The organism is Cryobacterium luteum, assembly GCF_900110125.1.
Taxonomy (GTDB): domain Bacteria; phylum Actinomycetota; class Actinomycetes; order Actinomycetales; family Microbacteriaceae; genus Cryobacterium; species Cryobacterium luteum.
Genome location: NZ_FOCN01000010.1, coordinates 55,608 through 113,278 on the forward strand (window position 1 = coordinate 55,608; position 57,671 = coordinate 113,278).

48 protein-coding genes and 3 tRNA genes (1 of these 51 only partly in view) are annotated in these 57,671 nt (G+C 64.0%); 20 read left to right on the forward strand and 31 right to left on the reverse strand.

Annotation, left to right across the window (positions count from 1 at the left end; genetic code table 11):
* Positions 1-290: 290 nt before the first annotated feature.
* The 8 genes from BMW72_RS11285 to rpmH form a co-directional block, all read right to left on the reverse strand.
* Complete coding sequence (locus BMW72_RS11285) at positions 291-1,241, reverse strand: ParB/RepB/Spo0J family partition protein (protein WP_092110607.1); 951 nt, start codon at positions 1,239-1,241, stop codon at positions 291-293.
* Positions 1,241-2,212 carry a ParA family protein gene (locus tag BMW72_RS11290; RefSeq protein WP_092110608.1) on the reverse strand — a complete coding sequence of 324 codons (972 nt, stop codon included), beginning with the start codon at positions 2,210-2,212 and terminating at the stop codon, positions 1,241-1,243. The genes BMW72_RS11285 and BMW72_RS11290 overlap by 1 nt, the downstream gene beginning before the upstream one ends.
* A 76-nt stretch (positions 2,213-2,288) precedes the next feature.
* Complete coding sequence (rsmG, locus tag BMW72_RS11295; RefSeq protein ID WP_241983780.1) at positions 2,289-2,921, reverse strand: 16S rRNA (guanine(527)-N(7))-methyltransferase RsmG; 633 nt, start codon at positions 2,919-2,921, stop codon at positions 2,289-2,291.
* Positions 2,922-3,040: 119 nt separating this feature from the next.
* A complete protein-coding gene (locus BMW72_RS11300) occupies positions 3,041-3,508 on the reverse strand; it encodes a Jag family protein (RefSeq protein ID WP_092110722.1) in 468 nt (155 codons plus the stop codon).
* Positions 3,509-3,657: 149 nt separating this feature from the next.
* Positions 3,658-4,641 carry a membrane protein insertase YidC gene (yidC, locus tag BMW72_RS11305; protein WP_092110611.1) on the reverse strand — a complete coding sequence of 328 codons (984 nt, stop codon included), beginning with the start codon at positions 4,639-4,641 and terminating at the stop codon, positions 3,658-3,660.
* Positions 4,642-4,649: 8 nt separating this feature from the next.
* Positions 4,650-4,961 carry a membrane protein insertion efficiency factor YidD gene (gene yidD, locus BMW72_RS11310; RefSeq protein WP_092110613.1) on the reverse strand — a complete coding sequence of 104 codons (312 nt, stop codon included), beginning with the start codon at positions 4,959-4,961 and terminating at the stop codon, positions 4,650-4,652.
* On the reverse strand, positions 4,958-5,335 hold the full coding sequence (gene rnpA / locus BMW72_RS11315; RefSeq protein ID WP_092110615.1) for a ribonuclease P protein component: 378 nt from the start codon (positions 5,333-5,335) through the stop codon (positions 4,958-4,960). Before rnpA ends, yidD begins: the two co-directional genes overlap by 4 nt.
* 22 nt (positions 5,336-5,357) lie before the next feature.
* Complete coding sequence (gene rpmH / locus BMW72_RS11320) at positions 5,358-5,495, reverse strand: 50S ribosomal protein L34 (RefSeq protein WP_010204566.1); 138 nt, start codon at positions 5,493-5,495, stop codon at positions 5,358-5,360.
* Between the two features lie 466 nt (positions 5,496-5,961).
* Between rpmH and dnaA the strand changes: the two genes are divergently transcribed.
* From dnaA to BMW72_RS11365, 9 genes are all read left to right on the forward strand, one after another.
* Positions 5,962-7,380, forward strand: coding sequence for a chromosomal replication initiator protein DnaA (dnaA, locus tag BMW72_RS11325; protein ID WP_092110617.1), 1,419 nt, complete (start codon positions 5,962-5,964; stop codon positions 7,378-7,380).
* A 467-nt stretch (positions 7,381-7,847) separates the two neighbouring features.
* Complete coding sequence (gene dnaN, locus BMW72_RS11330; RefSeq protein ID WP_092110619.1) at positions 7,848-9,005, forward strand: DNA polymerase III subunit beta; 1,158 nt, start codon at positions 7,848-7,850, stop codon at positions 9,003-9,005.
* Between the two features lie 5 nt (positions 9,006-9,010).
* On the forward strand, positions 9,011-10,195 hold the full coding sequence (recF, locus tag BMW72_RS11335; protein ID WP_092110621.1) for a DNA replication/repair protein RecF: 1,185 nt from the start codon (positions 9,011-9,013) through the stop codon (positions 10,193-10,195).
* The gene (locus BMW72_RS11340) at positions 10,188-10,727 is read left to right on the forward strand and encodes a DciA family protein (protein ID WP_092110624.1); all 540 of its coding nucleotides are present in this window, start codon (positions 10,188-10,190) and stop codon (positions 10,725-10,727) included. Before recF ends, BMW72_RS11340 begins: the two co-directional genes overlap by 8 nt.
* A gap of 147 nt (positions 10,728-10,874) precedes the next feature.
* Complete coding sequence (gene gyrB / locus BMW72_RS11345; protein ID WP_206750699.1) at positions 10,875-12,872, forward strand: DNA topoisomerase (ATP-hydrolyzing) subunit B; 1,998 nt, start codon at positions 10,875-10,877, stop codon at positions 12,870-12,872.
* Positions 12,873-12,963: 91 nt separating this feature from the next.
* Positions 12,964-15,540: a DNA gyrase subunit A gene (gene gyrA / locus BMW72_RS11350; RefSeq protein WP_241983786.1), complete on the forward strand. Its 2,577-nt coding sequence runs from the start codon at positions 12,964-12,966 to the stop codon at positions 15,538-15,540.
* The gene (locus BMW72_RS11355) at positions 15,533-15,937 is read left to right on the forward strand and encodes a DUF3566 domain-containing protein (protein ID WP_092110631.1); all 405 of its coding nucleotides are present in this window, start codon (positions 15,533-15,535) and stop codon (positions 15,935-15,937) included. Before gyrA ends, BMW72_RS11355 begins: the two co-directional genes overlap by 8 nt.
* Before the next feature lie 141 nt (positions 15,938-16,078).
* Positions 16,079-16,152 (forward strand) — tRNA-Ile (locus tag BMW72_RS11360).
* A gap of 48 nt (positions 16,153-16,200) precedes the next feature.
* Positions 16,201-16,273, forward strand: a tRNA-Ala gene (locus tag BMW72_RS11365).
* Positions 16,274-16,481: 208 nt separating this feature from the next.
* Here the strand turns inward: BMW72_RS11365 and BMW72_RS11370 are convergent.
* Entirely contained in the window at positions 16,482-17,009 is a 528-nt protein-coding gene (locus tag BMW72_RS11370) for a hypothetical protein (protein ID WP_092110633.1), read from the reverse strand.
* Between the two features lie 152 nt (positions 17,010-17,161).
* Here BMW72_RS11370 and BMW72_RS11375 point away from each other — a divergent pair, with 152 nt between their 5' ends.
* Both BMW72_RS11375 and BMW72_RS11380 read left to right on the forward strand, forming a co-directional pair.
* Entirely contained in the window at positions 17,162-17,701 is a 540-nt protein-coding gene (locus BMW72_RS11375; RefSeq protein WP_092110635.1) for a peptidylprolyl isomerase, read from the forward strand.
* Between the two features lie 19 nt (positions 17,702-17,720).
* Positions 17,721-18,557 carry a rhomboid family intramembrane serine protease gene (locus BMW72_RS11380; protein ID WP_092110637.1) on the forward strand — a complete coding sequence of 279 codons (837 nt, stop codon included), beginning with the start codon at positions 17,721-17,723 and terminating at the stop codon, positions 18,555-18,557.
* A 156-nt stretch (positions 18,558-18,713) separates the two neighbouring features.
* Here the strand turns inward: BMW72_RS11380 and BMW72_RS11385 are convergent, their stop codons facing one another.
* Complete coding sequence (locus BMW72_RS11385; RefSeq protein WP_092110640.1) at positions 18,714-18,959, reverse strand: cell division protein CrgA; 246 nt, start codon at positions 18,957-18,959, stop codon at positions 18,714-18,716.
* 80 nt (positions 18,960-19,039) lie between these two features.
* Here BMW72_RS11385 and BMW72_RS11390 point away from each other — a divergent pair, with 80 nt between their 5' ends.
* From BMW72_RS11390 to BMW72_RS11395, 3 genes are read left to right on the forward strand one after another with little or no spacing between them, the layout of a single operon-like run.
* Positions 19,040-19,858: a class E sortase gene (locus BMW72_RS11390; protein WP_092110641.1), complete on the forward strand. Its 819-nt coding sequence runs from the start codon at positions 19,040-19,042 to the stop codon at positions 19,856-19,858.
* 9 nt (positions 19,859-19,867) lie between these two features.
* Positions 19,868-20,029: a hypothetical protein gene (locus BMW72_RS18745; protein ID WP_166787647.1), complete on the forward strand. Its 162-nt coding sequence runs from the start codon at positions 19,868-19,870 to the stop codon at positions 20,027-20,029.
* A complete protein-coding gene (locus tag BMW72_RS11395) occupies positions 20,026-20,664 on the forward strand; it encodes an anthranilate synthase component II (protein ID WP_092110644.1) in 639 nt (212 codons plus the stop codon). The genes BMW72_RS18745 and BMW72_RS11395 overlap by 4 nt, the downstream gene beginning before the upstream one ends.
* A 91-nt stretch (positions 20,665-20,755) precedes the next feature.
* Here the strand turns inward: BMW72_RS11395 and pknB are convergent, their stop codons facing one another.
* From pknB to BMW72_RS11430, 7 genes are all read right to left on the reverse strand, one after another.
* Positions 20,756-22,450 (reverse strand): Stk1 family PASTA domain-containing Ser/Thr kinase, encoded by a 1,695-nt coding sequence (gene pknB / locus BMW72_RS11400; protein ID WP_092110646.1) that lies wholly within the window; start codon positions 22,448-22,450, stop codon positions 20,756-20,758.
* 78 nt (positions 22,451-22,528) lie between these two features.
* Entirely contained in the window at positions 22,529-24,235 is a 1,707-nt protein-coding gene (locus BMW72_RS11405; protein ID WP_092110648.1) for a protein kinase domain-containing protein, read from the reverse strand.
* On the reverse strand, positions 24,232-25,683 hold the full coding sequence (locus tag BMW72_RS11410; protein ID WP_092110650.1) for a peptidoglycan D,D-transpeptidase FtsI family protein: 1,452 nt from the start codon (positions 25,681-25,683) through the stop codon (positions 24,232-24,234). Before BMW72_RS11410 ends, BMW72_RS11405 begins: the two co-directional genes overlap by 4 nt.
* Positions 25,683-27,077 carry an FtsW/RodA/SpoVE family cell cycle protein gene (locus tag BMW72_RS11415; RefSeq protein ID WP_370448778.1) on the reverse strand — a complete coding sequence of 465 codons (1,395 nt, stop codon included), beginning with the start codon at positions 27,075-27,077 and terminating at the stop codon, positions 25,683-25,685. The genes BMW72_RS11410 and BMW72_RS11415 overlap by 1 nt, the downstream gene beginning before the upstream one ends.
* Complete coding sequence (locus tag BMW72_RS11420; protein ID WP_092110652.1) at positions 27,061-28,290, reverse strand: PP2C family protein-serine/threonine phosphatase; 1,230 nt, start codon at positions 28,288-28,290, stop codon at positions 27,061-27,063. The genes BMW72_RS11415 and BMW72_RS11420 overlap by 17 nt, the downstream gene beginning before the upstream one ends.
* A 3-nt stretch (positions 28,291-28,293) precedes the next feature.
* A complete protein-coding gene (locus BMW72_RS11425; protein ID WP_092110654.1) occupies positions 28,294-28,875 on the reverse strand; it encodes an FHA domain-containing protein FhaB/FipA in 582 nt (193 codons plus the stop codon).
* On the reverse strand, positions 28,872-29,621 hold the full coding sequence (locus BMW72_RS11430; RefSeq protein ID WP_092110658.1) for an FhaA domain-containing protein: 750 nt from the start codon (positions 29,619-29,621) through the stop codon (positions 28,872-28,874). Before BMW72_RS11430 ends, BMW72_RS11425 begins: the two co-directional genes overlap by 4 nt.
* Before the next feature lie 372 nt (positions 29,622-29,993).
* On the opposite strand from BMW72_RS11430, the gene BMW72_RS11435 reads away from it, so the two are divergent.
* Both BMW72_RS11435 and BMW72_RS11440 read left to right on the forward strand, forming a co-directional pair.
* Positions 29,994-30,077: transfer RNA gene (locus BMW72_RS11435), tRNA-Leu, on the forward strand.
* A gap of 231 nt (positions 30,078-30,308) precedes the next feature.
* A complete protein-coding gene (locus BMW72_RS11440) occupies positions 30,309-31,271 on the forward strand; it encodes a cytochrome b/b6 domain-containing protein (protein ID WP_092110660.1) in 963 nt (320 codons plus the stop codon).
* Here the strand turns inward: BMW72_RS11440 and BMW72_RS11445 are convergent.
* Together BMW72_RS11445 and BMW72_RS11450 are read right to left on the reverse strand one after the other, a co-directional pair.
* Entirely contained in the window at positions 31,173-32,036 is an 864-nt protein-coding gene (locus BMW72_RS11445; RefSeq protein WP_198416309.1) for an EI24 domain-containing protein, read from the reverse strand. The genes BMW72_RS11440 and BMW72_RS11445 overlap by 99 nt on opposite strands.
* 51 nt (positions 32,037-32,087) lie before the next feature.
* Positions 32,088-33,458 (reverse strand): hypothetical protein, encoded by a 1,371-nt coding sequence (locus tag BMW72_RS11450; RefSeq protein WP_092110662.1) that lies wholly within the window; start codon positions 33,456-33,458, stop codon positions 32,088-32,090.
* A gap of 38 nt (positions 33,459-33,496) precedes the next feature.
* Between BMW72_RS11450 and BMW72_RS11455 the strand changes: the two genes are divergently transcribed.
* A complete protein-coding gene (locus BMW72_RS11455) occupies positions 33,497-34,132 on the forward strand; it encodes a hypothetical protein (RefSeq protein WP_092110664.1) in 636 nt (211 codons plus the stop codon).
* Positions 34,133-34,151: 19 nt separating this feature from the next.
* Here BMW72_RS11455 and BMW72_RS11460 read toward each other — a convergent pair whose 3' ends face one another.
* From BMW72_RS11460 to BMW72_RS11490, 7 genes are all read right to left on the reverse strand, one after another.
* The gene (locus BMW72_RS11460; protein ID WP_092110666.1) at positions 34,152-35,603 is read right to left on the reverse strand and encodes an MDR family MFS transporter; all 1,452 of its coding nucleotides are present in this window, start codon (positions 35,601-35,603) and stop codon (positions 34,152-34,154) included.
* 289 nt (positions 35,604-35,892) lie between these two features.
* Positions 35,893-38,367 carry an ATP-binding cassette domain-containing protein gene (locus BMW72_RS11465; RefSeq protein ID WP_092110668.1) on the reverse strand — a complete coding sequence of 825 codons (2,475 nt, stop codon included), beginning with the start codon at positions 38,365-38,367 and terminating at the stop codon, positions 35,893-35,895.
* A 34-nt stretch (positions 38,368-38,401) separates the two neighbouring features.
* On the reverse strand, positions 38,402-39,457 hold the full coding sequence (locus BMW72_RS11470) for a hemolysin family protein (RefSeq protein WP_092110669.1): 1,056 nt from the start codon (positions 39,455-39,457) through the stop codon (positions 38,402-38,404).
* A complete protein-coding gene (locus BMW72_RS11475; protein WP_092110671.1) occupies positions 39,450-40,829 on the reverse strand; it encodes a hemolysin family protein in 1,380 nt (459 codons plus the stop codon). Before BMW72_RS11475 ends, BMW72_RS11470 begins: the two co-directional genes overlap by 8 nt.
* A 128-nt stretch (positions 40,830-40,957) precedes the next feature.
* Positions 40,958-42,607 carry an AMP-binding protein gene (locus BMW72_RS11480; RefSeq protein WP_338419428.1) on the reverse strand — a complete coding sequence of 550 codons (1,650 nt, stop codon included), beginning with the start codon at positions 42,605-42,607 and terminating at the stop codon, positions 40,958-40,960.
* Between the two features lie 41 nt (positions 42,608-42,648).
* On the reverse strand, positions 42,649-43,830 hold the full coding sequence (locus tag BMW72_RS11485; protein WP_092110673.1) for an acyl-CoA dehydrogenase family protein: 1,182 nt from the start codon (positions 43,828-43,830) through the stop codon (positions 42,649-42,651).
* A gap of 74 nt (positions 43,831-43,904) precedes the next feature.
* Positions 43,905-44,645 (reverse strand): TetR/AcrR family transcriptional regulator, encoded by a 741-nt coding sequence (locus BMW72_RS11490; RefSeq protein WP_092110675.1) that lies wholly within the window; start codon positions 44,643-44,645, stop codon positions 43,905-43,907.
* Between the two features lie 343 nt (positions 44,646-44,988).
* Here BMW72_RS11490 and BMW72_RS11495 point away from each other — a divergent pair, with 343 nt between their 5' ends.
* The 3 genes from BMW72_RS11495 (at position 44,989) to BMW72_RS11505 (ending at position 53,531) form a co-directional block, all read left to right on the forward strand.
* Complete coding sequence (locus BMW72_RS11495) at positions 44,989-50,763, forward strand: peroxidase family protein (RefSeq protein WP_166787648.1); 5,775 nt, start codon at positions 44,989-44,991, stop codon at positions 50,761-50,763.
* 99 nt (positions 50,764-50,862) lie between these two features.
* Positions 50,863-52,551, forward strand: coding sequence for a multicopper oxidase family protein (locus BMW72_RS11500; RefSeq protein ID WP_092110676.1), 1,689 nt, complete (start codon positions 50,863-50,865; stop codon positions 52,549-52,551).
* Positions 52,551-53,531 carry a hypothetical protein gene (locus BMW72_RS11505; protein WP_092110678.1) on the forward strand — a complete coding sequence of 327 codons (981 nt, stop codon included), beginning with the start codon at positions 52,551-52,553 and terminating at the stop codon, positions 53,529-53,531. Before BMW72_RS11500 ends, BMW72_RS11505 begins: the two co-directional genes overlap by 1 nt.
* Here BMW72_RS11505 and BMW72_RS11510 read toward each other — a convergent pair.
* The 5 genes from BMW72_RS11510 to BMW72_RS11530 all read right to left on the reverse strand — a co-directional run.
* The gene (locus BMW72_RS11510) at positions 53,488-54,834 is read right to left on the reverse strand and encodes a sensor histidine kinase (protein ID WP_092110680.1); all 1,347 of its coding nucleotides are present in this window, start codon (positions 54,832-54,834) and stop codon (positions 53,488-53,490) included. The genes BMW72_RS11505 and BMW72_RS11510 overlap by 44 nt on opposite strands.
* Positions 54,827-55,552 carry a response regulator transcription factor gene (locus BMW72_RS11515; protein WP_092110682.1) on the reverse strand — a complete coding sequence of 242 codons (726 nt, stop codon included), beginning with the start codon at positions 55,550-55,552 and terminating at the stop codon, positions 54,827-54,829. Before BMW72_RS11515 ends, BMW72_RS11510 begins: the two co-directional genes overlap by 8 nt.
* Positions 55,553-55,711: 159 nt before the next feature.
* A complete protein-coding gene (locus BMW72_RS11520) occupies positions 55,712-56,701 on the reverse strand; it encodes an AfsR/SARP family transcriptional regulator (protein ID WP_092110684.1) in 990 nt (329 codons plus the stop codon).
* A gap of 107 nt (positions 56,702-56,808) precedes the next feature.
* Positions 56,809-57,402, reverse strand: a complete 594-nt coding sequence (locus tag BMW72_RS11525) for a hypothetical protein (protein WP_092110685.1) — start codon at positions 57,400-57,402, stop codon at positions 56,809-56,811.
* Between the two features lie 78 nt (positions 57,403-57,480).
* Positions 57,481-57,671, reverse strand: the 3' end of a protein-coding gene (locus BMW72_RS11530; RefSeq protein WP_092110687.1) for an SRPBCC family protein. Its footprint extends 244 nt past the window's final position; the window shows 191 of its 435 coding nt (coding positions 245-435); its start codon lies beyond the right edge, outside the window — the gene reads right to left on this strand; it ends in the stop codon at positions 57,481-57,483.

Here is a 57,671-nt window from a genome sequence, read left to right on the forward strand (position 1 = left end):
CTCGCGGAAACCAGCCATCGGGACGGTGATTACGGTCTCGGTAAGGTCGACCCACGATACGCCATGTTTCACGTGAAACAACATGTACGCTGAGGCAGCGGCGGCGGGTTGTCCGCGGAGTAGCGAGTTTTGAGGAGTTTCGGGGTGTTGCGCACGCACTTCGCGCAATGCTCCCAAACACCTCAATGTCTGGGCGGGGAGCGCATGACCCGTTGACGATGCCCACCCCTTCACGAGCACTCCGGCGAGAAATCATGTTTCACGTGAAACTACGCAGTTGCCAAACAGTTCTAGCTCGCGCTGAAGCCTGGTTCTCCGAGTACGGTCAGAATGCGATTGAGATCTCCGATGGTAGCGAAATCCACTGTGATCTGGCCTTTTCGTGCGCCCAGGTTGATTTTCACGCGCGTATCGAGACGGTCACCCAGGTGTTCGGCGATCTCATCGAGGTGTCCCTGGCGGCGCCCGGGAAGCGGTTTAGCCTTGACGAGTTTCGGAACGGCCGTCGCTGCAGCCTCCGCTGCGCGCACGGACAGGTCTTCCTCGACGATCTTGTCGGCCAGGCGCAGCATGCCGGCCAGGTCACCCACCGATAGAATTGCTCGCGCGTGGCCAGCCGACAGCACGCCGGCGGCGACTCGAATTTGTACCGGCTCCGGCAGCTTCAGCAGGCGCAGCGTGTTGGTGATCTGAGGGCGCGAACGACCGATTCGGGTCGCCAGTTCTTCCTGGGTAATACCGAAATCAGCGAGCAGCTGCTGGTACGCAGACGCCTCTTCGAGCGGGTTCAACTGGGCGCGGTGAAGGTTCTCCAGCAGGGCATCGCGCAGCATGTCGACGTCGGCCGTTTCGCGCACGACCGCCGGAATACTGTCGAGCCCAACCTCCTTGGTGGCCCTTAGACGACGTTCACCCATGACGAGCTCGTATTTGCCCGGCTCATCAGACAGGGGACGCACGACGATCGGCTGCAGCACCCCGACCTCGCGAATGCTGTGCACCAGTTCGGCGAGGTCATCTTCGTCGAAAATCGTGCGCGGCTGGGCCCGGTTCGGCACGATGTTTTGCGGGTTTAGGTGAGCCAGGCGAGCCCCGGGTACGGGAATCAGCTCGGGGGAGGCATCCGCTGCAGTCGCCACACCGCGGGGAAAGAAGACGTCAACCGGGCGGGGAGCTGAAGCATCATCCTGTACCGGAATAAGTGCACCGATGCCGCGGCCCAGACCAGTTCGTTTCGCCATTATTGCTTTTCTCCTAATTGGGACTTTTCTCCTCTTTCGGCCGGTTCTCCCGTTCCGGGAGCCCCACGATGGGCCATTTCTGCTGCTGCTTCGAGGTAGGAGAGCGATCCTGCGGAGTTGAGGTCGTAACTGACGACGCTCTGCCCGTAGCTCGGGGCCTCAGAAACGCGCACAGATCGCGGAATTGCGGTGTTCAGCACTTCTTTGGGGAAGTGATCGCGTACTTCCTGGGCTACCTGGGTCGCCAAATTGGTGCGGCTGTCATACATGGTGAGCAGAATTGTCGATACGACCAGGTCGGGGTTGAGGTGTTTCTCGATCAGGGCGATGTTCTTGAGCAGCTGGCTCAGACCCTCAAGCGCGTAATACTCGCACTGAATCGGAATGAGAACCTCACGTGCCGCGACGAAGGCATTGATGGTGAGCAGCCCTAACGATGGCGGGCAGTCGATGAAGACGTAGTCGTAGGGCTCAGCCATCTCAACCAGATAGAGGTCAAGGGCCCGGCGCAGGCGCTGCTCACGGGCGACGAGCGATACCAGTTCAATCTCTGCTCCGGCAAGGTGAATGGTGGCGGGCACACAGTACAGGGCACCGAATTCCGGGCTCTTCTGCACGACCTCAGACATTGGCATGTCGTTGATAATGACGTCGTAGACGCTCGGCGTCTCGGCGCGGTGTTCCACACCGAGAGCGGTTGAAGCGTTGCCCTGCGGGTCCAGGTCGATGACCAGCACGCGAGCTCCCTGCCGCGCAAGAGCGGCTGCGAGGTTGACGGCCGTCGTGGTTTTACCTACGCCACCCTTCTGGTTGGAGATCGTAAGCACCCGGGTCTTCTCGGGTTTGGGCAACTCGCCTGCCGCGATGACCTGGCGGCGGCGCGTGAGTTCAGCTATCTCGCGGGCGAGCGGCGTTGTACCGTCAAACCCGGCCGCCTTGCCCGTGCGCTGATTTTCAGCAGGATGTTTCACGTGAAACCTTTACGTTCGACGGTTGATGAGCCACCCGAAAGGGACTCCCGAACACCAAAACCGGTGACATTCGGGACTAGTCCACTGTAGCTCGGATGACCCGGGTTACCTCGGGCAGCACGCCAGCACCGAGGGTGATGACCTCGACATCACGCAGCCGATACTTGCGAACGGGCTTTGCTGCGGCGTCGATTTCACGCTGGGCTCCCTCGCCCTTCATGAGAATAAGCTCACCGCCGGTGCGCAACAACGGCGCCGTCAAGGGAATGAGCTTGCTGAACGCACTGACAGCGCGAGCCGTGACCTGGTCGAGCGGATGCGCCAGCCGCGCGTCTTCCGCACGCGCCCGCACCACCGACACATTCGCCAGCTGCAACGAGGCAACCTGATCATTCAGCCAGGCCACCCGACGTTCCATCGGTTCGATCAGCACGAAATTAACGTCTGGCCGCGCTATGGCCAGCACCAGTCCGGGCAAGCCGGCTCCGGAACCCACGTCACCGACGAAGCCCGGTCGCAAGAGTGGTGCCACGATGGCGCAGTTGAGAATGTGACGAGACCAGAGCCGGGGGAGCTCCAGCGGCCCAATCAGACCCAGGATTTCGCCCTGATCAGCTAAATTGTTGGTAAAAGCACGAATGGCATCAATTTGGGACCCGAAAAGTTCAGCCGCTGCGGCCGGTTCGATCTCCAGAACCGCCGGCTCCACAGAACCTGAGTCAGAGACATCCCGGGCGGACTCGACTGGTTCTGCGCTCGCGGGCACAGGCGTGTTTCCGGCGAAACGAGTTACTTCCGGCGTGGCAGATTCCGACATGACCAGCGAGGCTACGCTGCGGTGATGACGGTATGGCGGTCGCGACCCTCACCGGAGGACTCGGACCGATAGCCGCCGCTCTCGGCGACAATGTCATGCACGAGCTTGCGCTCGTACGAAGACATGGCGGGAAGGTCAGCCTCGCTCGCGCCAGCCACGATCCGCTCAATGGCACGCGCTACGAGCGTGCCAAGCTCAGCTTCACGCACCTCGCGAGACCCACCGATATCAAGAATCAGGCGGGAGAACGAGCCCGTTTTGTTCTGCACCGCCAGCCGCGTCAGTTCCTGCAGGGCATTGACCGTTTCCGGCTTGGAGAGCACCCGCAGGTTGTCGGCATCGGACGCCTTGACCGAGAGGTAGGCACGGCCGTTACGGGCATCGATGTCGATATCGCCATCCAGGTCGCAAATGTCGAGAAATTCTTCGATGTAGTCGGCAGCGATGTCGCCTTCACGCTCGAGCTGGTCGGTTGTCAGGGGTACCTCAGCGACGCTGCCCGTCTCGGGAACCGCGGGGGAGGCATCCGTCGTGGCGGGGGCAGTGGGAACTGCACTGGCAGCCGAGACGCTCGTGGTCTCGATGCTGACCTCGGTGAGGCCGGTCTTGTCCGTCACGGTGATCTCCACTACTTTTTCGGGCCGGTTTGCTTCTTGGCGCGTGCTTTGCCCACCGGCTGCTGGCGCTGCACAGGCTTGGCAGGCTCCTCAACGACAATGATGTCACCATCGGTCGCGATGAGCTTGCCCTTGCGGGCCATACGCTCTTCGCGCGCCTTGGCGGCCTCACTGCCCGGGGTCGGCATGTTTCGGATCACCAGGAACTGCTGAATCATGGTCCAGAAGTTGGAGGTGAGCCAGTAGAACATGACGCCGAGCGGGAATGCCACTCCGGAGAAGGCGAAGACGAGGGGGAGCAGGTAGAGCATGATGCGCTGCTGCTTGAACATGGGGCTCGCCTTGGTCTCCGGTGACATGTTCTTGGAGACGATCTGCAGCTGCGTGATGAACTGCGACGCCGTCATCAGCACGACCATGGTGGCGGCGATGATCATGACGGTCACGTTGAAGGGTTCACCCGCGGTCCAGAGCGACCACTGCGAGGCAAAGGTATCGTGCAAGGGTGCATTACCGAACAGCGTGGCACTACCGAAGCTCTCGGCGAGGCTCTGATTGAGCGGGCCGACACCACGGGTGGAGCGCTGGGCGTCGTTCAGTACCGAGAACAGGGCGAAGAAGATCGGCATCTGCAACAGCAGCGGCAGGCAGGAACTCAGCGGGTTGGTACCCGTCTTCTTGTACATGGCCATGGTCTCGCGGCTCATGGCCTCGCGTGAGAACTGGTCCTTCTTGCCCTTGTACTTGTCCTGGATCTTCTTGAGCTGGGGGGCGACCTCAAGCATCTTGCGCTGGCTCTTGATCTGCCGCACGAAGATGGGAATGAGGGCCGCGCGCACAACCAGGACGAGGCCGACGATGGACAGCACCCAGGTGAGACCGTCGTCGTAGCCGAGTCCCGCGAATCCGATCTGGGAAAAGAGCCAGTGGAAGGCTACGAGGAGCAGCTCGACCACCCATTTCAGAGGCCAGAGGATCGTACCTATGAGGTCCATACTGTGGGTTAGCCCTTTCCGTGGCTGGGTGCGACGACAAAACCGAACGACGTCACCCTAAAGCGACGTTTCTTCTTGAGAGGTACATCATCGATGCCGCCTTCAGACCACGGATGACAGTGGCTCAGTCTGCGAGCAGTGAGGGCGCAGCCCCACGTTAGTCCGTGTTCCTGAACGGCCCCCAGTGCGTAAGCCGAACAGGACGGGTAAAACCGGCAAACATCGCCATACAGCGGTGAGATAACGGCCCGATAGACGCGAAGAACCAGCACACCCACGTTGCGGGGCAGCAGAATGATCGTCGCGAGGATCGCGTTCATCGGCTGGCAGTTCCCTTTCGCGCCGGTAGCGGACGCGACAGGGAAAATCGGACTTCTTCGTGCAGCGTCTGCCACGCGGCATCGCGCGCCGTCGGTAAAGCACGGATCACGACATCCGTTCCCGGAGGCACCAGGGAGAGCATCTCGAACGTGACCGCCTTGAGGCGGCGGCGCACGAGATTGCGCCGCACGGCGTTACCCACATTCTTCGCGACAATGAAGCCGAAACGAACCGGTGTACCGAGTGGGCCCGAGGGGCCCCCGGCACTTTTTCGTACATAGAGAACGGTATGCGCACCTACGATGCGCACACCGCGCCGAACGACGCCTTGATAGTCGCTGCCGCTCGTAATGCGATTTACGTGAGCGAGCACGAGAACCTGGCGACCACGAGACCTACGCGGAGAGTTCGGTGCGGCCCTTGCGACGGCGAGCACCGAGGATGGCGCGGCCTGCACGGGTACGCATGCGCAAACGGAAGCCGTGCACCTTGGCGCGACGACGGTTGTTCGGCTGGAAGGTTCTCTTGCTCATAGTTCAATCTCCACGTATTTGAATCACCGCTGGCCAAATTCCCCTCGGCCAGAACAGCAGCGCGCACAGAAGTTGGAAGCCCGCGGGATGGGGTCAACTGATTAAAACTACGGCCTTGGGGACTCCTGGTCAAACTCAGGCCCCGAATCATCGGAATCTCCACAATAATGACTCCAACGTACATACCAAACAGGCCAGGCGACGTCACGGGTGAATTCGCCACACTGACCGGGATTGACTACCGTAAAGACAAGTTATCCACAGGTTGGAGGCCTCAACCTGAGAATTGGGTCGGTTTTATACACAAGCGGTGGATAACTTAAACGATGAGCTCGAAGCATGCTCGGAAACACCCATCGTCCGGCCTACGTAACCGTAGCGGGAACCACGTGCAACACCGGCCCCGCGCAACACGCTCGCCCGCGGCCCGATCGTACAAACCCGAAATACACAGATTGTAGGAACAATGGCAGATGTTGAAGCGCCGATAGCCGAGACATGGCGGTCCGTTCTGACCACCTTGGAATCCGACGCCACCATCACGCCCATGCTCTACGGCTTTCTCAGCCTGGTCGAGCCGAAAGGCATCGCCGCCGGTACCTTCTATCTCGAGGTGCCCAACGAATTCACGGCCAGCATGCTCAACCAGCGCATGCGAGTTCCCCTGCTCACCGCGATGGGGCAGCTCGATGAAGCCACCGCAGTCTCGACGTTCTATGTGGTCGTCAACCCCGAACTCGAGCAGGAATCACTGCGTCCGGTGCAGCAGACGCTGACTCCGCCCGACGTCGTTACGCCGGCCCCGCCACAATCGGTGTTCGAAGGTGTCGTTCCGGCGCAACCGCATGAGACCAGGCTCAACCCTAAGTACAGTTTCGATAACTTCGTCATCGGCCAGTCGAACCGGTTTGCGCATGCCGCCGCCGTCGCGGTGGCAGAGGCGCCGGCCAAGGCCTATAATCCACTCTTCATCTACGGATCCTCGGGCCTCGGTAAGACTCACCTCCTGCACGCCATCGGGCATTACGCCATGAGTCTGTATCCAGGCATCCGAGTGCGGTATGTCAGTTCCGAGGAATTCACCAACGATTTCATCAATTCCATTGCGAACAACCGTGGCGCGGCGTTCCAGTCGCGCTATCGCAACATCGACATCCTGATGATCGACGACATCCAATTTCTACAGAACAAGGCGGAAACCCAGGAAGCTTTCTTCCACACCTTCAACACCCTGCACGACCACAACAAGCAGGTGGTCATTACGAGCGACCTGCCGCCCAAGCATCTCACCGGCTTCGAAGACCGCATGCGCAGTCGTTTCGAGTGGGGCCTGATCACGGATGTCCAGGCTCCCGACCTCGAGACCCGCATCGCCATTCTTCGTAAGAAGGCCCAGAGCGAAAAGCTGCAGGTTCCACATGACATCCTCGAATTCATGGCGTCCAAGGTCTCCTCGAACATTCGAGAACTGGAGGGTACTCTCATCCGGGTGACCGCCTTCGCGAGCCTTAATCGAACTCCGGTCGACATGGATCTGGTGCAAACAGTCTTGAAAGACCTCATCACCCTCGACGAAGACAACGTGATCGCGCCGGTGGACATCATCACGAACACGGCCAACTACTTCAAGCTTTCGGTCGACGATCTGTACGGCTCCAGCCGGTCCCAAGCGATTGCTACGGCTCGACAAATCGCGATGTACCTGTGCCGTGAACTCACGAATCTGTCGCTGCCCAAGATTGGACAGCTCTTCGGCAACCGTGATCACACTACGGTCATGTACGCGAACAAGAAGATCAGTGAGCTCATGAAAGAGCGTCGGTCTATCTATAACCAGGTGACTGAGCTGACCAACCGGATCAAGCAGGACCACCGCTACAAGTAGTTCATCAGTGTCAGGGAGCGCCCAAATTCTGCGTCCCCTCCGAGAGTTTTCACGTTTTTCACCGTGTTGGAAGACGTTTAGCCCCGGAGGGGGGGTTTTTTTTTTAGTTTTCACACCTGTGGATAACCCTGTGGAATTAACTCACACAACGTGGCCATTCCTGTAGAAACTTTGGGCCAGCCTGTTGAAACCTGTAGTTACACGAAGTTCGACTTGCTCAAACGAATGACAAACTTCCACAGCTCGCCCACAACTTACAAACGTGTAGTTCTCAATGCTTCAGCGGTTTTCACAGAGTTATCCACAGTTTCCACAACGGTTAAGAAGATTAACAAGAATTACTTAACTGGATCTAGCCGACAACCTTGACGACCAGGCCGTGCAATCCAACACGGTGCCGAACCGGTCGGTGACAACAGCTAGCATTGAGGCCCACCCACCCGCCCGTCGAACGCAAGGACTGTTTCGTGAGATTTCAGGCAAATCGGGATGTCTTCAGCGAGGCAGTGTCCTTCGCCGTCAAACTTCTTCCCCAACGAACGACCCTGCCGATTCTGAGCGGCGTGCTCATCGAAGCCACCGCCACGGGCCTAATCCTCTCCTCTTTCGACTACGAAGTCTCGGCCCAGACCGAAATCGTCGCCGAGGTGGAAGAAACCGGCAAGGTGCTCGTCTCTGGCCGGCTGCTCGCTGAAATCGCCAGCCGTCTCCCCAACGCACCCGTGCGTTTCTCCACGGAGAACTCGCGCATCAAGGTCAGCTGTGGTTCCGCGAGCTTCACCCTGCTGTCCATGCCTGTTGAGGAATATCCGAGCATTCCGGTCGTCAGCACCCAATCCGGCCTCGTACCGGCTGAAGATTTCGCCGCAGCAGTCGCCCAGGTCGCCGTTGCCGCATCGCGGGACGACGTCACTCCCGTCATCACCGGCGTGCAGCTGGAAGTCACCGAAAACAGCCTGAGTCTCGTCGCCACCGACCGCTACCGCGTCGCGGTTCGTGAGATCGACTGGGATCCGGGCACCAACACCACCGCCGGTGAAACGGGAACCACAACGGCCCTCGTTCCAGCGCGAACCTTGCAGGAAGTCGGTAAGACCTTCGGCCACAGCGGAACGATCTCCGTCTCGATCACCAACAGCGACGATCGAGAACTGATCGCGTTCACCGCCAATAAGAAAACCGTCACCTCGTTGCTCATCAAGGGCAATTTTCCCCCGGTGCGTCGTTTGTTCCCTGCCACCGTAGACAACTACGCGGTCATGAACACGGCCGAACTCATCGAAGCGACCCGTCGTGTGCAGCTCGTGCTCGAGCGTGAAGCGGCCCTGCGATTTACTTTCGCCGTCGATGGGGTCACCCTGGAAGCCGTGGGCTCCGAGCAGGCACAGGCCACAGAAACCATCGACTCCATCCTCTCCGGCACCGAGACAGTCGTCTCGCTCAAGCCGCAGTTTCTGCTGGACGGGCTCAGTGCCGTGCGCTCCGAATTTGTGCGCATCTCGTTTACCAAGACGGAAAACCCGAACAAGCCCGGGCCTGTTCTGATCACCAGCCAGACCTCGCGTGAGCAGGCCGGAGCGGACAGCTACAAGTACCTGCTTCAGCCCAACCTGCTGCTGCGCTAACGCTGGTGCGAGTTACCCACCTCTCGCTGACCGACTTTCGTAACTACGCGACGGCCGAGGTTGGGCTCGTTCCCGGCCCGAACCTCATCGTCGGCCGTAACGGGCAAGGCAAGACCAACCTGGTCGAGGCTCTCGGCTTTCTCAGTACGCTCAGTTCGCACCGTGTTTCCAACGATAAAGCCATGATCCGGGCCGGTCGGGATGCCGGCATCATTCGGGCCAGGCTGGAGTACAACGGCCGGGATATCCTGGCCGAGGTGCAGCTGAATCGCACCGGGCAAAATCGGGCGCAAGTCAATCGATCGGTTATTAAAATTCGGGATCTTCCCCGGTATTTTTCGAGTGTGGTGTTCGCCCCTGAGGATCTCGCGTTGGTACGAGGCGATCCTTCCGGCCGTCGCAAGTTTCTCGATCAGCTTCTCGTGCTGCGCAACCCGCGCCTCGCTGCCGTACTCAGCGACTACGACCGGGTTCTCAAGCAGCGCAACACGCTGCTGAAGTCGGCGCGGTCGTCGGGTGTGCGTGGAAACCAGCTCTCGACCCTCGATATCTGGGACGACCGCCTGGTGGAATTTGGTTCGGAAATTATTGACGAACGAGCCAAACTGGTGCAGCAGCTCGGGGAACCGCTGCGGGCTGCCTATCGGGCCGTCGTGAATGAAGACCATGGTCCGGCCCTGGTAGCGAGTCTCAGCATCCTCGGCGCGGACGAAGATGCTGATCTCGGCATGGACAAATCCTCGGCGTCGTCCGTAAACGTCGGCCCGGTGGAATCCACTACCAATGAGATTTTTCGCATTGCGCTGGCCGGACTGCGTAAGCGGGAGCTGGAACGGGGCATCACCCTCGCTGGACCGCACCGCGACGACCTGGTTTTCATGCTTAATTCCCTGCCAGCCAAGGGTTATGCCAGCCACGGGGAGTCGTGGTCGTTCGCGCTGTCGTTGAAACTCGCATCCGCTGCGCTGTTGCGGCAGGATTCTGCCAGTGGCGACCCGGTATTGATTCTCGATGACGTGTTCGCTGAACTCGACCTGGATCGCCGAGCCAGGTTGGCCGCTGCGATCGGATCGTTCGAACAGGTACTGATCACAGCCGCCGTACTCGAAGACGTCCCCAAAGCCCTCGTTGCTAACACGATTCACATTCACGCCGGTCAGGTGCAGTCTGGAACGGCCAATCATGGCTGACGACGATGTTCCACGTGAAACTACCGAGCTGCCCGTTTCACTAGAATCGAGTACCAGCGAAGCGGCGAATGTCTACCTGCGCTTCAAAAGCATCTTCGGGGATCCGAATGCTCGGCGGTCACGCGGGCGCAAGCGAAGTGCGCCCGTCGCCGGTTCAAGCGTTCCTTTTGGAATAGGGCGTGATCCGCACGGGCTCGGCGACACGATCAACTCGCTCACCATGCAGCTTGGCTGGAACTCACCGTTGGCCCAATCTGAACTTCTCGCGTCGTGGGTGGAACTCGCTGGGGAGGAAACCGCCAACCATTCCACCCCGGCTGGCATCGATGACGGTGTCCTCACGGTGCACTGTGAATCCACCGCCTGGGCCACCCAATTGCGGTTGATGCGTAATGTCATCATGGAACACATTGCCAATCGGTACCCGGATGCCGGCATCCAATCAATTCGTTTCCAGGGGCCCAACGCGCCGTCCTGGAAAAAGGGTCCCAGATCAATTCCAGGGCGTGGTCCGCGCGATACCTATGGGTAACCCAACATTTAAGGTCAACCCCTTGAACAAAACGCGTCAAACGGCGATTATGGCCGGTTCGTCTCCCCCCGTTTGGTAGACTAAATGGTCGCCCGTGCCAGGTCAGGAGCCTAATTTCAGATGACAGTTGAACCGACGCCCGAAGGCATGTCCCCAGAGATATCCCCAGTTATTTCCCAGCCAGAGGGGGAGCCGGAACACGAATACGGTGCCGACGACATCCAGGTGCTGGAAGGCCTGGAAGCCGTTCGCAAGCGACCCGGAATGTATATCGGGTCCACCGGACCGCGCGGACTGCACCACCTCGTCTATGAGATCGTGGACAACTCCGTCGATGAGGCTCTTGCTGGACACTGCGACACCATTGACATTCGTATTCTCGCCGACGGCGCGATCCGCGTCGAGGACAACGGCCGAGGTATTCCGGTCGACATCCACAAGGCTGAGGGACGGTCCACCGTGGAGGTCGTGCTGACCGTTTTGCACGCGGGCGGCAAGTTCGGTGGCGGTGGCTATTCAGTTTCCGGTGGGTTGCACGGCGTTGGAAGCTCCGTCGTCAATGCCCTGTCGAGCCGCCTCGAGGTTGAGGTTCGCCGTCAGGGATTTATTTGGCGGCAGAGCTTTGCTAACGGTGTTCCCAACGCTCCCCTAGAACAGGGCGAAGCCAACGACGAGACCGGCACGACTATCACATTCTGGCCCAGTGCCGAAACCTTTGAGACCATCGATTTCGACTACGAAACCTTGCGCGCGCGGTTTCAGCAGATGGGCTTTCTCAACAAGGGCCTGCGCCTCACCCTCACCGACGAGCGTGAAGCTCACCGCACCGACGAGGGCAAGGCCGTCACCAACACCTTCAAGTACGACAAGGGACTCGTCGACTATGTCGAATACCTCAACCGTGCCAAGAAGGCCGACCTCGTCAACGACGAGATCATCTCGTTCGAGTGGGAAGACCATGAACGCAAGATGGCCCTCGAAGTGGCCATGCAGTGGACCACCGCCTACACCGAGAGCGTGCACACCTACGCCAACACGATCAATACCCATGAGGGCGGCACCCACGAAGAGGGTTTTCGCGCCGCGCTGACCACGCTCGTGAACAAGTACGCCCGTGAGAAAGGCATCCTGAAAGAAAAGGATGACAACCTCACCGGTGACGACGTGCGCGAGGGCCTGACCGCGGTCGTGTCGATCAAGCTGGCCGAACCGCAGTTCGAAGGCCAGACCAAGACCAAACTCGGCAACACCGAGGCGAAGTCCTTCGTACAGAAGGTCGCCAACGACCAGCTCACCGACTGGTTCAACCGCAACCCGAACCCGGCCCGCGAGATCATCCGCAAATCACTGCAGGCCTCCAACGCCCGGATGGCAGCGCGAAAGGCCCGCGAGACGGCGCGCCGCAAGGGTCTGCTCGAGGGCGGCGGCATGCCCGGAAAGCTCAAGGACTGCCAGAGCAAAGACCCGTCGATCTCCGAGATCTTCATCGTGGAGGGTGACTCGGCCGGCGGCTCCGCCGTTCAGGGACGTAACCCGGAGACCCAGGCGATCCTGCCACTGCGCGGCAAGATCCTCAACGTTGAAAAGGCTCGACTTGACCGCGCCCTCGGCAATAACGAGGTTCAGGCCATGATCACCGCGTTCGGCGCCGGAATCGGGGAGGAGTTCAACCCCGACAAGGTGCGGTACCACAAGATCGTTCTGATGGCCGACGCCGATGTCGACGGCCAGCACATCACGACCCTGCTGCTGACCTTGCTGTTCCGCTACATGCGTCCGTTGATCGACCTCGGCTACGTGTACCTCGCCCAGCCGCCGCTGTACCGCCTCAAGTGGAGCAACTCGCCGCACCAGTACGTGTACTCCGACGTCGAGCGTGACGCGCTCCTGGCCGACGGTGCCGCCGCGGGTAAGCGCATCCCGAAGGACAACGGAATCCAGCGTTACAAGGGCCTCGGCGAGATGGACTACAAGGAGCTGTGGGAGACCACCATGGCCCCCGAATCCCGCACCCTGCTGCAGGTCACCCTGGACGACGCGGCATCCGCCGACGAAATTTTCTCCACCCTGATGGGTGAAGACGTCGAATCACGACGCAACTTCATCCAGAAAAACGCGAAGGACGTGCGTTTCCTTGACATCTGACGACACCACGGGCAACTCCGACGGCCTCAATCCCGATTCCGCCAACACCACGGACACCGCCGCAACGGCTGCCGCTGCGGCCGCGCACCTCGTGCAGCACGGCAAGATCGACCAGGTTGACCTGCAGCTGGAAATGCAGCGGTCCTACCTCGACTACGCGATGAGTGTCATCGTCGGTCGCGCGCTGCCCGATGTACGAGACGGCATGAAGCCGGTGCACCGTCGCGTGATCTACGCCATGTTCGACGGCGGTTACCGACCCGACAAGGCCTTCTCCAAGTGTGCCCGCGTCGTCGGTGACGTCATGGGCCAGTTCCACCCGCACGGTGACTCCTCGATTTACGACGCGCTCGTGCGCCTCGTACAGCCGTGGAGCCTGCGGTATCCGCTGGCCCTTGGTCAGGGAAACTTCGGGTCTCCCGGCAACGACGGAGCCGCTGCCCCGCGATACACCGAAACAAAAATGGCCCCGCTCGCCCTGGAAATGGTGCGCGACATCGACGAGGATACCGTCGACTTTCAAGACAACTACGACGGCCGCACGCTCGAGCCGACCGTGCTGCCGGCCCGTTTTCCGAACCTGCTGGTCAATGGCTCTGTCGGTATCGCCGTCGGTATGGCCACGAATATTCCCCCGCACAACCTGCGCGAGGTCGCCTCAGGCGCCCAGTGGTACCTGGAGAACCCCGACGCCAGCCGCGACGAGTTGCTCGACGCACTGATTGCGCGCATCAAGGGCCCCGACTTTCCCACCGGCGCGCAAATTCTGGGCGTCAAAGGCATTCAGGATGCGTACCGCACCGGTCGTGGCTCGATCACGATGCGAGCCGTCGTCAGCATCGAAGAGATTCAGGGTCGCACCTGCCTCGTCATCACCGAACTGCCCTACCAGGTGAACCCCGACAACCTCGCGATCAAGATCGCCGACCTGGTCAAGGACGCCAAGATCACCGGAATCGCGGACATCCGCGATGAGACCAGCGGTCGCACCGGCCAGCGCCTCGTGATCGTGCTCAAGCGCGACGCCGTCGCCAAGGTCGTCCTGAACAACCTGTACAAGCACACCCAGCTGCAGGAGAATTTCGGAGCCAACATGCTCGCCATCGTCGACGGCGTGCCGCGCACGCTCGCCCTCGACGGCTTCATCTCGGCCTGGGTCGCGCACCAGATCGAGGTCATCGTTCGGCGCACCCAGTTCCGCCTGAACAAGGCCGAAGCGGATGCCCACATCCTGCGCGGCTACCTGAAGGCACTCGACGCGCTCGATGACGTTATCGCGCTCATTCGTCGCTCGAACACGGTTGACGATGCCCGCGAGGGCCTCATGGCCCTGCTCGACGTCGACAAACTGCAGGCCGACGCGATCCTCACCATGCAGCTGCGTCGCCTGGCGGCCCTCGAGCGCCAGAAAATCATCGACCAGGCCGCCGAACTCGAACTGCAGATCGCGGAATTCAAGTCGATCCTGGCCAGCCCCGAACGTCAGCGCACGATCATCAGTGAAGAACTCGCCGAGATCACCGCGAAGTTCGGCGACGAGCGCCGCACCGAGATCATGTTCGGCTTCGACGGCGATATGTCGATCGAAGACCTCATTCCCGAAGAGGAGATGGTGGTCACCGTCACCCGCGGCGGCTACATCAAGCGCACCCGCAGTGACAACTACCGCAACCAGCACCGCGGCGGCAAGGGCGTCAAAGGCGCCCAGCTGCGCGCCGACGATGTGGTCGAACACTTCTTCGTCACCACGACGCACCATTGGCTGTTGTTCTTCACCAACACCGGCCGGGTCTACCGGGCCAAGGCCTACGAGGCGCAGGAGTCCGGTCGGGACGCCAAGGGCCAGCACGTCGCCAACCTGCTCGCCCTGCAACCGGGCGAGGAAATCGCGCAGATTCTCGACATTCGCGACTATGAAGTGGCCCAGTATCTGACCCTCGCCACCCGTGACGGGCTGATCAAAAAGACCGCACTGAGCGAATACGACACCAACCGTACCGGTGGCATCATCGCCATCAAGCTGCGCGAGGGCGACGAGCTGGTCTCGGCTCTGCTGGTCGAAGATGACTCCGACCTGCTGTTGGTCTCCCGCAAGGGCATGTCGATCCGCTTCACCGCCACCGACGACGCGCTGCGCCCAATGGGCCGCAGCACCTCCGGTGTGATCGGGATGCACTTCCGCGGCGAGGACACGCTCCTCGACGCATCCGTTATCAACGATGACGGTTATGTCTTCGTCGTCACCGAGGGCGGCTACGCCAAGCGCACCGCTGCCGACCAGTATCGGCTGCAGAATCGCGGGGGCCTTGGCATCAAGGTGGCCAAACTCAACGACGATCGTGGCGACCTGGTCGGCTCGTTGATCGTGAATCCCGAGGACGAAGTTCTTGTGGTTCTTGCCAGCGGCAAGGTGGTACGCTCTGACGTCGCCGAGGTTCCGGCCAAGGGTCGGGACACGATGGGCGTCGTCTTCGCGAAGTTCGCGGATGAAGACAGAATCATTTCTATCGCGAAAAACATCGAACGTAATCTGGTCGCCACCGCCGAATCAGAAGCTGAGGGTGCGGGCGCAGCGGATGCCGGTGCAGCGGCTGGTACCGTCGACAGCAGTGCTGTAGACGGCGCTCCCGAACGTGATCCAGGGAAAGTAGAGACACCGAATGAGTAGCGTCGCCGAAAAGCTTGCCAAGAAATCCACCCGCAAGACCACGACCAAGCAGGTTCGTCTGAAACTGGTTTACGTCGATTTCTGGTCGAGCGTGAAACTTTCCTTCCTGGTCGCCGTCTGTCTCGCCATCGTTACCGTCGTGGCGACGTTCCTCATCTACACGGTGCTCGTATCGACCGAGGTGCTGAGCAAGGTTGACGAGCTGTACGCCACCGTCGCGGGAGAATCGGCCGACCTGGCCGCCATGCTCTCAATCGGCAACGTCATGGGCTTCGCGGTCGTCGTGGCCATTCTGAACATGGTCGTGATCACCGCCCTCGGCGCGATCTACGCCGTACTGTACAACCTGAGCGTCAAGATCACCGGCGGCCTGCTCGTGGGCTTCACCAACAACTAGCTTCTCGTTTAACGCACGATCGAGGGCTGTTTTTCCCCGAAAACAGCCCTCGTAACCCGAATTCAGGCATTTCCTCCGTTCGGACGGTGACTCGATTTCAGGTTCCGGCCAGATTCCGGTAGTCTTCAATCTGCCCAAGAGGGGGATATAGCTCAGTTGGTTAGAGCGCTTCACTGATAATGAAGAGGTCCCAGGTTCAAATCCCGGTATCCCCACGCAGCACCAGATTCATTCCGATCCCGGCCCATTTTCGCCGAGAAGTCGGGGCCATAGCTCAATTGGTAGAGCGCCTGCTTTGCAAGCAGGAGGTCCGGGGTTCGATTCCCCGTGGCTCCACAATTCACCCATAAGGCTCGTCTTCGGACGGGCCTTTTCGTTTACCCGGGTTCATTCTGGTGCGGGAGCGGTGGTGCGGCACCGGGCATCCGCTGTGCGGGTGAATGTACAGCCGTCAGTGGGCCTGTGTTGGCGTTTCAGGCGGTTAAAGCGGCAGGGCCCGCATCCGGTGGATGCGGGCCCTGCCGCGCTGGTGGGCGTTCTGCCCCTAGTCTTCCTGCTGCGTGGTCGGCTCGACCTCGTCGTCAGCGACCCAGAGCTCGTCGTCGGCGCGGAATGTCTGCCAAACGGCGTAGGCCACGCCCACAGCGGCCACGACGGCCAGGCCGAGGGCGAAGTAGGTTCCGGCTCCCGGACCCTTGGGTTCCACCACGACGGGCTTCTGAAAGCGGATGCGACCCAGCGCGGCACGCACGCGGGCGTCGCGGGCAACGTCGCCGACGGACATGACGGTACCGATGGCGGTACCGATGCCGGGGAGCACGGTGTTGACGACACGGCGGCGCACACCGTCGGCGGCTTCCTGCGTGGCGTTCACGCCAGGGCGGACGTAGTGGTCATAGCCCTCGCGGACGCGGGGCGCGACTTCCTCGCGAGCGAGGATGCCGGCCTGATGACCGGCCTGGTGAGCGAGGACGTTCGCTCGTTCCAATACTTCTTGCTGGTGGCTCCATAGTTCGTCTGCGCTTTTGCGCAGCCGAGTGAGTTCCTTGCGGCGCTTGCGTGACAGGCTCATCTGGACCCTCCGTTGATGTCGTGTGGCGAATGTCTATCCATCTTGCCACTGAGTGCCTATCTTGCCACTCAATCGCCGTGTTGCCAGCTAATGCACTGGGAGCAGTTTGCGGCAATCAGATTCGGTGGAGATTGCTGTGCAAGAATCGCTGTATGTCTAAGCACACCGCTGTCGCCACCCTGAACACCACCCTCGGACCGATCAAGGTCAACCTCTTCGGCAATCATGCCCCGAAGACGGTTAAAAACTTCGTCGGCCTCGCGACCGGCGAACTCGAGTGGAAGCACCCCGCAACGGGCGTCGCCTCCACCACGCCGCTCTACGACGGCACCATCTTCCACCGCATCATCAAAGACTTCATGATCCAGGCCGGCGACCCGCTCGGCCAGGGCACTGGCGGACCCGGCTACCAGTTCGACGACGAAATCAGCCCCGACCTCGACTTCACCCAGCCCTACGTGCTCGCCATGGCGAACGCGGGCATCCAGGGCGGCCACGGCACGAACGGCTCGCAGTTCTTCATCACCGTCGTTCCGACCACCTGGCTTCAGGGTAAGCACACCATTTTCGGTGCCGTTGAAGACGAAGATTCCCGCGCGATCGTCGCGAAGCTCGCAACCGTCGCCACCGACGGTCGCGACCGCCCGATCGAGGACGTCGTCATTCAGAGCGTCTCCGTCGAGTCCGTCTAACCACCACCTTCCCTGCAGAATGAGTGATCTGCCGACCTCGGCGGCGAATTTTTGTTACCGCCATCCGGGGCGGCAGAGCTTCATTCTGTGCCAGCGTTGCGGGCGCACCATCTGTGTCGAATGCCAAACCCAGGCCGCCGTCGGGGTCATCTGCCCGGAATGCATGAAAGAGCAGCGCAAGAACGCTCCCCGCACCAAGCCCGCCATTCTGACCCGGCTGACCGGCAGCGACCGTCCAACGGTGACGTATTCCATTATCGGAATCACCCTGGTCGTCTACCTGCTGCAGTTCGTCTTCGGTTCGCAGATCACCGTGCTGCTCTGGTACGCCGGGGCATACTCCTATCCGGGCAGTTTCGAACCCTGGCGCCTGCTCACCACGGCGCTCGTGCACGGTTCCATCTTTCACGTGCTGCTCAACATGTACACGTTGTGGATCTTCGGCCAGCTTCTGGAGCAACTACTCGGACGAGGGCGCTACCTGGCGCTTTATCTGCTGAGCGCGCTGGCCGGTTCGCTCGGGGTGCTGTTCCTGTCGAGTCCCTCGACGCCGGTGGTGGGAGCATCCGGTGCCATTTTCGGCCTCATGGGCGCGTTCCTGGTGATTCAGCGCCGACTCGGTGGCAATGCCAAACAATTGCTGGTACTGGTCGGCATCAACCTCGTGATCGGCTTCATACCGGGGCTGCAAATTGCGTGGCAGGCGCACATCGGCGGATTGATCGGTGGCGCGGTGCTCGGCCTGATCTTCGTACAGACGAGGCGCATTCGCCAGAAGTCCTTGCAGGTGGGGCTGATCGGAGTATTCGCTACCGTGTTGGTGTTGCTGAGTTTCGTGCGCTTTCTCGCGTTCTAGCGATCGTGGTCGGCCAGGACCGACGAGTTATCCACAGGTCTATCCACATGGGGATAATTACACCCGTGTCATTACCCCTGTTAGTACCTGCCGGTAACCGGGCGGTAACGACTCCGCGTTCGCGGGATGACCGGCAGCTGCCGGTTGGAAGTTGGCTCAGCGCCAGCGGGTCGTCATGAGAAAGCCGATGAAGGCGATTCCGAAGCCGACCAGAATGTTCATGGCACCGAGGCCGGCAATGGGCAACTGACTGCCACTGACGTAAAACACGATGATCCAGGCCAAGCCGAGTAGCATGAAGCCGAACATGACCGGCTTGAACCAGACGGCATTGGGCGTGTCCTCGTTCGAGCGGGCAACTTCGGTGCGGGCGGGCCGGGTGCGGGGATTCTTACGTGCCATTCTGCGATCCTAGCGGCTCCACCTGTTTTAGTGGATTTGACGAGGGAGCTCCGGGGCACTCGGGTCAGTAGACTCGCAGTATGTGTCCACAGGCAGACGAACCCGTCGAGATTGCCGCTGTGCGCCCGCGCCGCGTGAAAAAGGGCAAAGTCACCGTTGTCGGTGTTCTGGGCGAACTGCTTATCACCGTGGGTGCACTCGTTCTGCTCTTTCTGGGCTGGCAGCTCTGGTGGAATGACATGCTCATGGCCAGCTCGCAGTCCAGCGCCGCCAGCGAGATCAGCCAGGACTGGATCGACCAGGACACTGCGGCGCCAAAACCTGTTCCAACCGTCGATCCGGTCGAGCCGAGCGCCGTACCGGTTGCCGTCGACTACGGTTCTCCGGTCGTGGCTGCCGCTCCGTCCAACGCCACAGCCTTCGCGGTGCTCTACGTTCCCCGTTTCGGTGCCGAGTATCACCGCAGCATCGCTGAGGGTACCGGTCATGACGTTTTGAACAGTAACCGGCTCGGCATCGGGCACTACGCGGGTACCCAGATGCCCGGCGAGATCGGCAACTTCGCCGTCGCCGCCCACCGCAGCGCGTTCGGCGGTGCCATGCACCTGATCAACGAGCTCCAACTCGGCGATGCCATTTATGTGCAGACCGCCGACGGCTACTACACCTACCGCTACCGTGATACCGAGTATGTGGCACCATCGCAGGTGCAGGTGCTGGCATCCGTTCCGAACAATCCCGACAACACGGCGGTGGACCGCATCATTACCCTGACCAGCTGCAACCCGCTCTATTCCACCGCTGAGCGCATTATCGCTTACGGCGTGCTCGAATCGTGGCAGCCGCTTTCGGCCGGCGCTCCGGCCGAACTCGCACCGATCATCGCAGCTCAGGGCTAGGAGGCTCCCATGTACGCAGCACTGTGGCGTGTTCTGCCCGGACCCCTCTGGGTGCGCATCATTCTGGCTGTGATCCTGGTGGTGGCCGTACTCGCCATGCTCGCGACCTGGGTATACCCGTGGATTGACGGCATTCTCAACAGCCAGGAAGCGACGGTGGGCGGCTCATGACCCGTATTCTCGTGATCGACAACTACGACAGCTTCGTCTACACCCTCAATGGGTATTTGATGGAGCTTGGCGCTGAGACGGATGTTGTGCGGAACGACTCGTTCGAGAAGGCGGATTCTGCCGCCCGCCTCGCCGACTACGACGGCGTTCTGGTTTCCCCGGGTCCCGGCAAGCCGTCGGACGCCGGTGTGTCCATCGCCGTGGTGGAGGCGGCGCTGGCCGTCGAGCTGCCCCTGTTCGGCGTCTGCCTGGGGCACCAGGCCATCGCTGAGGCTTTCGGGGCCACGGTCACCAACGCTGAAGAGCTCATGCACGGTAAAACGTCGCTCATCACGCACGATGGTAGCGACTTCTACGAGGGCGTGCCGCAGCCATTCACGGCTACTCGATACCACTCGCTCGCCGTCGTCGCATCGACCGTTCCGAGCGATCTGATCGTCACGTCGCGCACGCAGGGCGGCGTCATCATGGGGTTACGGCACGCGTCCGCTCCCATTCTTGGGGTGCAGTTCCACCCGGAGTCGGTGTTGACCGAGGGCGGCTACCGCATGCTCGGCAACTGGCTGGCTCTCACGGGCCTAGCGGGCGCGCAGGAAACGTCGAAGTCCTTGCATCCGCTGCTGCGCCTCACCTGACTCCGACCCGCGTCTCCGGGCCCACCTTAGGCAACCGGGCCCAGGTTTTATCATGGTCCCATTTTCCGGGCCCGGGCCCGGAAAATGGGAGCTAGATACCGGCGCAGTAGGTCAGGATGATTTCGGAGCGCTGGGGAACGTCGCCGGGTGCCAGTGACTGCGCCTTGATCGGTGAACCCGACTCCTGGGCGCAGGTGAAATCAGCCTTCGAGACCGGCACGAGGCCCTCGTTGCTGACCAGATCGATCGCGGCGACCAGCGATTGCCCGGTCAGGTCCGTCAGCGTGACCAGACCGTTCGACACGACATAGTTGATCGTGTCCCCCGCGAACTGTGAGGCTGCGGCTGCCGGATCTGTGCGCATGACGACGTCGGCCGCCACCGTGGCCGAGTTCTCGCTGGTGACCGACCCGGAAACGAATCCGAGCGCTTCGATCGCGACCTGGGCATCCGCTATGGGCTGGTTGGTGACGTCGGGAACCGTGACCGGTACGGGACCGGTCGAGACGAAGACCTTGATCACGTCGGACGGGTTGACGATGGTGCCGGCCGGCGGGTCGGTGCGAATGACCTGGTCGGCGGGCACGGTCGTGCTCGACTCCTCGGCGCGGGTGGCGGCGAGATCAAGGTCGAGGAGCGCATTCTGGGCGTCGTCGTAGGTTTGGCCGGTGAGAGAGGGCACCTGTCGAGAGCTGTCGGGCAGTTCCACCGACGGCTGCAGGTTCGCGACCCAGATCATGACCGCCACGACGATGACGATCACGCAGACGATTCCTGCCCACACCCAGATCACCGGGGGGCGCCGCTGAGTACGCACCATCGTGTGGTCTTCGGAGAGCTGCTTGAGAGCCAGTGCCGAACCGGTGATGGCCGTCGGTGCAGCACCGAACAAGCCCGCTCCCACTTCGTCGCCCGCGTGGTGGATCGGAATCTGGCCGGAGCCGGCGGTCTCGACGTCATTGCGAAACTCCACGGCGCTCTGGTATCGGGCAAACCGGTCCTTGGCCAGGGCGTGCAGCACGACCGAATCGAGGGCCGGCGATACCCGGGGGTTGAGCGATGACGGTTTGACGGGCATTTCGCTGACGTGCTGGTAGGCGACGGCCACGGGGGTGTCGCCGCGGAACGGCGCGCGCCCGGTGAGCATCTCGAACAGCACCACGCCCGTGGAGTACAGGTCGGTGCGCGCATCAACGGATTCCCCCTTGGCCTGTTCGGGGGAGAAATAGGCGGCGGTGCCGAGAATGGCCGTGGTCTGGGCCACGGTGGTGGCGGAGTCGGAGATGGCGCGGGCGATGCCGAAGTCCATCACCTTGACCTGGCCGGACTTGGTGATCATGATATTGCCGGGCTTGATGTCGCGGTGCACGACGCCGGCCCTGTGCGAGTACTCGAGCGCGGTCAGCACGCCGTCGATGATGCGCACGGCCTCGGCGGCCTCGATCGGACCTTCACGGATGATGTCCTTGAGCAGCCGACCGTCGACGTGTTCCATGACGATGAACGGAATCTGCGAGTCGTGGCCGGCGTCGTCGGTGACGGTCTCCTCGCCGGCATCAAACACCCGCACGATCGTCGGGTGGGCCATGCGTGCGGCGGCCTGAGCCTCCTGGCGAAAGCGGGTGCGGAACGCCGGGTCGGCCGCGAGAGTCGACTTGAGTAGCTTGATCGCCACCGTGCGCCCGAGCCGGGAATCGGTGCCGATGTGCACGTCGGACATGCCGCCACGGCCGAGCAGGGCTCCAACGCGATAACGACCCGCGATCAAACGGCCAGAGTCAGGCACGAACGCACTCCCCCACAATCAGACACTGCGTTCGGGTTGGACACAGTGAGCGCTACTTTACCCCACGGCATTGGGGAGTTACTCTGCGACAGCAGTGTCGCCAGTAACGAGCACTTCGGCATTCGGGGAGAATTCAGAACTGATCTGGCCGCAAAAATAGCGGAACTTCACGGTGAAATTTTCGGTCCCGGCGGTGATCGTAGCCGTGGTGGTCTCAGCGTTGGTCGGATTTGCTGAGGTGATCACGGCGGCACCGCCCTCCGTGGCGATTTCATATCCGGCCAGTGTCTGGCCGGTCGGGCAGGTCTGTGCGCCCCACTTCACCGTTACGGTACCCGCAGCGGCGACCGGTGAGGGCGTCGCGGTCGGGGCCGACGTCGGCGCGCTCGGCGTTGCTACCGCTCCATAAACCGTGAGTGTGATCGTCGAGCCGGCCGGAACGGGGCCCCTGGGGTTGACCTGATACACCCGGTCGACATCCTCCTCGGTTGCCGCCGCATTGCCGGGTTCAACGTCGGCTACGAAGCCCATTTCGACGAGCAGGGCGGCTGCCTCGGCGCTCGGCTTACCGATGAAGTCGTCGGGATTGACCGACGTATTGGTTGGTGTCGGTGTTGGTGTCGGGCTGGGCGTCGGTGTGGGCGTCGGCGTCGGTGTGGCAGACGGGGTCGCCGACGTCACGGCGGGGGCCGGTGTCTCGTTGTTCTGGGTGACCAGGGCGATGAGTGTTCCGGTGAGCACGATCGCGAGCAGTACGACCAGGGCGATGAGCGGCCAGAACCACGGGCTGCGCTTCTTCTTCTCCGCCTCGGCGGCCGCAGCAGCGGATGCCCGCGTGATGGGCGCGCCGGTCGCGGGCAGGATGGTCGTGGCCTGGTCGCTGCCGGCGCCCGGCATGAGCATGGTCGCGCTGGTGGCGGTGAGACCACCCAGAACCGACGGTACGGCCACTGCAGCCGCGGCCACGTCACCACGGCGCAGAGCGGATGCCGCGCGTGCCAGGTGGGCAGCCGACGCGGGTCGGTCGGCCGGGTTCTTGGCCAGGCAGGCGAAGACCAGGTTGCGCACCGGCTCCGACACTGTTACCGGAAGGTCGGGCGCGATCTCGTTGATCTGGGCCATGGCAATGGCGACCTGCGACTCGCCCGTGAATGGGCGTCGGCCGGCGAGGGACTCGTACGCGACGATGCCGATCGAGTAGATGTCGGTGGTTGGTGAAGCCGGGTGGCCGCTGGCCTGTTCCGGCGACAGGTACTGCACGGTGCCCATGACCTGACCGGTCGCGGTGAGCGGAACCTGGTCGGCGATGCGGGCGATGCCGAAGTCGGTGATCTTGACCCGACCCTCCGGCGTGATGAGCAGGTTGCCGGGCTTGATGTCGCGGTGCACGAGACCGGCGGCGTGGGCGGCGTGCAGCGCTGCGGAGGTCTGCGCGACAATGTCGAGCACCTTGTCGGTCGGCAGCACGTGCTCCCGCTCAAGAATGGTCGATAAGGCTTCGCCGGGAACGAGTTCCATGACCAGGAAGGCGCTGCCGTCTTCTTCGCCGTAGTCGAAGACATTCGCGATTCCCTCGTGGTTGACGAGTGCCGCGTGGCGGGCTTCGGCGCGGAAGCGCTCGAGAAAGCCCGGGTCGCCGAGGTACTCGTCCTTCAAAATCTTGATGGCGACACTGCGCCCGATGACGAGGTCGGTGGACTTCCACACCTCGCCCATGCCGCCAATCGCAATGCGCGACTGCAGCTCGTATCGTCCCCCGAAGGTGAGGCCTGCTGTGGGTCTCATTTGTTAAGCACCGCCTCTAGAACTTTCTGTGCGACAGGTGCGGCAAGAAGGTTGCCGAACCCGGTTTGTCCCATTCCCCCGCCGTTCTCAACGAGAACGGTGATGGCGTACTGCGGGTCGTTCGCCGGCGCGAAACCGGTGAACCACAATGTGAACGGATCGGTTGACCCGTTCTGCGCCGTGCCTGTTTTTCCCGCCACGTCAACCCCGTCTATTCTTGCATTGCTTGCCGCGCCATCCTGAACGCCGTTGATCATCATCGCGGTGAGCGTCGCTGCGGTTTCTTCGCTCATCACCCGCCCCAGCTCTACCGGTTTAAAGGTTTCAATGGCGCTCAGATTCGGGGCGAGAATCTCCTGCACCAGGTTGGGTGCCATCGAAACGCCGCCATTGGCGATGGCACCGCTGACCATGGCCATCTGCAGCGGGGTCGCTTGCACGTCGTACTGACCGAATGCCGACTGCGCGGTCTGCGGGTCGTCGAGACCCCGCGGGTACACACTCTCGGAGACGGTCATCGGAATGTTGAAGCTGCTGTTGAATCCGAACTTCTCCGCGGTCTCGCGAATGGCCGTGTCACCGAGTTCGACGCCCAGCTCGGCAAAGGGAATATTGCAGGACAACCGCAGCGCGGTGGCGAGCGTGACCGTCTCGCCGGCGCCGCAGGTGCCGCCGCTCGAGTTCTCGATCCGGCTCGTGGTGCCCGGCGCGGTGTACACGGTCGGGTTCGGGAAAGTGCTCTCTGGCGTGTAGCTGCCCGATTCCAGAGCTGCCGTCGTTACGACGAGTTTGAACACCGACCCTGGCGGGTTGAGTGAGCGGATGGCCCGGTTGATCAGCGGGTCGTTCTCGTCGGCCAGCAGGGCCTCATAGCTCGTGGTGACTTCGGCATTGTTGTGCACCGTCAGTAGGTTCGGATTGAAGCTCGGCTTGGACACCATAGCCAGGACACGACCGGTCGCGGGTTCGGTGACGACCACCGACCCGGTGTAGTCGCCGAGGGCATCCCAGGCAGCCTGCTGGGCCACGGGATCGATGGTGACCTCCACTGCGGCGCCCTTCGGGTCCTGACCGGTGACGAGGGCACTGACCTTGTCGAAGAACTGCGAGTTGGACGTTCCGGTGAGCTCGGCGTTGAGAGCGAATTCGAGGCCGGTCGGTTCGCCGTTGAGCGGGATGAACCCCGTGATCGGGGCATACAGTTCGGGGTTGGTATAGGTGCGCAGAAATTTGAAGTCGTCGTCGGCCGGCATTGACTGGGCGATCGGTTCACCGGCCACGAGGATGGCGCCCCGCTCGACCTGATAGCTGTCGTACAGCGTGCGGGTGTTTCGCGGGTCGGCCGAGAGATTGTCGGCCTGGAAGGCCTGCACGATCGAGGTCGAGCTGAGCAGGGCGGCGAACATCAGCATCACAACGATGCTGACGCGCTTGAGTTCGCGGTTCACTAGACCACCAGCCGGGGTTGATTGCGCACGGTGTCGGAGAGTCGCAGCAACAGGGCCGCGATGATCCAGTTGGCCACGAGCGATGAACCGCCGGCGGCCAGGAACGGAGTGGTCAGACCGGTCAGCGGGATGACCCGGGTGACGCCGCCGATGACGATGAAGCACTGCAGGGCCACGACGAAGGCGAGGCCGACGGCGAGCAGCTTGCCGAAGTCGTCCTGGCCGGCGAAACCGATGCGGAAGCCGCGGGCCACGAACAGAAGGTACAGGGCGAGAATGGCGAAGATTCCGGCGAGCCCGAGCTCTTCGCCGAGGCTCGCGATGATGTAGTCACTCTGCGGCACCGGGGTGATCTCCGGGCGTCCCTGGCCCCAGCCGGTGCCGAGGAGGCCGCCCTTGGCCAGGCCGAACAATCCCTGCACAAGCTGGAAGCTGCCGCCGTCGGCGTCATAGACAGCCGGGTTGAGGGCGTCTAGCCAGTTGGTGAAACGACCGTTGACGTAGTCGAGCGTCTGGCTGGCTATCAGGGCTCCGCCGAGGAACAGGCCCATGCCCAGGATGACCCAGCTCAGTCGACCGGTGGCCAGGTAGAGCATGACCAGGAACAAGCCGAAGTAAAGCAGAGCCGTGCCGAGGTCGCGCTGAAAGATGATGACCGACATCGACAGGGCCCAGACCACGAGAATGGGGCCGAGGTCCCGAAACCGGGGAAAGCGGGCGCCGAGAATCTTCTTGCCGACCATGGAGAGGCTGTCGCGGTTGCGCACGAGGTAGCCGGCGAAGAACACGGCGAGGGCGATCTTGGCGATCTCACCGGGTTGGAAGGTGCCGAAACTGCCGACGCTGATCCAGACCCTGGCGCCGCTGACCTCCTTGCCGAGGCCCGGCACGAGCGGCAGAAAGAGCAGGAGAACACCGATGAGACCGGCGATGTATGTGTAACGGAACAGCACGCGATGGTTCCGGATGACCAGCAGCACAACGATGGCGCAGAAGATGGCCAGGGCGCTCCACACCGTCTGGCGTACGGCAGCGCTCTGCCACCCCGACTCCTGATCGGCGATGTCGATGCGGTAGATCATGGCGATGCCGATGCCGTTGAGCACCGAGGCAATCGGCAGAATGAACGGGTCGGCGTCGCGGGCGACGAACCGCAGCACGACGTGCAGGCTGATCACCAGCACCGACAGGCCGGCGCCGAGCAGAACGAGGGTGGGGTCGAGTTCACCGAGGGCGCCCAATTGCACGAGCACGACCGAGCTGGCGTTGATGAAACAGGCGATCAGCAGCAGGAACAGCTCGAGGTTGCGCAGTTTCTGCGGCAGGTGCAGACGCCGCACCGGCTCGGTGGCCGGGCGTGCCCTGAGAGCGGATGCCTTACTCAACGATTGCACCCTTCAGTCGCTCGACAATGGCCACAGCATCGGCGAGTGACCCGGCGTTGATGGTCTGCTCGACCTGCTGGCGGTCGTAAACGCGCAGATCGTCGAGCACGAGGTCGGTGTCTTCGTAGACGCTGGAAAGCTTGATGGGGCCGATGTCCTGCTGCACGCCCTGGTAGATGGCCACGGTGGAACCGTCGACGCCAACGAAATAGCGGGTCTGGGTCCACTGATAGCCGAGAATCGTGGTCGTGACGATGCTGAGCACGAGCAGAATCACACCGACCAGCCAGGTGGCCTTGCGGCGGCGCGCGCGGCGGGCATCCTCTTCGATCAGTTCGGACAGGTAGTCCTGTGAGTCGGGCTCGAAGTGCGTTTCGCGCACCGGATGCAGGCGCAGGGCCGGGATGCGCAGGGCTCGGTTGCGGCCGGGTTCCTCACCGAAGGCGAGCGGGTTCGCGGCCGCGCCGACGATGACCGGGCTGTCGGTGCGGGCGACGCCCTCGTCGATGTCGACGATGACCACGGTCACGTTGTCGGGGGCGCCGCCGTCGAGGCTCTCTTTTACCAGCAGGTCGGCGACATCCTGCGCGTTCGCACCACTGGCGAGGGCGGAGGCGATGGCGGTGTGTGAGACGACGCCGGTGAGGCCATCGGAGCAGAGCAACCAACGGTCACCGGCAAGGGTGGCCAGGATCGAGGTGTCGATTTCGGGGCTCGCCTCGACGTCGCCGAGCACGCGCATGAGCACCGAGCGGCGCGGGTGCACCATGGCCTCGGCCTCGGTGATGCGCCCGCTGTCGACCAGCCGCTGCACGAAGGTGTGGTCGATGGTGATCTGGGAGAGTTCGCGCTCGCGCAGCAGGTAGATGCGCGAGTCGCCGATGTGGGCGATCGCGACCTCATTCTCGAGCACGATTATGGCGCTGACGGTGGTGCCCATGCCGGTCAGTTCGGCGTGTTCGAACACCGTCTCGGCGAGCTGGGCGTTGGCGCCGATCAGGGCGGCCTGCAGGGCGAACTCGGCGTCCTGGGCGCTCTCATAGGACTTGTCGGCCTCGATGATGCGCTTGGTGGCGATCGACGAGGCAACGTCGCCGCCGGCATGCCCGCCCATGCCGTCGGCGACCACGAATAGGTTACGTCCGGCGTAACCGGAATCCTGGTTGTTGGAGCGAATCTTGCCGACGTGGGACGCGGCTGCGCTATGACTGACCGTCGCCATGACCTACCGCCGAAGCTCGAAGCTGGTAGCGCCGATCTTCACGGTGGCGTTCAGGGGAATCTTGGTCGGCACGGTGACGCGCGAGCCGGCCAGAAAGGTGCCGTTGGTGGAATCGAGGTCCTGCAGCATCCACTCGTCGTGCCAGAGCATGAGGCGAGCGTGGTGGGTGGAGGTGTAGTCGTCGCGGATGACCAGGCTGGAGTCGCTCGAACGGCCGATGGTGATGGTGTCGGCGCCCAGCGGAAATTCGGTGCCGGCCTTCGGGCCGCTCGTGATGACCAGGCGGGTGGTGTTCTGGCTGGTGGCCGTTCCGGCCTGCGCGGCCGGGGTGTCCTGGCCGGCCGGGCTGGCGCGGGCGACCGGCGCTGTGAACGCCTCGGCGGCGGCTGCGACCGGAACCGCCGCGGGAACAGCGGATGCGGGGAAGGCGGCGGCCGCCACGGGCGCGGCATCCGTTTGCATCTTGCGCACACGCTGGCCGAACAGGTCGCTGCGCAGGGCATAGACGATGCCGAAAATGAACATCCAGAGCAGAAGCAGAAAGCCGATGCGCAGCACGAGCAGGGTCAGTTCGCTGACGTTCATGCGTTTGGCCCCCAGAATCCGCCCATGTCGTGGCGTTCGGTAGCCGGGTCGGTTGGCGCCGCCGCGCGGGGAGCCTCGCTGGAGGCCTGGGCGATCACGCGGAAGACGATGCGGGTGCGGCCGATGGTGACGGTGGAGTCGGGCTCGAGGATGGCCTGGCTGACCGGGGCGCCGTTGAGCTGGGAGCCGTTGGTGGAGCCGAGGTCGCGCACCTGGGCGCGAGCGCCGTCCCAGAGGATTTCGACGTGGCGGCGGGAGGTTCCGGTGTCGTCGACGGTGATGTCGGCGTCGGAGCCGCGGCCGATCACGGTGCGGGCCTTGACCAGCGGGTGCCGGGTGCCGTTGATGTCGAGAACCGGGGTCCAGGCGACGGTGCTTTTGACCGAACTCGAGTCGATCTGCACCATGCCCTCGCTGAGACTGCGGTCGTCCTGCAGGGTGATGACGATGCTGCCGGTGAACTGGTAACGCTGCTCCGTGCCGTGTTTTTGCACGAGGGCGGTGAGTTCGTCGATGAGAGTGACGCCGAGGGCGCTCATGCGGGCGTAGTCGGTGTGGGACATGCGCACCGTGAAGCGATTGGGCGCGAGGATGCGATCCCGCGCGACAACAGCGGCCTTGGTATCGAGCTCACGACGCAGCGCGGAGGTTATTTCCACCGGCTGCAAGCCCGATCGAAAGGTCTTGGCGAACGCTCCGTTGACGGCGCGTTCCAAGCCTTTTTCAAAGTTATCCAGTATGCCCACAGGTCTCCCGATCCGGTCCGTTTGGCTATGAGCATGTTACTTGTCTCGGGTGACAACCCACCTTGAGGGCGCAAACGGCACGAACAGTCATACTACCCGCGGTGAGTCCGGGACCGAACTCCACGCCCATTATGGGCATTAGCTGAGACTTTTTTGGTGGGTACCGGTAAGCGGATGCGACGCGGCCGGGCCGGGCCGGGGCATCCGTTGGTCACCGCGCCCCTTAGCGGTGACCGCGCCCGCCGGAGCTGGCGCGGCGATCGGTAGCTGGCGCGGTCATGCCCGATGCCGCCATCGATGCGGCCCGCCCGGACGCGCGACGCGCCGACGAATGGCGCTGACCCCCCTCGCAGTGTTAGCATTCCTAAGTTCGCGCGAGTGGCGGAATTGGCAGACGCGCTGGCTTCAGGTGCCAGTGTTCGAAAGGACGTAGGGGTTCAAGTCCCCTCTCGCGCACAGTGGATGGGTGCGGACAGCCGCACGATCCAAGCGAACAGTCAGGGCCTTCGAGAAATCGGGGGCCCTGTGTCGTTTGAGATCCCGGAGTCGGAAATCCGCGCAGCACGGACATCGGTCGGCACCCGCGGTAATGTGACCTACCGCGTCATTGCGTGCCACCCCGAGGCGAGGGGCAAGTAGCCTTAAGAAAGACGCGCCCGCGATTCGCCCGGGCGGGAACGGATCGCGATGACGACGGGTACCTCCCGGCTGAACTTGTTTCGGCCGAGCCGGCCGAGCCGGCCCAGCCGATGGTTTCGGCTGGCCTGGATCGTGCCTGCCCTGGTCGTGGCTTCGACCCTTGTCGTGTTCGCGGCGAACGGATTGAGCGCCCTTCCCGCGGTCGAGTCGTTCATGCGCACCTACCCCGGTGTGTCGACCCAGCCGGCCGCCGTTCCGCTCGGAATACCGACCTGGCTGGCCTGGCAGCACGGGCTCAACGCCTTCTTCATTTTGTTCGTCCTTCGCACCGGCTGGCAGGTGCGCACGACCAAACGCCCGTCCATTTTCTGGACGCGTACCAATACCGGCTGGTTGCGCACCAAGAATCCGCCGATTCGTATCACCCTCGACCTCTGGCAGCACATCGTCTTCGACAGCCTGTGGGCGGTCAACGGCATTGTGTTCTACGTTCTGCTGTTTGCGACCGGGCAGTGGCTGCGCATCGTTCCGACGAACTGGGACGTTTTCCCCAATGCGGTGTCGGCCGGCCTGCAGTACGCCTCACTGAACTGGCCGACCGACGCCGGCTGGGTGCACTACAACGCCCTGCAGCTGCTCAGCTACTTCGCGGTCGTGTTCCTGGCGGCGCCGATCGCGCTCGTGACGGGCCTGCGCATGTCGCCGGGGCTGTCGGCGCGGCTGCGTCGCTTCGACCGGGTCTTTCCCCTGCCGGTTGCGCGCAGACTGCACTTCGCGACGCTCATTTTCTTCGTGGTCTTCATCATCGTGCACGTTTTACTCGTGCTCACGACCGGCGCCCGCGCCAATTTGAACCATATGTATGCGGCCCGAAACGACGACGGCTGGCTGGGCGTCTGGATCTTCGCCGGGTCACTCGTGCTCGCTGCCGCCGTCTGGCTGGGCGCGCGTCCGGCCGTCGTTCGCGCCGTCGCGGCTCGGAGCGGGCGCATCATCCACCGCACGCGGTAGCCCAGGCATAGCCGCGATCAGGTCACGGCTGAGCAGGGCGGCCCCGGCGACCGCCGCTGGCATCACGATGACGGCCGCGCCCGGAATGAGGAACAAGACGTAGGTGAGCACCCCGAAACCGAGGCTGCGGGGGCGGCGGGCGCGCAGCATCCGTCGACGCTGGGTGAGGGTGAAGCCGCGGGCGTCGAAGGCGAAGCCGGTGAGTTCGAGGGCGAGGATCCACCCGCCGAACAGCGCGCCGAGAATGAGCGCGATCAGCTGGCCGAGCCCGGGAATCAGGCCGCAGAGCAGCAGCACGAGCGCGACCAGAACGGCGACGCCGACCAGTCGCAGGGCGTCGGCGACGGAACGCAGAATGCCGCGCTGCGTTTCGACCGGCGCGTCGCCGAGCCTGGTCTCAACCGCCCGCCAGATGCGCTCATAGAAGGGGTCACCGACCAATAGCGTCACCGCCACAAAGGTGTAGGCCAACACGAGGATGCCCGCGATCGCGACCGCGACGCCCGCCACGGCCCGCAGGCCCGTGCGCCACGGCTCGGCCCAGTCGGTCGCGAACGGGGTGAGCCAGGCGGCGAGGGTCTCGAGGTTGATGAGCAAGAGAATAATGCCGGCAAGGTAGACGATGCCGACGATGAACGCGGGGAGGGCGCCGAGCAGCATGAGGCGCGGCGAGGTGCCCCACATCCTGAGTCCGCGGCCGAGAAAGCCGGCCCCGGCGAGAAACTCGCGGGTGGCGGTGGGGCGGTCGGGTGTCGAGGCGTGCACCTCAAAACCCTAACGCGTGGTCGTGGGGCGGCAACTCCCTTCGCGCGGCCGCTACGGCGCGGCGTTCCAAGCGGCGATGAAGGCGGCCTCGGTGAGCGGGTCGGTGGTCTCGTCGTCGAAATAGGGCGGCACGACTATCAAAGGCGTGACGGCCGTGAATTCCAGCTGGAATTCGCGGTCCACGGTTTGCACGGTTATGCCGCTGCCAGCTGCGAAAGCCCGTTTGACGCTCGGCGCGAACTCGACCAGACCGGCGGTATTCGCCACCACCACCCAACCTCCGCTGGGGTTCAGCACGATCGACTCCACGAAGTCGTCGGTCAGGAGCAGGGCCGCGGTCGCCAGCGAGCTCTGACGAACGGCGTAGTCAGTGCCGATGACGACGAATTCGGGGTCGTCACCCTCGAATTGATAACGGAGTGACTCCAGAGTCGCCGCGTCGACGGCATCGCCGATCAGGGCGTCGACCCGCTGGGCGGCCGTGACCGAATCGACGGTGAGAGTGAGCTGGGTGGGAGTGGACTCGACTTCGAGCAGGCCGGTCACGGCACCAATGCGGTCGACGATGCCGTTCACCTGAGTGAAATCTCCTTCGCCGGTCTGGGTCACCAGCCCCGAAGTCACGGTGATGGGGCCGAGACTGGCGGCGTAGGGAAGGGCGGCGATGAAGGCGGTCGCGGCGGCAACATCCGTTTGGCGTTGCAGTTTGAGACCGAAGGCGTGGGGGTTGAGGGCGGCGCCGACGAGGTCGAAGGTGGCGGCGGCAGCGGTGAAGGCATCGATGGCGGCGTCGGGCCGAATGCCCGTTTCGCCGCCGGACACGACGAAGCCGCGTGCCGTGGCGGTCAGTGGGGTGTCTGCCCGGTGCGTGTCGCCGAGCAGAGCCGCGGCCGCGTCGTAGACCCCGACCAGTTCGGCCGCGCTCGACGCGTCGACGAGCGTGCGGTCGTCTATCGTGGCACCGACGACCCCATCGGTGGCCTTGAGCTGGGAGTACAGGCTGAGCATCTCGTCGTTGTGGGCCTGAACGCCGTCGACGGAAAGGGCGAAATCCCCGATTTCAAGCCGGACGGGCGACCAGCTCAGAAAGGTCGAGTCGTGCTTATTGATGTACCCGGCGATGAGATCGGCCAGTTCTCCGACGCGTTTTTCGGAAGCGTCGTCGGTGACGGTGACGCTTCCGCCCACGGATCCGTAGAACGGGAGGTTGTTGGTGCCCGCCGTGCGTACGTCGACGACGTCTGGTTCGTCGGCGAGGAATTTCTCGAATTTTTCGCCGCCCGAGCTGCCCGCGTTGGCGGAGCACGCGCTGAGCCCGGTGATTGTGACGATGAGCACGGCGAAGGCAGCCAGGCGACGGCGGGATGGAGCGAAGATGGCGTTCCGATCTGCCGGTGGGTTCCTCGGTTCTGTGCCCCGCACCGGTATTCTCGAGGGTACAACAGCGAGAAGGGGCAACCGTGGCGCACGCGCATCCGCTGCACGTCGACCTCGAAGTGGCCTGCCTGTGCTGCTTCGCGCCGCAGCCGTTTCACTTCACCTCCCTGAGCGACCAGGTGGTCTGCTCGAAGTGCCTGCACCACATCGGAGCCGAGAAATCCGAGCGCCGCGACCTGGAACACGTGAAGATGTGGGCGGCGCGCTGGGCAGCCAACGAGACCGCCCACGGCGAGTATCTTGCAGAAACGGATGCCTTACTCGTCGCCCGAGATACTGACCTGACCGCGCTGCGTGACCAGGTCGCCGAGCTGACCGCCCTCGTTGCCGGGCAGTTCTCCGCCGGGATCGACGGGGTGCGCAGCCTGCTGCAGAACGACCTGGTCAAGCGGGCCGAACGCAATACCGAACTGGCCCGGCGTCAGATCGACTGGGCCATGGCCGGTATTTGGCGCATTGAGGCCCTGCACCACGACTCGGCGGGATCGAAGTGCTCCTGCGGCCGCACCGCCGGCAGCTGCCCTGAGAGCGCCGCGATCGACCCCCTGCGTCAGGCCCTGCGCGACTGGGAGAAGAAGAACGTGGCGCTGCTGCAGAACGGTCGGCGGCACGGGCTGCCGGGCGAGCATCCTGCGGTGCTGGGCCAGCGCATCCGCTGAACTCGCTTAGCGCAGCCGGCTAGTGACCGACCGCGACCGGCTCGCCGAGCGGCGGGCGCCGCACGAGGAACGCGGCCGGAATCGCGAACAGCGAGATGATCGCGCCGCACAGGAATGCGCCGCGAATACCCGAGGCCGTCGCTGAGATCTCGTTGACGCCCTGCGCCATCAGCGCGGCCGACTGGGAGGTCATGACGGCGATGAACAGTGCCGTTCCGACCGCGCCGGCGAGCTGCTGAATGGTGCCGACGACCGCGCTGCCGTGGGAGTACAGGCTCGGCTTGAGTGAGCCGAGGCCCGAGGTGAACAGCGGTGTGAACAACAGCGAGAGACCGGCGCTCATGCCGATGTGGGCGATCAGCAGCATCCACGGCGGGGTGGTCTCGCCCATCATGGTCATTGCCCAGAACGCGGCGCTGACGATGATCGATCCGGGAACCAGCAGGATGGTCGGGCCGCGGCGGTCGTAGATGCGGCCGACGAACGGTGCGAGCAGACCCATGGTGAGCCCGCCCGGAAGCAACAGCAGCCCGGTCTCGAGGGCCGTCAGGCCGAGCACGTTCTGCATATACAGCGGCAGCAGGATGATGGTGCCGAACAGGGCGAGCATGCTGATGCTGAGCATCGAGATCGACACGGTGAAGGTGCGCGAGCTGAACACGCGCAGGTCCAGCAGCGCGCGATCGGTGCGCTGCAGCCGCAGCTGGCGCAGCACGAACAGGCCGAGGGCGACCAGGCCGATGCCGAGCGGCACCCAGCCGGCAGCGGATGCCCCGCCCAGGTTGCTCAGACCGTAGACGAATCCGCCGAAACCGAACGCCGAGAGGACGACGGAGAGCACATCGAGCGGAACCTTGCGCGGAGTCGTCACGTTCTGGATGCGCGAGGCGCCGAGGATGAGCGCGCCGATCGCGATGGGAAGCACGAGGATGAACATCCAGCGCCAGTCGAGCACGCTGAGGATAACGCCGGAGATGGTCGGGCCGATCGCCGGGGCGACCGAGATGACGATGGAGATGTTTCCCATGGTCTTGCCTCGCGAGGCCGGTGCGACGAGCGTCATGACGGTCGTCATGAGCAGCGGCATCATGATGGCCGTTCCGCTGGCCTGCACGATGCGGCCCAGAAGCAGCACCTCGAAGCCGGGCGCGAGCGCGGCGATCAGGGTTCCGGTGCTGAACAGCGTCATCGCGGCGATGAAGACCGGCCGGGTGTGAAAACGCTGGATCAGAAAACCGGTGATCGGAATGACCACGGCCATCGTGAGCATGAAGGCCGTGGTCAGCCACTGCGCGGCGGTCGCGGTAATGCTGAGGTCGTCCATGAGGTGCGGCAGGGCCACACCCATGATGGTCTCGTTCAAAATGACGACGAAGGCGGAGACCAGCAGCAGCCGAATCACCAACTGATTGCGTTTGGCGTCGGGGTGCGCCTCGGCCGCGGTCGTGGGCGCGCTGGTTGTTGCGGTCATAGCTGGTCCTGACGATCATGCGAAAAAGGGATGGCTCAAAAAGCGGCCTGCGAAAGTGAGCGGCCGTGCGAACCCCGGGCCGGTTCGCTCTGTGCGCCAACAGGTGCAGCGCTGTGCAGGGTGTGAAATATTCCTGCGCGTGCAAATTGACCGCAAGAGGCGATCGGTGCCCGGGGCTGATTCAGGAAGATCGGCGGCTCACCGGGCTGCTGCCGCGCGATTCCGGGTCTGGGCTGGCTGCAGGTGCCGGATTTCCTGAATTAGCCACCAAAAACGGGCGGGCAAATGGCTACGGCAGGCGGAGCCTGAGGTAGGGCGCGGTGCGGCTGGTCGGGTGCGCGGCGACCGTGGCGGGAGTGCCGGCGGCGATGATCCGGCCGCCGGCGTCTCCGCCGCCGGGGCCGAGGTCGATCACCCAGTCGGCGGCGGCGACCACATCCATCTCGTGTTCGACCACGACCACGGTGTTGCCGGCATCGACGAGGCGCCCGAGCTGCAGCAGGAGCAGCTCGACGTCGGCCGGGTGCAGCCCGGTCGTAGGTTCGTCGAGCAGGTAGAGCGTGTGGCCGCGGCGGGCGCGCTGCAGTTCGGTCGCGAGCTTGATGCGCTGCGCCTCGCCGCCGGACAGCTCGGTGGCCGGCTGCCCGAGCCGCAGATAGCCCAGGCCCACCTCGCGCAGGGTTTCGAGGCTGCGCGCGGCGGAGGCGACGTCGCTGAGAAAAACGAGCGCGGCATCCACTGTGAGGCCGAGTACCTCGGCCACGTTCTTGCCGTGGTAGGTCACCTCGAGGGTGTCGGGGTTGTAGCGCGACCCGCCGCAGTCCGGGCAGGGCGCATAGCTGCCCGGCAAAAAGAGCAGCCCAACGGCCACGAAACCCTCGCCGAGACAGGTCTCGCAGCGGCCGCCGGCCACGTTGAACGAGAATCGGGAGGCGGTGAAGCCGCGCGCGCTGGCCTCGTCGGTGGCAGCGAAGGTGGCCCGCACGGCGTCGAACAGGCCGGTGTAGGTGGCGAGGTTGGAGCGCGGCGTGCGCCCGATCGGCTTTTGGTCCACCTGCACCAGCCGGTCGACGGCCTCGAGCCCGGTCACTGCGCCTACTTTCGGGCGCTCGGCGTGCTCGATCTCAGCGTCGGGGTCGGCGAGATCGAGCACCGGCACATCGTCGGGGTCTGGGTGCAGGTGCTGCCCCACGGCCTCGGCCAGCACCTGGCTGACCAGGGTGGACTTGCCCGAACCGCTCACTCCGGTCACCGCCGTCAATACTCCGAGCGGAATCTGCGCGTCGAGGCCTCGCAGGTTGTGCCGGGTCACGTCGGTCAACCCCAACCAGCCGAGCGGATGCCGCAGCTCGCCCGCCACCACCGGCTCGCGGTCCTCGGCGAACAGGTACTGCCGGGTCACCGACGCCTCGACCTGGGCGAGTCCGGCCGTCGGCCCGCTGTAGAGAACCTCGCCGCCGCCCTCACCGGCACGGGGGCCGACGTCGACGACCCAGTCGGCGCTTCTCACGACGTCCATATTGTGTTCGACCACGAAGACCGAGTTGCCCGACTGCTTGAGCTGCTCGAGCACGAGCAGCAGCGGTTCGGCATCGGCTGGGTGCAGACCGGCCGAGGGCTCGTCGAGCACATAGATCACACCGAACAGGCCGGAGCGCAGCTGGGTGGCGATGCGCAGCCGCTGCATCTCCCCCGGAGAGAGGGTGGGGGTCGAGCGGCCGAGGGCCAGATAGCCGAGACCCAGTTCGAGCAGCACGTCGATGCGGCGCAGCAGATCGCCGGCCAGGGTGACGGCCACTTCCGTCGAAGCGGAGTCGCCCGACACGATCGGCCGCAGGATCTCGGCCAGCGCTGTCATCGGCAGCGCGTTGAGGGCGGCGATCGACTGGCCGGCTACGGTCACGGCGAGGGCTTCCGGCTTCAGCCCGCTGCCGCCGCAATCGGGGCAGGGGCCGGTGTCGACGTAGCGCAGCACTCGCTGCCGTACGTTCGGGCTCTTGCTGTCGGCCAGGGTGTGCAGCACGAAACTCTTCGCGCTCCAGAATCGGCCCTGGTAGGGCTTGGCGATGCGGTCGCGTTGCGGCACAACCTCGACCACCGGTTGTTCCTCAGTGAACAAAATCCAGTCGCGGTCGGCGCGGGAGAGGCTGTGCCAGGGCGCGTCGATGTCGTAGCCGAGCACGGCGACGATGTCGCGCAGGTTCTTGCCCTGCCAGGCGCCCGGCCAGGCCGCGATCGCGCCGTCGCGGATGCTGAGCGTGGGATCGAGCACCATCGATTCCTCGCTGACGGTGTGCGCCAGTCCGAGGCCGTGACAGCGCGGGCAGGCGCCCATCGCGGTGTTCGGCGAGAAGGAGTCGGATTCGAGGCGACCGGCGGCATCCGCTGGGTATATGCCGGCACGGGAATACATCATGCGGAGCGAGTTGGAGAGGGTGGTGACCGTGCCGACGCTCGAGCGCGAGCTCGGTGTACCGCGGCGTTGTTGCAGAGCGACGGCCGGTGGCAGCCCGGTGATCTCATCGACGTGCGGGGTGTGCCCCTGTTGAATGAGGCGGCGCGCGTAGGGCGCGACCGACTCGAAGAAGCGCCGCTGCGCCTCGGCGAAAATGGTGCCGAAGGCGAGCGACGACTTGCCGGAGCCCGAGACACCGGTGAACGCCACAATGGCATCCCTCGGCACGTCGACGTTCACATTGCGCAGGTTGTTTTCGCGGGCGCCGCGCACCCGCACGAAACCCTCTGGCTGATTTTCGCTAAGCATCCGAACAATATAGGTGCTGCGGTTGTGTATGCCGTCAGATCGACGTGGCGTCCTCGACCTGACCGACGAGCTCCTCGATGATGTCCTCCAGAAAGAGCACACCGGTCACGGTGCCGTCGGCGTCAAACGCGGTCGCCACGTGCGCGCCCAGGCGCCGCATCGACGCGAGCGCATCTTCCAGTTCGCTGTTCGACGAAACGGAAGCGAGACGGCGCAGCCGTTTGCTCGGCACCGGCTGCGTGAAGCTGGTACCGCTGGTGAGATCCATGACGTCTTTCAGGTGCAGGTACCCACTCGGCTGGTCGACGTCATCGGTGAGGATGTAGCGGGAGTAGCCGTGGCGGCTCACCGCGCGTTGGATGTCGGCCGGGGATGCCGTGGCTGGCAGACACACCATCGACTCGATGGGCACCTGCACGTCGGAGACCCTTTTCGAGGTGAACTCGAACGCCGCACTGAGTGTGCCCGAGGCATCCTGCAGCATGCCCTCGCGGGTGGACTGCTCCACGATGTTCGCGACCTCGTCGAGGGTGAACGCGCTTGTCGCCTCATTCTTCGGTTCGACCTTGCACAGACGGAGCACGCCGTTGGCGAGCCAGTTGAGGCTGAAGATGATCGGGTTGAACACGCGGGCTACGAACACGAGCGGCGGTGCGAGAATGAGCGCGGCCTTTTCAGGAATGGAGAACGAGATGTTCTTGGGGATCATCTCGCCGAAGACCACGTGCAAAAAGGTCACCAAAATGAGCGCGAAGGTGAAGGCGATCGTGCTGATCATTCCTTCGGAGAGCCCGGTGCCGGCGAGTGGGTATTCGAGCAGGCCGTGAATGGCCGGCTCTGACACGTTGAGAATGAGCAGCGAACACACGGTGATGCCGAGCTGGCTGGTGGCGAGCATCAGGGTGGCGTGTTCCATGGCCCACAGGGTGGTCTTGGCCGCCTTGCTGCCCTGCGCGGCGAGCGGCTCGATCTGAGAGCGCCGGGCCGAGATGACCGCGAACTCGGCGCCGACGAAGAACGCGTTCACCACCAGCAGCACGACGAGCCAGATCAGGCCCGGCATGTACGCGGCTAAATCGGCGCTACTCATGGATCAGGTCTTTCTTGATGTCGTTCACGATGCGGTCGTGCGGGGTGGCCACGCTCAGGTCGGTGTCGGTGTCGGTGTCGGGCTCGGCCGGCGTGTAACGCACGCGGTGCACCCGCACGCCGTCGACTCGGTCGATGCGCAGCACGCCACCCGCGATGGCGACCTCGTCGCCCAGTTCGGGAATGCGGTCGAGCTGGTCGGCCAGGAACCCGCCGACGCTGTCATAGTCGCCGTCGTCTGGAACGGTGACCCCGGTGCGGTCGAACAGTTCGTCGGGCCGCCAGGCGGCGTCGAAGACGACGGACCGGCCGGAGCGCACGACTCCGGCTTTGGCCCGGTCGTGTTCGTCTTCGAGTTCACCGACGAGTTCTTCGACGAGGTCTTCCAGGGTGACGATGCCGGCCGTTCCGCCGTATTCGTCGGCGACCACCGCAATCTGGAAGCCCTGCCCGCGCAGTGCAGCAAGCAGGGAATCCACGCCCATCGACTCGGGAACACGCAGCGCCTCCACCTTGAGGTCGGCGGCGGTGACGGTGCCCCGCTCGCTGAGAGCAACGGCGAAGGCCTGTTTCACGTGCAACACTCCGACGATGTCGTCGGAGTCCCTGTCGATGACGGGGAAGCGCGAGTATCCGGTGCTGGTGGCGAGGCGCACGATGCCCTCGGCTGTGTCGGCGACGTGCACCGAGGCCATGCGCACCCTGGGGGTCATGACATCCGCCGCGGAGTGGTCGGAGAACCGCAGGGTGCGGTGCAGCATGGCGGCGTGGTCGTCGTCGAGCACCCCTTCGAGGGCGGAGCGGCGCACCAGAAAGCTCAGCTCCTCGGCGCTGCGGGCACCGGAGAGCTCTTCCTTGGGTTCAATGCCGAAACGACGGATGATGGCGTTGGCGGTGTTGTTGAACAGCAGGATCACGGGTTTGAACACGGTCGTGAACACGGCCTGCGCCGGGACGACGATCTTCGCCGTCGCGAGTGGCACGGCGAGGGCGAAATTCTTCGGAACGAGTTCGCCGATCACCATGGAGAACAGGGTCGCGAGGGAGATGGCGATGATCGTTCCGACCACGGGAATGACCCCGTCCGGCACTCCAGCGTTGGCAAGTGGGCCGCGAAGCAGCGAACTGATCGCCGGTTCGAAGGTGAACCCTGTCAGCAGGGTGGTGAGGGTGATGCCCAGTTGCGCACTCGACAGGTGAGTCGAGGTGATCTTGAGCGCCTTGATGGTGGGACCGAGGCGTTTCTCGCCGCGGTCACGCCGGGCTTCGAGGTCATTGCGGTCGAGCGTGACGAGGGCAAACTCGGAGGCTACGAAAATTCCCGTTCCAACGGTGAGAACGAGTCCTACGCCCACCATGATCCACTCATACATGGTGTGGTCCTCTCAGCGAAAGAGGCATGTCGGTGGTGGTGGGCGAGGGTCTATGCGAGGGAGGGTCTTCCATTGTGCTTATAACGCTACACACGGATGCTGGCAAACCGCCGGTCTGCGCCCTGCAGTTATGAGACCGCCGGCACGGTGACCTCCTCGGGCAGCTCGCGCAGCACGACCTTCATGATCTTGCCGGTGGCGGTGCGCGGCAGGGCGTCGACGAAGGTCACATAGTCGGGCACCTTGAACGCCGCGATCAGGTAGCGGGTGTGGGTGAGCAGGTCGACCTCGGTCACCATCGCGTCGGGCCGCAGCACGACGTAGGCCTTGGGCCGTTCGCCCCATTTCGGGTGCGGCATGCCGACCACGGCGACGTCGAGCACGGTGGGGTGGGTGAGCATCGCGTTCTCGACCTCGATGGTGGAGATGTTCTCGCCACCCGAGATGATGATGTCCTTGGCCCGGTCCTTGATCTCGATGTACCCGTCTGGGTGCATGACGCCGAGGTCGCCGGTGTGGAACCAGCCGCCGCGGAAGGCATCCGCTGTGGCCTGCCGGTCTTTGAAATAGCCGAGCATGACGTTGTTGCCGCGCAGCACGATCTCGCCGATGGTTGTTGCGTCGGCCGGAACATCGGCCATGACGGAGTCGACGATGCGCGCCGATTCGGCCTGCACCATGCCCACGCCCTGGCGGGAGATCTTGCGGGCACGTTCGTCGGCGGGCAGGTCGTCCCACTCGCGCTGGTATTCACAGATTGTGTACGGGCCGTAGACCTCGGTGAGGCCGTAGACGTGCACGACCGTGATGCCGAGTGCGTCGAGCTGCTCGATCACGCTCGGCGACGGCGGGGCACCGGCCGTGGTGATGGACAGCGGAGTATCGAGCACGTGCTTCATCGGTGCGTTGGCGATGACGCCGCACACCGTGGGAGCGCCGCACAGGTTGGTCACGCCGAGGGTGTCGATGGCCGACCAGACCGCTTCGGCCCGCACCGTGCGGAGGCAAACGTGGGTGGCGCCGGCGGCCGTGACCGCCCACGGCGTGCACCAGCCATTGCAGTGGAACATCGGCAGTGTCCACAGGTAGACCGAGTCGCTCGTGAATTTATTGTGGAAAACCTCGCCGAAGGAGTTGAGGTAGGCGCCCCGGTGGGAGTACATGACGCCCTTGGGCTTGCCGGTCGTGCCCGAGGTGTAGTTGATCGAGATCACCGCGCGTTCGTCGGTGACCTCCCAGGCTAGAGGATCGGTTCCATCATTGTCGGCCTCGGCCAGGAAGGACGTGAGGGTCTGCTGGCCGATCTCGAGGCCGCTTTCGGTGAGCCCGAACTCGCCGTCGGCGATTTCGATGACGCCCTTCAGGGCAGCGGATGCCGCGAACGCGTCCCCCACACCGGCAACGAGTTCGGCGTCGATGAACAACAGGGTGGCTTCGGAGTGCTCGAGAACGTAGTGCACCTCCGGTGCGGCGAGCCGCGAATTCAGGGCGACGAGTACTCCGCCGGCCAACGGAACGGCGTAGTGGGCGATGAGCATCTCGGGTATATTCGGCGCGAGGAATATGACCCGATCGCCCGGGGAGATGCGCGCACGGATGGCGTGCGCGAGCTTTTCGGCCGCCTGAGCGAATTGCCGGTAGGTGTAGCTCCTGGCGCCGTAGATGATCGCATTCTTGCCCGGGAATACTTCGGCGCTGCGCTGCAGAAATCGCATCGGTGTGAGGGGCGAGTCGTTGGGTGTGCCGGTGCTGCTCAGTAATGTCGTCAGGTCAATCACGTGGGACTCCTTTGTCCAAAAAGATCTAGCGCAGTGCGGGCTTAGTGAAAGGCGCTGACCCCGGTCAGGTCGCGTCCGATGAGCAGGGACTGGATGCTTTCGGTCCCCTCGTAGGTATGAATGGATTCGATGTCGGCAAGGTGCCGGATCACGTGATTCTCGAGCAGGATTCCGTTGCCGCCGAGCATGTCGCGGGCGAGCGAGGCGAGGGAGCGGGCTGCGCGGGTGTTGTGGAACTTGGCGAGGCTGGCCTGGATCGGTCGGAGGGTGCCGGCGGCGTCGAGCTCGGCCAGGCGGATGCAGTGCAGCTGCATCGAGGTGAGTTCGGAGAGCATGAGGGTGAGCCGCTCCTGCACGATTTGAAAACCGGCGATCGGTTTGCCGAACTGCACCCGCTGCTGGGCGTAGTTGAGGGCGGCCTCGAAGACGGCGGTGGCGTGTCCGAGCGCCGACCAGGCCACGCCGAGCCGGGTGGCGAACAGAACGACCGCAGTGTCCTTGAAGGTGTGCGTGCCGGGCAGTACGGCGTCGAGCGGGATGCGCACGTCGGTCAGGGTGATGCGGGCCTGGTGCACCGCCCGCAGCGAGCCCTTGCCGAGCATCGTCTCGCCGACATACCCGGGCAGGGACTGGTCCACCAGAAAGCCGCGTACGTTGCCGTCGTCGTCACGGGCCCAGACCACGGTCACGTCGCCGACCGATCCGTTGCCGATCCACTTCTTCTCGCCGTTGATGACCCATTCGTCGCCGTCACGGTGCGCGGTGGTCTCCAGGGCCACCGAGTCCGAGCCGTGGTCAGGTTCGGTCAGGGCGAAGGCACCGAGCTTCTCGGCCCGGGCGAGCGGAACCAGCCAGGTGGCCTTTTGCTCGTCACTGCCGAACATGGCGATGCTGCGCAGGGCGAGTCCGCCCTGCACGGCCACGACGGTGCCCATTGAGCCGTCGCCGCGGGAGATTTCCATGTTCACGAGCCCGGCGGCGAGCGGCGACATCGGGGTGAGTCCCGGTCCTTCGACTCCGTCGGTGAGCAGGTCGAGCTCGCCCAGGCGGCGGGCGAGGTGTAGCGGGTACTCCGCTTTGTCCCAGGCCTCGCTCAGCTCGTCGAGCGTTTCCACCGCGAAGGTGCGTGCCCGGTTCCAGAACGCCCGATCGGCGTCGGGAACATTGGCGAAGACGCCGTAGTAGTCAGTGTCGAGCGGGGCGGAGACATCGTAATCGGGCATCAGTGCCTTTCGCGGTAGCAAGCGTGACTACAGTTCTACCTGACACCGAGTCTCAGGTCAAGTGACACTTGGTGTCAACGTGTCACCGAACGAAGCCTGTTCTCGATCGCCTGAGCAACATCGTGAGGCAGCGCCGAGGCGGGGAACACCGCCACGATCAGCTCGTTGGCGGGCGTTTCAGCGCCGGAGCGTCGGGCGCCCACGGGGGCGAAGCGGTCGCGAATCGTTCGAAGCTCGGCGGCGAGGCCAGCCGAGTCGGGCATCCGTTCTGCGTCGACGGCGCGAATCAGGCGGCGCAGCTCGAAATTGTGCGTCGCGGTCACGGCGGCCGCGAATTGAATGGCGATCACCGGGTCGACGCCCGGCAGCGCGCGCCGCAGAAAGGCCGAGAAGGTCTTCTCATAGCGCGAAACCATCACGGTTTCCCGGTCACGCAGAACGGATGTCTGGCGCACCAGCAGGTCGCGCACCCGCACGATCTCGAGGCGCTCCCGAAACCGGTCGAAGACGAGGGCTGCTGCCGTACAGACGGCCAGCCAGGGGTCCTCGTGTTCGGCGGCGAAATAGTCGCCGATCTGCTCGAGCAGCTCGTCGTGGTCGGCGAAGATCACGTCGTCCTTCGACCGGAACTGGCGAAAGAAGGTGCTGCGGGACACGCCGGCGGCGGCGGCGATCTGCGCGGTGCTGGTGGCCTCGTAGCCCTGAGCCTGGAACAGGCCAACGGCGATGTCGGCGACGGCCACGCGACCGCGGGCATCCGCTTGCCGAGCAGCTGGTGGAAGGGCGGAATCGGCGGGGGCAGACGGATCAGACATGGTCTGGCGAAATTAGCACGGAACGGTGGCCGACCGTGGCGAGCACCCGGCAAAAGCGGACGGGGCCCGGGCCCCATCCGTGGGCCCAGTTTATAACCTGGGCCCGTGGACGGGGCCCGGGCCCCGTCCAGAGTGGAGGGGGCAGACGGGCCGGCGAACGCACAAGGTTTCCATAAGGCCCACATCGCACTCTTGCAGCATTCGCTCACCCTGAAGAGATAGGTGCGTCATGAGCAGGTTCGAAGGTAAAGGAATCGTTCGCAGCACGAGAAACACCACGGGAATGCGAGGTAGTCCACCTTCCCCGGACAGTGGAAGACCACGAAAGGTCTTCGGAAAGCCCATGCGCATACTTGCGGCCGGCATGGCCGCCGTGCTCTATGCCGGGCTGGGCCTGTCGGCCGCGCTCCCGGCGCAGGCCGCGGTCGCGCCGGCCGGCCAGGGGTTCGCGGTCACGGCATCCGACCTCGCCTACATTCTCAAGCAGATCAAGATTGCGGAAACGCACGTAGCCAACACCACTCTGGCGACCGGCCCCTGCGGCGCTCTCGTCGGCACCGGCCCCAACAAGATCGCCAGCCCGCTGCTGTCGCTCGGACTGCGCACGGTCGACGGTTCCTGCAACAACCTGCAGCCCGGCCAGGACCAGTTCGGCGCCGCTGACCAGGTCTTCCCGCGCCTTACGGGGTCGGTTTTCTCTCCAGCAGAAGTCACTCCCTCCGGCTTTGGACCGCCGAACCCGACCTCCTACGCCCAGAAGAAGGGCCTGGTCTTTGACAGCGAACCACGCACGGTCAGCAACCTGATCGTCGACCAGACTTCGACCAACCCGGCCGCGATCGCCGCCGCCGGAAACCCGGTGCGCACCCAGGGCAATGAGGGCGTCGTGGCCTGCACGACCGATCCGAGCCCGGCCGTGCCGTTCGGCATTCCGGGCGGCTGTATCCCGTCCCGTGAGACGCTCTTCATGCCGAACGTGACGACCGACGTGGGCCTCTCGCCGCCGTACAACTCAATGTTCACCCTGTTCGGCCAGTTCTTCGACCACGGTGTCGACCAGACCGTCAAGGGCGGTGGCACGGTCTTCATGCCCCTGAAGGCCGATGACCCGCTCGTCGCTGGTGCCGACCACGTGTTCGGCAACGGTGACGACCTCGACCCCAACCTGCGATTCATGGTGCTCACCCGCGGGCAGAACCAGCCCGGCCCCGACGGTGTCACCGGCGACGACCCCGCCACGGCAGTTGACGAGAGTGCTGACGATGTACAGGATGCGCTCAACACCGACTCGCCCTGGGTCGACCAGAGCCAAACTTACGCCTCGCACGCCTCGCACCAGGTCTTTCTGCGCGAGTACGTGACCGTGGGTGGTCGCCCGGTTGCTACCGGCAAGCTCCTCGGCGGCCCGGCCGGACCGACCGCCGGCGGCATGGCCACCTGGGCCACCACCAAGGCCCAGGCCGCGAACGTGCTCGGGCTGCTTCTGGCCGACAAGGACGCGCTCAACGTTCCGATGCTCGCAGCGGATGCCTACGGCAAGTTCATCCCCGGACCCGCGCGCGGAATGGCACAATATGTCACCGCGACCGGCCTGGTCGAGGGCGACACGGCCAGCCCCGTGCCCGTTCCAAGCAACGTGCTGTATTTCAACACGCCGTTCCTGACCGACATCGCACACAACGCGGAGCCGAAGCCCGGGCTGACCCCGGACGGTGACAACACGGCATCCGCTGACTTTGCCAGCCAGCCGGCCGGAACGTATGACGATGAGATGCTCAATGCTCACTTCATCGCCGGAGACGGTCGCGTCAACGAGAACATCGGCCTGACCGCCATCCACCAGGTGTTCCACTCGGAGCACGACCGCCTGATCGCTGATATCGAGAACACCCTGACCAACGACACTTCAGCTACGGGCGTTGCTGCCCTGGCCGAGTGGAAGCTGGCCAGCGGAGCTGCCGGCTGGAACGGCGATCGACTGTTCCAGGCTGCCCGCTTCGTCACCGAAATGGAGTACCAGCACCTCGTGTTCGAGGAATTCGCGCGCAAGGTGCAGCCCGGTATCAACCCGTTCGAACCGTTCGCGTTCACCCAGACCGAGATCAACCCGGCGGTCAAAGCAGAATTCGCCCACGCCGTGTACCGCTTCGGCCACTCCATGCTGACCGAGACGATCTCCCGGACCAACGAGGGCAAGCCCGGGGCTGACGGCGTGTTCGGCACGAGTGACGACATTCAGGGCACCCGGAATGACATCTCCCTGCTCGACGGATTCCTCAACCCGCCCGCGTACACCGACGGTGGCCCGGACGGGCAGCTGACCTCGGAGGAAGCTGCTGGCAGCGTCATCATGGGCATGAGCGACCAGGTCGGCAACGAACTCGACGAGTTCGTTACCGATACCCTGCGCAACAACCTGCTCGGCCTGCCGCTCGACCTGGCATCGGTCAACATGGCTCGTGCGCGTTCGGAAGGTGTGCCGCGGCTCAACGTGTTCCGTCGCGACCTGTTCAACAAGACAAACGACGGAGCGCTCAGGCCATACACGAACTGGATCGATTTCGGTGAGAACCTCAAGCACCCGGAATCGCTCATCAACTTCGTGGCCGCCTACGGTCAGTTCCCCACCATCACGGGGGCGACCACGCTCGACGGCAAGCGCGATGCAGCACGACTGATCGTGAGCCCCGACACCCTGGCCTTGGAAGTTCCTCCGGACGGTGCCATGGACTTCATGAACAGCACAGGAGCGTGGGCTAACACGGGCACGCACTCGATCACAGGTCTCGACGAGGTCGACCTCTGGGTCGGCGGTCTCGCCGAGATGACCACACCGTTCGGTGGCCTGCTCGGCACGACGTTCAACTACGTGTTCGAGAACCAGATGACCGACCTGCAAAACGGTGACCGGCTGTACTACCTGGCCCGCACGCCCGGCATGAACCTCCGCACCCAGCTGGAGGGCAACTCCTTTGCCGAGCTCATGATGCGCAACACGAACGCGCACACCCTGAAGGCCGACCCCTTCGCCACGGCGGACTGCAAGTTCGAGCTGAAGAACCTGGCTGGAACCGTCGCAGGCTTCGCGGCTTCGGGCAACACCGTTGCCAACGACCCCCAATCCGAGTGCAACGAAACAGCCCTACTGATTCGCATGCCCGATGGCACCATCAAGTACCGTGCCCGCAACACGGTCGACCCCGCCGGTATCAACGGCCAGGCCGTCTACAACGGCACCGGAAACGTGGACCGGATGTACGGCGGAAACGACAATGACACCTACTGGGGTGGCCTCGGCAACGACGTCATCGAAGGCGGTGGCGGCGCCGACGTAGCTCTCGGCGGTGAAGGCGACGACATCATCACCGACCTTGCCGGAGACGACGTTCCCAAGGGTGGCCCCGGAAACGACGCGATCGATGCCGGGCCCGGACTCGACATCCTCATGGGCGGCGAAGGCAAAGACTTCACGAACGGTGGAGCCAACGCCAACGAAACCTTTGGTGGCGCCGACGATGACTTCATCATTATGGGTGAAAGCCTCGACGCAGCTTTCGGTGACGGCGGCGACGACTGGGAAGAGGGCGGCAACCAGCCCGACCTCATGATTGGAGACAGCAGCAACCTGTTCTTCCTGGACGACTCCCAAAAGCCCGGAAGCGACTTCATGATCGGCCAGGGCGGCGACGACGACTACGACATGGAGGGCGGCGACGACATTGGCGTCGGTGGACCTGGCATTGAAAAGGTCGCCGGCGGTTCCGGCTACGACTGGTCCACTGGCCAGGGTGACCCCCAGGCTCAGGACTCCGATCTGGCTCTGCCGATTGCTCCTCTCGATATCCTGCAGGTCGGTGTACGCGACAAGTACAACGAGGTCGAGGCACTCTCCGGTTGGAAGCTGAATGACATCCTCCGCGGCGACGACGTGGTTCCCAGCGCCGTCGGCGGTGGCGGCTTCATCGGCTGTGACGTGGTGGACCAGGCCGGAGTAGACCGCATCGCGGGCTTCGACGCGCTGATTCCGGAATTCACGACCACGCTCGCATCCGTTGTCGCACAGTCGGCACAGGGTGATTGCCCGATCCTGACCGGTCCGAACGTCTGGGGTGCCGGCAACGTGCTCCTCGGCGGCGGCGGCAGTGACCTGATCGAGGGACGAGGAGCCGACGACATCATCGACGGTGATGCCTACCTCAGCCTTCGTCTGAGCGTTCGGACCAACCCGAGCGACCCGGCGACGGAAATCGGCAGCGCCAGCATCAACGGCGCGAACCAGAGTGCGATGACCAGCCAGTACCTGTCCGACGGCAACGGTGGACTCACCGGACCGACACTGCAGGAAGCTGTCTTCGCCGGCACGGTCAACCCGGGAAACATTGTTGCGGTTCGCGAGATCCTCAACGGATCTGGCGGAATTGACTCGGCGCAGTTCTCCGGTCTGACCAGCGATTACACGGTCACTACCACCGGTGGTGACGGCACGCTCGGCTCGGCCGGATCGACCACCACGGTGCTCGACAACCGCGGTACCGACGGAACCGACACCCTGCGCAACGTCGAACGCCTGCAGTTCAGCGACACCGTGGCACCGGCAACCCCGACCAACGTCGCTGCAGTTGCCGGCAATGGTCAGGCGACCGTCGACTGGGTAGCTTCACTGACCGGCATCCCCACCAGCTTCACGGTGAAGGTGCTCGACTCGGCCGGAGCCCAGGTGGGCGCACTGCGCACCGCACCTGGAACCGCATTCAACCTGGTTGTCACCGGGCTGGCCAACGGGTCCAGCTACACCTTCCAGGTATCGGCGACCAACGCGGAAGGAACGAGCGCATTCTCGGCATCGTCCAACGCGGTGACTCCGTCGGCACCGGTGGTGCAGGTGGTTGCTGGCGCTCCGACGATCGGAACCCCGGTCGCGGGAAACGCTCAGGTGACCGTCAACTGGACGGCCCCCGCGCCGGTGGCCAATCAGGCACCGATCACCGGCTACCGCGTTCGCACCTACGAGGGCACCGGCGCTGCCGTGTTCCGCACCTCGAACGTCGCCCCCGGGTCCTCCGTGACCATCACGGTACTGACCAACGGCACCGGGTACTCGTTCGATGTCGCCGCGATCAACTCGGTCGGCACCGGAGTGGCCTCGGCTCGATCGGTAGTGGTCACCCCGACCGCGCCGGTGGTGCAGGTGGTCGCCGGAGCTCCCGTGATCGGTACCCCGGTCGCCGGTAACGCCTCGGCGACCGTCAACTGGGCTGCACCGGCACCGGTGGCCAACCAGGCACCGATCACCGGCTACCGGGTTCGCACCTTTATCGGAGCGGGAGCGACGGCCACGGGTACCACGACGGTGGCCAACGTCACCAGTGCGGTGATCGGGTCGCTCACGAACGGCACCGGGTACACGTTCGATGTCGCCGCGATCAACTCGGTCGGCACCGGAGCGGCATCCGCTCGGTCGGTGGTAATCACACCGCGCACGGAGTTCGTGCTCCCCACGGTGATCGCACGCACGCCAGCCGCTGATGCTCGATCGATCAGCCAGACCGGCAACCTGACGGCAACGTTCAGCGAACCGGTCACCGGGGTCAGCGGCACGACGTTCGTGCTCCGGCGTGGTGCCACGGTGATTGCCGCGGTGGTCTCGTACAACGCCACGACGCGAGTCGCGACGCTGAACCCGAGCGTGACGCTGCTCACCGACCGCACCTACACGGCCACCCTCTCGGGCATCCGTGACGCGGCCGGCAACACGATGGCGACGAGCACCTGGTCGTTCATCACCGGTCCGGCTCCGACGATCACCACGAGGACTCCCGCCGCGGGAGCCACCGCGGTGCGCCGGAACGCCAATGTGACCGCGACCTTCAGTGAAGACATCACTGGAGTGGCCGCGGGCACGGTTCAGATCACCCGGGTTTCCACCGGGGTGGTTGTCGCATCGGCGGCGGCGTTCAACGCCACCACCAATGTGTTGACCATCAACCCCGGGGTGACCCTGACCTCGAACGTGCAGTACCGGGTGACCATCACCGGTGGCAACACGAGTGTTCGAGATCTGATCGGAAACCCACTGGTGACGAGTACGTGGACCTTCACGACCGGCACCGTTCTCTAAGAAACAGCTGATCCGCTTCACCCGGCCGGCGACTGGATTTCAGTCGCCGGCCGGTCCCACCAGCACCACCACACACGCATAAAGCCTTGAGGAGAGGTCATGACATCACGCAGGGAAGTTCTCCAGTTGGGCGCCTTCGGAGCGCTGGGACTGGTCGGCATGGAGGGCAACGACAACGTCATTCCCCCAGTGCCGCTACTCACCCAGAGCCTGCTCGCTCCCGCGAACATGCCGGTGCCGTATGCCGGCGTCTTTCGCCGCCCGCCCGTGCTGGCCCCGTACCAGACCGGTTTCGACGACGGTGACCCTGACCGACCGTTCGCCAAGTACGCGCTAACCCAAAAACTTGGCCAGGCGCAGTTCGTGCCTGGCCTGTCCACCGCCGTTGCCGGGTATAACGGCATTTATCCCGGGCCGACCATTCGGGCCGAGCACGGCACCCGGTTCGAGGTGCGCATTCGCAACGCGCTACCGAGCCAGGGTCTGCTGCACTCCGATGCGTTCAACACGGTCACCCACCTGCACGGCTCGGCGTCACTGCCGCAGTACGACGGCTATGCCAACGATGTCACGGCCCCCGGCAACGTTAAGACTTACCGATACCCGAACTGGCAGAATGCCCGCACTTTGTGGTACCACGACCATAACCACCACCTCACTGCACAAAACGTCTATTCGGGACTTGCCGGATTTTATCCGTTGTCGGACAGCTATGAGCGTGCTCAACTTCCTCAGGGCGAGTTCGACGTGCCGCTGATGATCTCCGATGCCCTGTTTAACGCCGACGGATCGCTCGGCTACAACGACCGACTGCGCAGCAGTTTGTTCGGGGACATCATCATGGTCAACGGGGTGCCGTGGCCGACCATGAAGGTGAAGCCCCGTATCTATCGCTTTCGCGTGCTGGTTGCCTCCATTTCGCGCTCCTATCGCCCGACTTTGTCGACCGGCGACCCGGTCTATATCGTGGCTACCGATTCCGGGATGGTCCCGACCGTGCAGCCGGTCGCTTCCTGGCGGCACAGCACAGCCGAGCGCTATGAGATTCTGATCGACTTTCGCAAATATAGGGTCGGGCAGAAAATTAGCCTGAACAACCTGAGCAACAAGAACAATGTCAACTTCATCAACACCAACAAGATCATGCGGTTCGAGGTTGTTGCCGATTTTGGGTCGAACGCGGGCAGCATCTCGTCGATTCCGACGACGCTGGATGACGGCGGCTCGGTCAACCCGCACCAGGGCGGGATCGCCACGATGAGCCTGACCCCCGCCATGGCGAAGATCAAGCGAAACCTCAAGGTTGAGAAAATAAACGGCGTCTGGAAGATCAACGGTACGACCTGGGCCGATGTCGCGGCCTCCCGCTTCACCAAGCTGTTCGCCAATCCACAGCCCTACGACGTGGAGCAGTGGACCATCACGAACGCGTCCGGTGGCTGGTTCCACCCCGTGCACATTCACCTGATCGACGCTAAAATCATCGGCCGCAATACCAACGGCGGCAAACCATTCGCCTGGGAGAACGGTCCGAAGGATGTCTTCTACGTCGGGGAAAACGAGTCCATCACCGCGCTCATGCAGTTCGACACCGGGCCGGAGTTGGGCGGCCGCTACATGATCCACTGCCACAACCTCGTGCACGAAGACCACGACATGATGACCCAGTTCGCGGTTGGCGATTATCGGGTGAACGATCCGATCAATTCCGACCCCGCCGTGATTGACACCCGGCCGGCGGACTTCTACCCCCCGGTGTACCTGCCGGGCCTGCCAGCCGGTACCTGATGTTCCACGCCACCCGCCCAGCCCCGCCGGTGCGGCTGCTCGCCCTGCTCAGCGCCGGACTGCTGGGCTGTGCTCTTCTGAGCGGCTGCACCGCCGGGGCTTCGGCCCCCACTGCGGCAACTCCCGCGAGCGTGAGCCCGGTCGCATCGGAAGACAGCGCCGGCGATATCGGCAATGGCCGACCGACCGTCAGCTACGACGGAGTCCTTGTGCAGCGACGGGTCGTGCTCGCTGTGCAGACAGCAGCGGATGCCGATGCGCCCGCCATGCGCTTCGAGCTGGAAGAACGCGCTCACGACGCCGGGGTGAGTCTGACCGACATCTCTCCCGATGTGCTGCCAGCCGGTGTGCTCGAACAAGCCGTTCCACAGCTGACCCTGCTCCTTCCTGCGAATGTTTCGGAGGGACAGGCGCGCGCCCTCATCGAGGAAATGGTGTCCAACTCGCCCGCGCAATATTACGTTCTGACCGTTCTGGTACACGACCTCATCTTCGAAGTGCCGTCGACCGACTCGCCAACATTGGCCGAGGCGATTGCCCGGGAAGGCATCCTCTCTGATGCCCTGGGCAATTACGACACCACCCTCGGGGCCAACACTTTGGACGTGGCCTACCTGGGAGCGTTGTTGGGCGACGAAGTGGTCGACTCGGTGCGCAGCGCCATCGCGCGACCGGCCGGTATTACTCCCATGCGGGTATCGGTGAGAGCCGGCACACCCGGGGGGCCGGGTGTTGATGTCGCGGCAGAACCGATTCCGAAGCCGGTGGTGCTGGCGGACGGCGTCTCGCACGAGGCGGCGGGCGCTTCGCCGATCGCCACTGACTCGTTACCGTTCAGACCCTGGGTCGCTTACGGGATCGGCCTCGCGACGGTGCTGAGCGTGACCATGGCGTTCGCCGGGTGGAGCCTGTTCCAACGGCGGCGTCGTCTTCCGGCTAGCGCACTCGAGCAGGAGCAACCCGATCGAGAGTGGCCATGACCGAGGTGCCGCCGCCCATCCAGGAGCGCACCTCGAGCGAGCCCCCGGCGACCTGGATCGTATCGCGCATGATGCGCAGCCCGAGATGATTGTCGGGGGCCTCCGCGGACAGATCGAAGCCGCAGCCGTTGTCGTGAATCAGCAGGATGGTGCGGTCGTCGTCCTGCATGAGAGTGAGCTCCAGGACGCCGGCCCTGGCATGCTTCAGGGTGTTGGCGAGCACCTCGCGGGCCACCCGGTAGAACATGGCGGCACGATCACGGTCGATGTCGCAGTCAGCCGGAACGTGGAGTTTCACGTCGATGCCCTGTTCGATCAGCGGTGCGGTCAGCCGGGCCAGAGCGGCGGGCAGGCCGAGTTCTTCGAGGTCGGGAGGATACAGCTCGGTGGTCATAGCGCGCAGGGTTTGCACGTTCTTCTGCAGGATGGCCGTGGCTTGGCTGAACAGCGCCCGATTCTCGGGGGCAGAATGCCGTTCTTCGGCCTCGAGGGCATAGGACAGCCCGGCGAGATCCTGGATGACATCGTCGTGCAGGTCGCGGGCGATGCGCTGCCGCTCCAGGTCTGACGCGTCGATGGCGTGCTGCAGCAGTTGGCGCTTGGTTGATTGGTGGCCTTGAATGCGCCGGGCCAATTGCACCGCCGGAAACAGCTGGGCCAGTTGCAGGGCCCCAAGGGACAGCAGGAACGCCGGGATGAGGCCGACCACGAGAGCACTCTGTTCGTCTCGGACGGCGTCGTCATTGAAGTAGGCCTCGAAGATGAGCGGGTCACCGCTCGCCGAGGTGGCACGAACGTATACCTCCACCAGCTCGCCGGCCTCGGTCTCGTTCTCGTCGCCGGGATCGTTCTGCAGTCCCAGGGTCGCCCGCCCCTTACCACCGGCGAGCAGTTCGGGCGTCCAGGTCGGGAGCGTGAAGACCTGGCCGACCAGATCCGGGAGGTCGGAGTACACAATGCGGCCTGAGGGATCCCATACCTTGACGCGCACTATGGATCCGTCGGAGATGCGGGGGGCTAATCGGTCGTCGAGCCGCCGGGTCGAGCCGGGGTCACCCGCGAGGACGGCATCGGAGAGGAGGGGACCGACGGAGTAGTCGGCAAGGCGTTGGGCGTGTTGGATGGCATTGTCCATGGCGTTACGCTCGGAGAGTTCGCGCACCCAGAGGGCGGCCGGTACAGCCACGAAGACCATCGCGACGATGCCCACTGCCAGGAACCGGCCCACCGCCGCGCGCACCTCTGAGCGCTCGGTGGAACGCGTTTTCTCCAGGCTGCTGGGCTTCGCCGCGGGTCTAGACATGCGGGGCCGGCACCAGACCGAGTCGGGTCGCAATCACGACCGCTTCGAGTTGCGAGTGCGCGCCGAGCTTGCCGAGGATGGCCTTGACGTAGCCGCGACAGGTGTTCTCAGAAATGCCGAGAACCTTGGCGTTGGCTCGCACATCGGAGCCCTCGCCCATGAGCCGGAGCACGGCAAGCTCACGCTTTGTCAGGTCGGGAAATGGGATTTCTTCACTACGCTGCCGTCGCCGTGCGCTCAGTAGACACACCAATGACGGATGCACGATGAAACCGCCGATGCGCGCATGCCGCAGCGTGTCGAGCACCGTTGCGAGGGAGCCGTCCTTCGGGAGGAACGCGCAGACCCCGATGGCAGCGGCCTGCTCTAGGGCTTCCAGTGCCGGGTCGCCGGTAAGAATGACAATGCGGGTGTGCGGCGCTCGGGCGAGAATCGCGGTGGCGGCGACGAGGCCGCTGCCGTCGGGCAGGTGGTAGTCCATGACCACGACATCGGGGACCAGGTTCAAACACGCGGCGATGCCGCTGGCCACGCTGTTGGCCGAGCCGACGCTGCACAGGTCGGGTTCTCGATTGAGGGAACCGGTGAGCAGTTCGGCGAAGGTGGTGTGATCGTCGACGATGAGAATGCGAATCTGCCCGGCCGTGGACCCGGGCAAGGAAGCGGTCGCAGTTGTTCCCTGCACGCTGGGTTCACTCGGGGACATCTGGGTGGTCATTTGCGGTGACCTCTCTGCCCGTTCGCAAGCCTCGAAGTGGACGGACAGCACGGCACTGTTCCGGTTGGCGAGACCAGTATCAGTACAAGATGAGTTTCTGTCGAGTACTGTCTCTTCTGCCCCCCATATGGTAGGGAGGCCAGCGGGCGATTAGCCCGCTCAGGCGCGAGCGACGGCGCGTCGCAAGAATGACGTGACAACATCAGTAGCCTCCCGGAGGGAATCCGCGACCGGCTCTGGTCGTGGAGTAGTAGGGGCGGGTCGCGAAGCTGGCCCGTTCGTCGGCGACACGCTGAGCTGCTCGTGCAGCATGAGCAGGGCGGAGAGCACGTCGGCCAGGTCGCCATCGCCGTCGGCCGTCGCGCGCAGCAGGCGCAGCTGGGCGGCCCGCAGAATCGGGCCAGGAGCGCAGCCCAATTCATTTTGCATGGCGTGGCGGCACCGGTCATAGGCTTGCAGGCCCTCGGCGTGGCGTCCACTCATCTCGAGTCCGAGAATAAGGGCCGTCCATGCTCGTTCATTGAGCGGTTCATCGGCCAGTGCCAGATTCGCGAACTCGAGGGCATCATCGATGCGGTGTAGCGCCGCGGCGGTCTCCGACGCGAGGATGCGGGCGCTGGTGAGGCGGGCGGCGTGCAAGTCACGGGCTTCCGCCGCCCAGCCGGGCACGAGTTCGTCGCCAAGTAGCGGCGCATTGGCGAGGTCCAGAGCGCGCAGCAGCAGGGGGTAGGCGAGGCCGGAAATGGTCTTCTGGGCTCGGAACAGCAGAACATCGAACTGGTCGAGGTCGACGTCGACCAGGTCGCGGTCGAGGACGTAGCCGCCCGTCGTGGTCTGCAGTGGGCCGAATTTTCCCGCTCCGGGCTGCAGATGGCGGCGTAGCACACTCACATAGCTTTCGAGGGTGGGCAGTGCTTCGACTGGGGCGCTTGCGCCCCAAAGCAGTTCGATCAGGCGGTCCTTGGAAACCGGCAGCCCGAGATTCACGAGGAGAATCTCGAAGATCTGACGGGGTTTGGGGCCGCCGAGCTGGTGAGCGCGCAACACGACCGGCCCACGTCGAATGGTCAGGTTGCCAAAGACGTGCACGGTCAGGTGAGCCTTGGCCGCGGTCGTTGGCTGTTCTCGAGTGTCGAATCCGGTTGTCATAACGACCTCCACTGTTGGAATGCGACCATCGTCCCCGGTTGCTCCGAACCGGGGAAGCCGCGTGTGGAGTAGCCAAATACCCCCAATTTCGGGGGGGGGGGGGCGGATCAGGGAGCGGTGTGGTGGCTGGTGCCGAGGGACCAGCGTGCTCCCTGCGGGCCGTCGAGAACGAGGGCGATCGCCTGATTTGGGATCTCGAAAATCAGCGTTGCCAGAACGGATGCCCGGACCGGCACCTCCAGCCGGTCTGGTTCAACCCAGAGCGCTGTGGCACGAGAGCCGAGGCCGGACAAGGAGTAGTCGCTGGCGTCGAAAGTGAGGCTGGCGGCATCCGTTCTGGTGAGCTCGAGCAGGACGCGCACACGGTGGGCTCCCGGGGCTACGGTGCTGGCGAGGCTGTCGCCCCCCCTGGGCGGCACCCAGCCATCGGAGTCGAGCGGAATGACCGCGCTGACGCGAGCGAGCCCGCCGGGCACGGCGGCGGTGTCACCGAGCGGCGTGCTCGGCTTCGTGCCGGTGACGAGCAGCACGGCAGCCAGGGCCGCCATCACGAGCCAAACGATGACCAGCACAATCAGGATTCTGCGGCGGCCCTGAAGCGGTGTGCGCGTGGTGCCGGGCCGCGTGTGCCGGGTGGTCTCTGGGTGCTTCTCGCCATCGTCGGGGCGCACCAGGCGCAGCGTGGAGTTTGCGGGGGTCATGGCGGAATCCTGGACTCGGCACCATGGGAAAACCCTGATGCCCGCCGCCTGCCGGGTGGTGCCTGGTCGAGGCGGCGGCTAGAACTCGACGTCGCTGACCCGGCGCGCGGCAGCGACCTTCCGGCGACGCCGAAAGGTGGGCTGCGGCGGGGCGGGGATGCGTCGACGCTCGGCCTCGGTGCGGGCGCGACTCCGGCGGAGTTCGAGCTTGAGGCTCTGCTCCCCGGTGCGCATCGCCCAGCGATGATTCGCCGCGAACAGGGGCTTCA

Excerpts from the sequence above, each read along its gene's own strand:
- BMW72_RS11475 (WP_092110671.1), bottom strand. The coding sequence starts at position 40,829 with ATGTATGAGTGGATCATGGTGGGCGTAGGACTCGTTCTCACCGTTGGA.
- BMW72_RS11520 (WP_092110684.1), bottom strand. The coding sequence starts at position 56,701 with ATGACAACCGGATTCGACACTCGAGAACAGCCAACGACCGCGGCCAAG.
- BMW72_RS11500 (WP_092110676.1), top strand. The coding sequence starts at position 50,863 with ATGACATCACGCAGGGAAGTTCTCCAGTTGGGCGCCTTCGGAGCGCTG.
- dnaA (WP_092110617.1), top strand. The coding sequence starts at position 5,962 with ATGGCAGATGTTGAAGCGCCGATAGCCGAGACATGGCGGTCCGTTCTG.
- BMW72_RS18745 (WP_166787647.1), top strand. The coding sequence starts at position 19,868 with ATGTACGCAGCACTGTGGCGTGTTCTGCCCGGACCCCTCTGGGTGCGC.
- BMW72_RS11510 (WP_092110680.1), bottom strand. The coding sequence starts at position 54,834 with ATGTCTAGACCCGCGGCGAAGCCCAGCAGCCTGGAGAAAACGCGTTCC.
- BMW72_RS11385 (WP_092110640.1), bottom strand. The coding sequence starts at position 18,959 with ATGGCACGTAAGAATCCCCGCACCCGGCCCGCCCGCACCGAAGTTGCC.
- BMW72_RS11440 (WP_092110660.1), top strand. The coding sequence starts at position 30,309 with ATGACGACGGGTACCTCCCGGCTGAACTTGTTTCGGCCGAGCCGGCCG.
- gyrB (WP_206750699.1), top strand. The coding sequence starts at position 10,875 with ATGTCCCCAGAGATATCCCCAGTTATTTCCCAGCCAGAGGGGGAGCCG.
- BMW72_RS11380 (WP_092110637.1), top strand. The coding sequence starts at position 17,721 with ATGAGTGATCTGCCGACCTCGGCGGCGAATTTTTGTTACCGCCATCCG.
- BMW72_RS11285 (WP_092110607.1), bottom strand. The coding sequence starts at position 1,241 with ATGGCGAAACGAACTGGTCTGGGCCGCGGCATCGGTGCACTTATTCCG.
- BMW72_RS11405 (WP_092110648.1), bottom strand. The coding sequence starts at position 24,235 with ATGAGACCCACAGCAGGCCTCACCTTCGGGGGACGATACGAGCTGCAG.
- BMW72_RS11420 (WP_092110652.1), bottom strand. The coding sequence starts at position 28,290 with ATGGCGACGGTCAGTCATAGCGCAGCCGCGTCCCACGTCGGCAAGATT.
- yidC (WP_092110611.1), bottom strand. The coding sequence starts at position 4,641 with ATGGACCTCATAGGTACGATCCTCTGGCCTCTGAAATGGGTGGTCGAG.
- BMW72_RS11485 (WP_092110673.1), bottom strand. The coding sequence starts at position 43,830 with ATGCCCGATTACGATGTCTCCGCCCCGCTCGACACTGACTACTACGGC.
- rpmH (WP_010204566.1), bottom strand. The coding sequence starts at position 5,495 with ATGAGCAAGAGAACCTTCCAGCCGAACAACCGTCGTCGCGCCAAGGTG.
- yidD (WP_092110613.1), bottom strand. The coding sequence starts at position 4,961 with ATGAACGCGATCCTCGCGACGATCATTCTGCTGCCCCGCAACGTGGGT.
- BMW72_RS11375 (WP_092110635.1), top strand. The coding sequence starts at position 17,162 with ATGTCTAAGCACACCGCTGTCGCCACCCTGAACACCACCCTCGGACCG.
- BMW72_RS11340 (WP_092110624.1), top strand. The coding sequence starts at position 10,188 with ATGGCTGACGACGATGTTCCACGTGAAACTACCGAGCTGCCCGTTTCA.
- BMW72_RS11395 (WP_092110644.1), top strand. The coding sequence starts at position 20,026 with ATGACCCGTATTCTCGTGATCGACAACTACGACAGCTTCGTCTACACC.
- BMW72_RS11495 (WP_166787648.1), top strand. The coding sequence starts at position 44,989 with ATGCGCATACTTGCGGCCGGCATGGCCGCCGTGCTCTATGCCGGGCTG.
- BMW72_RS11465 (WP_092110668.1), bottom strand. The coding sequence starts at position 38,367 with ATGCTTAGCGAAAATCAGCCAGAGGGTTTCGTGCGGGTGCGCGGCGCC.
- BMW72_RS11425 (WP_092110654.1), bottom strand. The coding sequence starts at position 28,875 with ATGAACGTCAGCGAACTGACCCTGCTCGTGCTGCGCATCGGCTTTCTG.
- BMW72_RS11525 (WP_092110685.1), bottom strand. The coding sequence starts at position 57,402 with ATGACCCCCGCAAACTCCACGCTGCGCCTGGTGCGCCCCGACGATGGC.
- BMW72_RS11490 (WP_092110675.1), bottom strand. The coding sequence starts at position 44,645 with ATGTCTGATCCGTCTGCCCCCGCCGATTCCGCCCTTCCACCAGCTGCT.
- BMW72_RS11390 (WP_092110641.1), top strand. The coding sequence starts at position 19,040 with ATGTGTCCACAGGCAGACGAACCCGTCGAGATTGCCGCTGTGCGCCCG.
- BMW72_RS11460 (WP_092110666.1), bottom strand. The coding sequence starts at position 35,603 with ATGACCGCAACAACCAGCGCGCCCACGACCGCGGCCGAGGCGCACCCC.
- BMW72_RS11355 (WP_092110631.1), top strand. The coding sequence starts at position 15,533 with ATGAGTAGCGTCGCCGAAAAGCTTGCCAAGAAATCCACCCGCAAGACC.
- BMW72_RS11515 (WP_092110682.1), bottom strand. The coding sequence starts at position 55,552 with ATGACCACCCAGATGTCCCCGAGTGAACCCAGCGTGCAGGGAACAACT.
- BMW72_RS11370 (WP_092110633.1), bottom strand. The coding sequence starts at position 17,009 with ATGAGCCTGTCACGCAAGCGCCGCAAGGAACTCACTCGGCTGCGCAAA.
- BMW72_RS11470 (WP_092110669.1), bottom strand. The coding sequence starts at position 39,457 with ATGAGTAGCGCCGATTTAGCCGCGTACATGCCGGGCCTGATCTGGCTC.
- BMW72_RS11505 (WP_092110678.1), top strand. The coding sequence starts at position 52,551 with ATGTTCCACGCCACCCGCCCAGCCCCGCCGGTGCGGCTGCTCGCCCTG.